The organism is Shinella zoogloeoides, assembly GCF_003574625.1.
Classification (GTDB): domain Bacteria; phylum Pseudomonadota; class Alphaproteobacteria; order Rhizobiales; family Rhizobiaceae; genus Shinella; species Shinella zoogloeoides_A.
The window spans coordinates 110674-166318 of record NZ_QNUJ01000011.1 but is presented as its reverse complement, the minus strand read 5'-3'; the positions used below and the strand labels follow the sequence as shown (position 1 = coordinate 166318).

Annotated in this window: 57 protein-coding genes and 3 tRNA genes (1 of these 60 cut by a window edge); 40 read left to right on the top strand and 20 right to left on the bottom strand. The window is 64.5% G+C overall.

Annotation, left to right across the window (positions count from 1 at the left end):
* Window positions 1-106: 106 nt before the first annotated feature.
* Complete coding sequence (gene ald, locus DSD28_RS21045) at window positions 107-1225, top strand: alanine dehydrogenase (protein WP_119258391.1); 1119 nt, start codon at window positions 107-109, stop codon at window positions 1223-1225.
* A gap of 201 nt (window positions 1226-1426) precedes the next feature.
* Here ald and DSD28_RS21040 read toward each other — a convergent pair whose 3' ends face one another.
* From DSD28_RS21040 to DSD28_RS21015, 6 genes are all read right to left on the bottom strand, one after another.
* Entirely contained in the window at window positions 1427-1894 is a 468-nt protein-coding gene (locus tag DSD28_RS21040) for a DUF1203 domain-containing protein (protein ID WP_119258447.1), read from the bottom strand.
* Between the two features lie 119 nt (window positions 1895-2013).
* Window positions 2014-2574: an OmpA family protein gene (locus DSD28_RS21035; protein WP_119258390.1), complete on the bottom strand. Its 561-nt coding sequence runs from the start codon at window positions 2572-2574 to the stop codon at window positions 2014-2016.
* Between the two features lie 96 nt (window positions 2575-2670).
* Window positions 2671-3261 carry a GNAT family N-acetyltransferase gene (locus DSD28_RS21030; protein ID WP_119258389.1) on the bottom strand — a complete coding sequence of 197 codons (591 nt, stop codon included), beginning with the start codon at window positions 3259-3261 and terminating at the stop codon, window positions 2671-2673.
* Window positions 3262-3263: 2 nt separating this feature from the next.
* Window positions 3264-4133: a 3-mercaptopyruvate sulfurtransferase gene (gene sseA, locus DSD28_RS21025; RefSeq protein ID WP_119258388.1), complete on the bottom strand. Its 870-nt coding sequence runs from the start codon at window positions 4131-4133 to the stop codon at window positions 3264-3266.
* Window positions 4134-4145: 12 nt separating this feature from the next.
* Window positions 4146-4889, bottom strand: a complete 744-nt coding sequence (locus DSD28_RS21020) for an alanyl-tRNA editing protein (protein WP_119258387.1) — start codon at window positions 4887-4889, stop codon at window positions 4146-4148.
* Window positions 4890-4894: 5 nt separating this feature from the next.
* Complete coding sequence (locus DSD28_RS21015) at window positions 4895-5935, bottom strand: cysteine synthase A (RefSeq protein ID WP_119258386.1); 1041 nt, start codon at window positions 5933-5935, stop codon at window positions 4895-4897.
* Between the two features lie 262 nt (window positions 5936-6197).
* Between DSD28_RS21015 and DSD28_RS21010 the strand changes: the two genes are divergently transcribed.
* On the top strand, window positions 6198-6404 hold the full coding sequence (locus DSD28_RS21010; RefSeq protein ID WP_119258385.1) for a hypothetical protein: 207 nt from the start codon (window positions 6198-6200) through the stop codon (window positions 6402-6404).
* Window positions 6405-6473: 69 nt separating this feature from the next.
* Complete coding sequence (locus DSD28_RS21005; RefSeq protein WP_119258384.1) at window positions 6474-6665, top strand: hypothetical protein; 192 nt, start codon at window positions 6474-6476, stop codon at window positions 6663-6665.
* Window positions 6666-6777: 112 nt separating this feature from the next.
* On the opposite strand, the gene DSD28_RS21000 is transcribed toward DSD28_RS21005, so the two are convergent.
* A tRNA-Asn gene (locus DSD28_RS21000) sits at window positions 6778-6852 on the bottom strand.
* Between the two features lie 164 nt (window positions 6853-7016).
* On the opposite strand from DSD28_RS21000, the gene DSD28_RS20995 reads away from it, so the two are divergent.
* Both DSD28_RS20995 and DSD28_RS20990 read left to right on the top strand, forming a co-directional pair.
* Window positions 7017-7301, top strand: coding sequence for a hypothetical protein (locus DSD28_RS20995; RefSeq protein ID WP_119258383.1), 285 nt, complete (start codon window positions 7017-7019; stop codon window positions 7299-7301).
* 66 nt (window positions 7302-7367) lie between these two features.
* A complete protein-coding gene (locus tag DSD28_RS20990) occupies window positions 7368-7844 on the top strand; it encodes a DUF2938 domain-containing protein (protein ID WP_119258382.1) in 477 nt (158 codons plus the stop codon).
* A gap of 55 nt (window positions 7845-7899) precedes the next feature.
* Here the strand turns inward: DSD28_RS20990 and DSD28_RS20985 are convergent, their stop codons facing one another.
* Together DSD28_RS20985 and DSD28_RS20980 are read right to left on the bottom strand one after the other, a co-directional pair.
* On the bottom strand, window positions 7900-8220 hold the full coding sequence (locus DSD28_RS20985) for an RcnB family protein (protein WP_119258446.1): 321 nt from the start codon (window positions 8218-8220) through the stop codon (window positions 7900-7902).
* Between the two features lie 138 nt (window positions 8221-8358).
* Entirely contained in the window at window positions 8359-8796 is a 438-nt protein-coding gene (locus tag DSD28_RS20980) for a PACE efflux transporter (protein ID WP_119258381.1), read from the bottom strand.
* An 83-nt stretch (window positions 8797-8879) separates the two neighbouring features.
* Here DSD28_RS20980 and DSD28_RS20975 point away from each other — a divergent pair, with 83 nt between their 5' ends.
* From DSD28_RS20975 to DSD28_RS20960, 4 genes are all read left to right on the top strand, one after another.
* A complete protein-coding gene (locus DSD28_RS20975) occupies window positions 8880-9812 on the top strand; it encodes a LysR family transcriptional regulator (RefSeq protein ID WP_119258380.1) in 933 nt (310 codons plus the stop codon).
* A gap of 98 nt (window positions 9813-9910) precedes the next feature.
* Window positions 9911-10174 (top strand): hypothetical protein, encoded by a 264-nt coding sequence (locus tag DSD28_RS20970; protein ID WP_162911495.1) that lies wholly within the window; start codon window positions 9911-9913, stop codon window positions 10172-10174.
* 163 nt (window positions 10175-10337) lie between these two features.
* Window positions 10338-10652, top strand: coding sequence for a hypothetical protein (locus tag DSD28_RS20965; RefSeq protein ID WP_119258378.1), 315 nt, complete (start codon window positions 10338-10340; stop codon window positions 10650-10652).
* 276 nt (window positions 10653-10928) lie between these two features.
* A complete protein-coding gene (locus DSD28_RS20960) occupies window positions 10929-11333 on the top strand; it encodes a hypothetical protein (protein WP_119258445.1) in 405 nt (134 codons plus the stop codon).
* Window positions 11334-11420: 87 nt separating this feature from the next.
* On the opposite strand, the gene DSD28_RS20955 is transcribed toward DSD28_RS20960, so the two are convergent.
* The 3 genes from DSD28_RS20955 to exbB all read right to left on the bottom strand — a co-directional run bounded on the left by DSD28_RS20955 (window position 11421) and on the right by exbB (window position 13077).
* Window positions 11421-11494, bottom strand: a tRNA-Cys gene (locus DSD28_RS20955).
* A gap of 133 nt (window positions 11495-11627) precedes the next feature.
* Window positions 11628-12056, bottom strand: coding sequence for a TonB system transport protein ExbD (gene exbD / locus DSD28_RS20950; protein WP_119258377.1), 429 nt, complete (start codon window positions 12054-12056; stop codon window positions 11628-11630).
* Window positions 12057-12060: 4 nt separating this feature from the next.
* The gene (gene exbB, locus DSD28_RS20945; RefSeq protein ID WP_245424894.1) at window positions 12061-13077 is read right to left on the bottom strand and encodes a tonB-system energizer ExbB; all 1017 of its coding nucleotides are present in this window, start codon (window positions 13075-13077) and stop codon (window positions 12061-12063) included.
* Between the two features lie 302 nt (window positions 13078-13379).
* On the opposite strand from exbB, the gene DSD28_RS20940 reads away from it, so the two are divergent.
* The 5 genes from DSD28_RS20940 to exoR all read left to right on the top strand — a co-directional run bounded on the left by DSD28_RS20940 (window position 13380) and on the right by exoR (window position 20745).
* Complete coding sequence (locus DSD28_RS20940) at window positions 13380-14030, top strand: protein-L-isoaspartate O-methyltransferase family protein (protein WP_119258443.1); 651 nt, start codon at window positions 13380-13382, stop codon at window positions 14028-14030.
* Window positions 14031-14255: 225 nt separating this feature from the next.
* The gene (locus DSD28_RS20935) at window positions 14256-15005 is read left to right on the top strand and encodes a PopZ family protein (protein WP_119258376.1); all 750 of its coding nucleotides are present in this window, start codon (window positions 14256-14258) and stop codon (window positions 15003-15005) included.
* A 139-nt stretch (window positions 15006-15144) separates the two neighbouring features.
* Window positions 15145-18072, top strand: a complete 2928-nt coding sequence (locus tag DSD28_RS20930; protein ID WP_119258375.1) for a valine--tRNA ligase — start codon at window positions 15145-15147, stop codon at window positions 18070-18072.
* Between the two features lie 345 nt (window positions 18073-18417).
* On the top strand, window positions 18418-19581 hold the full coding sequence (locus DSD28_RS20925; protein WP_162911493.1) for an OmpP1/FadL family transporter: 1164 nt from the start codon (window positions 18418-18420) through the stop codon (window positions 19579-19581).
* A gap of 360 nt (window positions 19582-19941) precedes the next feature.
* A complete protein-coding gene (gene exoR / locus DSD28_RS20920) occupies window positions 19942-20745 on the top strand; it encodes an exopolysaccharide production regulator ExoR (protein WP_119258373.1) in 804 nt (267 codons plus the stop codon).
* 20 nt (window positions 20746-20765) lie between these two features.
* Here the strand turns inward: exoR and xth are convergent, their stop codons facing one another.
* A complete protein-coding gene (gene xth, locus DSD28_RS20915) occupies window positions 20766-21557 on the bottom strand; it encodes an exodeoxyribonuclease III (protein ID WP_119258442.1) in 792 nt (263 codons plus the stop codon).
* Window positions 21558-21586: 29 nt separating this feature from the next.
* Window positions 21587-21919 carry an iron-sulfur cluster insertion protein ErpA gene (gene erpA, locus DSD28_RS20910; protein ID WP_119258372.1) on the bottom strand — a complete coding sequence of 111 codons (333 nt, stop codon included), beginning with the start codon at window positions 21917-21919 and terminating at the stop codon, window positions 21587-21589.
* A gap of 219 nt (window positions 21920-22138) precedes the next feature.
* On the opposite strand from erpA, the gene DSD28_RS20905 reads away from it, so the two are divergent.
* The 14 genes from DSD28_RS20905 (at window position 22139) to DSD28_RS20840 (ending at window position 38401) form a co-directional block, all read left to right on the top strand.
* Complete coding sequence (locus DSD28_RS20905) at window positions 22139-23359, top strand: deoxyguanosinetriphosphate triphosphohydrolase (RefSeq protein ID WP_119258371.1); 1221 nt, start codon at window positions 22139-22141, stop codon at window positions 23357-23359.
* 69 nt (window positions 23360-23428) lie between these two features.
* Window positions 23429-25189: an arginine--tRNA ligase gene (gene argS, locus DSD28_RS20900; RefSeq protein ID WP_119258441.1), complete on the top strand. Its 1761-nt coding sequence runs from the start codon at window positions 23429-23431 to the stop codon at window positions 25187-25189.
* A 129-nt stretch (window positions 25190-25318) separates the two neighbouring features.
* Window positions 25319-28402, top strand: coding sequence for an SPOR domain-containing protein (locus DSD28_RS20895; RefSeq protein ID WP_162911492.1), 3084 nt, complete (start codon window positions 25319-25321; stop codon window positions 28400-28402).
* Window positions 28403-28505: 103 nt separating this feature from the next.
* Window positions 28506-29525 carry a beta-N-acetylhexosaminidase gene (gene nagZ, locus DSD28_RS20890; RefSeq protein ID WP_119258369.1) on the top strand — a complete coding sequence of 340 codons (1020 nt, stop codon included), beginning with the start codon at window positions 28506-28508 and terminating at the stop codon, window positions 29523-29525.
* A gap of 93 nt (window positions 29526-29618) precedes the next feature.
* On the top strand, window positions 29619-30437 hold the full coding sequence (locus DSD28_RS20885; RefSeq protein WP_119258368.1) for a segregation and condensation protein A: 819 nt from the start codon (window positions 29619-29621) through the stop codon (window positions 30435-30437).
* On the top strand, window positions 30412-31143 hold the full coding sequence (gene scpB, locus DSD28_RS20880) for an SMC-Scp complex subunit ScpB (RefSeq protein ID WP_119258367.1): 732 nt from the start codon (window positions 30412-30414) through the stop codon (window positions 31141-31143). The genes DSD28_RS20885 and scpB overlap by 26 nt, the downstream gene beginning before the upstream one ends.
* 152 nt (window positions 31144-31295) lie before the next feature.
* Window positions 31296-31493: a twin-arginine translocase TatA/TatE family subunit gene (locus tag DSD28_RS20875; RefSeq protein ID WP_119258366.1), complete on the top strand. Its 198-nt coding sequence runs from the start codon at window positions 31296-31298 to the stop codon at window positions 31491-31493.
* A 50-nt stretch (window positions 31494-31543) separates the two neighbouring features.
* Complete coding sequence (tatB, locus tag DSD28_RS20870; protein WP_119258365.1) at window positions 31544-32176, top strand: Sec-independent protein translocase protein TatB; 633 nt, start codon at window positions 31544-31546, stop codon at window positions 32174-32176.
* Window positions 32173-33003 (top strand): twin-arginine translocase subunit TatC, encoded by an 831-nt coding sequence (gene tatC, locus DSD28_RS20865; RefSeq protein ID WP_119258364.1) that lies wholly within the window; start codon window positions 32173-32175, stop codon window positions 33001-33003. Before tatB ends, tatC begins: the two co-directional genes overlap by 4 nt.
* A gap of 78 nt (window positions 33004-33081) precedes the next feature.
* A complete protein-coding gene (serS, locus tag DSD28_RS20860; RefSeq protein WP_119258363.1) occupies window positions 33082-34365 on the top strand; it encodes a serine--tRNA ligase in 1284 nt (427 codons plus the stop codon).
* 13 nt (window positions 34366-34378) lie between these two features.
* Window positions 34379-35149, top strand: a complete 771-nt coding sequence (surE, locus tag DSD28_RS20855; protein ID WP_119258362.1) for a 5'/3'-nucleotidase SurE — start codon at window positions 34379-34381, stop codon at window positions 35147-35149.
* Complete coding sequence (locus DSD28_RS20850) at window positions 35146-35802, top strand: protein-L-isoaspartate(D-aspartate) O-methyltransferase (protein ID WP_119258361.1); 657 nt, start codon at window positions 35146-35148, stop codon at window positions 35800-35802. Before surE ends, DSD28_RS20850 begins: the two co-directional genes overlap by 4 nt.
* 260 nt (window positions 35803-36062) lie before the next feature.
* Window positions 36063-36689, top strand: a complete 627-nt coding sequence (locus tag DSD28_RS20845) for a biotin biosynthesis protein BioC (protein ID WP_119258360.1) — start codon at window positions 36063-36065, stop codon at window positions 36687-36689.
* Between the two features lie 152 nt (window positions 36690-36841).
* Window positions 36842-38401 (top strand): peptidoglycan DD-metalloendopeptidase family protein, encoded by a 1560-nt coding sequence (locus tag DSD28_RS20840; RefSeq protein ID WP_119258359.1) that lies wholly within the window; start codon window positions 36842-36844, stop codon window positions 38399-38401.
* A 63-nt stretch (window positions 38402-38464) separates the two neighbouring features.
* Here the strand turns inward: DSD28_RS20840 and DSD28_RS20835 are convergent, their stop codons facing one another.
* A complete protein-coding gene (locus tag DSD28_RS20835; RefSeq protein ID WP_413251142.1) occupies window positions 38465-39298 on the bottom strand; it encodes an ATP-binding protein in 834 nt (277 codons plus the stop codon).
* Window positions 39299-39517: 219 nt separating this feature from the next.
* Here DSD28_RS20835 and yajC point away from each other — a divergent pair, with 219 nt between their 5' ends.
* The 5 genes from yajC (at window position 39518) to DSD28_RS20810 (ending at window position 44245) form a co-directional block, all read left to right on the top strand.
* On the top strand, window positions 39518-39856 hold the full coding sequence (gene yajC / locus DSD28_RS20830; protein WP_119258357.1) for a preprotein translocase subunit YajC: 339 nt from the start codon (window positions 39518-39520) through the stop codon (window positions 39854-39856).
* Between the two features lie 91 nt (window positions 39857-39947).
* Window positions 39948-42455: a protein translocase subunit SecD gene (secD, locus tag DSD28_RS20825; protein WP_119258356.1), complete on the top strand. Its 2508-nt coding sequence runs from the start codon at window positions 39948-39950 to the stop codon at window positions 42453-42455.
* Window positions 42448-42834: an Mth938-like domain-containing protein gene (locus DSD28_RS20820; RefSeq protein WP_119258355.1), complete on the top strand. Its 387-nt coding sequence runs from the start codon at window positions 42448-42450 to the stop codon at window positions 42832-42834. The genes secD and DSD28_RS20820 overlap by 8 nt, the downstream gene beginning before the upstream one ends.
* Window positions 42835-42854: 20 nt before the next feature.
* Complete coding sequence (locus DSD28_RS20815) at window positions 42855-43709, top strand: phytoene/squalene synthase family protein (protein ID WP_205536225.1); 855 nt, start codon at window positions 42855-42857, stop codon at window positions 43707-43709.
* Between the two features lie 80 nt (window positions 43710-43789).
* Entirely contained in the window at window positions 43790-44245 is a 456-nt protein-coding gene (locus tag DSD28_RS20810; protein ID WP_119258354.1) for a hypothetical protein, read from the top strand.
* A 10-nt stretch (window positions 44246-44255) separates the two neighbouring features.
* Here DSD28_RS20810 and trmFO read toward each other — a convergent pair whose 3' ends face one another.
* The 3 genes from trmFO to DSD28_RS20795 all read right to left on the bottom strand — a co-directional run bounded on the left by trmFO (window position 44256) and on the right by DSD28_RS20795 (window position 46451).
* A complete protein-coding gene (trmFO, locus tag DSD28_RS20805; protein WP_119258353.1) occupies window positions 44256-45665 on the bottom strand; it encodes a methylenetetrahydrofolate--tRNA-(uracil(54)-C(5))-methyltransferase (FADH(2)-oxidizing) TrmFO in 1410 nt (469 codons plus the stop codon).
* 155 nt (window positions 45666-45820) lie between these two features.
* Window positions 45821-45964: a DUF1127 domain-containing protein gene (locus tag DSD28_RS20800; protein ID WP_119258352.1), complete on the bottom strand. Its 144-nt coding sequence runs from the start codon at window positions 45962-45964 to the stop codon at window positions 45821-45823.
* Between the two features lie 343 nt (window positions 45965-46307).
* Complete coding sequence (locus DSD28_RS20795; protein WP_119258351.1) at window positions 46308-46451, bottom strand: DUF1127 domain-containing protein; 144 nt, start codon at window positions 46449-46451, stop codon at window positions 46308-46310.
* A 1058-nt stretch (window positions 46452-47509) separates the two neighbouring features.
* Here DSD28_RS20795 and DSD28_RS20790 point away from each other — a divergent pair.
* The 4 genes from DSD28_RS20790 to tig all read left to right on the top strand — a co-directional run bounded on the left by DSD28_RS20790 (window position 47510) and on the right by tig (window position 51081).
* Window positions 47510-48613 carry a DUF2157 domain-containing protein gene (locus tag DSD28_RS20790; RefSeq protein ID WP_119258350.1) on the top strand — a complete coding sequence of 368 codons (1104 nt, stop codon included), beginning with the start codon at window positions 47510-47512 and terminating at the stop codon, window positions 48611-48613.
* A 2-nt stretch (window positions 48614-48615) separates the two neighbouring features.
* Window positions 48616-49206 (top strand): GDYXXLXY domain-containing protein, encoded by a 591-nt coding sequence (locus tag DSD28_RS20785; protein WP_119258349.1) that lies wholly within the window; start codon window positions 48616-48618, stop codon window positions 49204-49206.
* A gap of 137 nt (window positions 49207-49343) precedes the next feature.
* A tRNA-Leu gene (locus tag DSD28_RS20780) sits at window positions 49344-49428 on the top strand.
* 177 nt (window positions 49429-49605) lie between these two features.
* Complete coding sequence (gene tig, locus DSD28_RS20775) at window positions 49606-51081, top strand: trigger factor (protein ID WP_119258348.1); 1476 nt, start codon at window positions 49606-49608, stop codon at window positions 51079-51081.
* Window positions 51082-51156: 75 nt separating this feature from the next.
* Here tig and DSD28_RS20770 read toward each other — a convergent pair whose 3' ends face one another.
* On the bottom strand, window positions 51157-51792 hold the full coding sequence (locus tag DSD28_RS20770) for a glutathione S-transferase family protein (protein WP_119258347.1): 636 nt from the start codon (window positions 51790-51792) through the stop codon (window positions 51157-51159).
* 112 nt (window positions 51793-51904) lie between these two features.
* Window positions 51905-53119 (bottom strand): NADP-dependent isocitrate dehydrogenase, encoded by a 1215-nt coding sequence (locus DSD28_RS20765; protein WP_119258346.1) that lies wholly within the window; start codon window positions 53117-53119, stop codon window positions 51905-51907.
* A gap of 216 nt (window positions 53120-53335) precedes the next feature.
* Between DSD28_RS20765 and DSD28_RS20760 the strand changes: the two genes are divergently transcribed.
* From DSD28_RS20760 to murI, 3 genes are all read left to right on the top strand, one after another.
* On the top strand, window positions 53336-53911 hold the full coding sequence (locus DSD28_RS20760; protein WP_119258345.1) for a hypothetical protein: 576 nt from the start codon (window positions 53336-53338) through the stop codon (window positions 53909-53911).
* A 172-nt stretch (window positions 53912-54083) separates the two neighbouring features.
* Complete coding sequence (locus tag DSD28_RS20755; RefSeq protein ID WP_119258344.1) at window positions 54084-54914, top strand: RNA methyltransferase; 831 nt, start codon at window positions 54084-54086, stop codon at window positions 54912-54914.
* A 16-nt stretch (window positions 54915-54930) separates the two neighbouring features.
* On the top strand, window positions 54931-55645 hold the 5' portion of the coding sequence (murI, locus tag DSD28_RS20750; protein ID WP_119258343.1) for a glutamate racemase. 47 nt of this gene lie beyond the right edge of the window; 715 of the gene's 762 nt are visible here — the first part of the coding sequence; it begins with the start codon at window positions 54931-54933; its stop codon lies off the right edge, out of view.

The window sequence follows — 55645 nt, the reverse complement described above, 5'->3', positions numbered from 1 at the left end:
TTTCGCCAAGGGGCTTTGCAAGGACATTGCACGCATCCTCTGCTTCCATGATGTCCCCGCCGAACGCGGCGGCAACAACGGGAACATCACTGGGAAAGGAACGCGCATGCGTGTCGGTTGTCCGAAGGAAATCAAGAATCATGAATATCGGGTCGGTCTGACGCCCGGTGCCGTGCGGGAATACGTCGCCCACGGTCACGAGGTGATCGTCGAGACCAGGGCCGGCGCCGGCATCGGCGCAGACGATGACGCCTATCGCGCCGCCGGCGCGAAGATCGTGCCCACCGCCGCGGACATTTTCCAGAAGTCCGACATGGTGGTGAAGGTCAAGGAACCGCAGCCCGCTGAATGGGCGCAGCTCCGCGACGGACAAATTCTCTACACCTACCTCCACCTCGCTCCCGACCCGGAACAGACCAAGGGCCTCCTCGGCTCGGGCGTCACCGCCATCGCCTATGAGACGGTGACGGACGACCGCGGCGGCCTGCCGCTGCTCGCGCCGATGTCGGAGGTCGCCGGGCGTCTCTCCATCCAGGCCGGTGCCACGGCGCTGCAGAAGGCAAACGGCGGGCGCGGCATCCTGCTTGGCGGCGTGCCGGGCGTGTCCCCGGCCAAGGTCGCCATCGTCGGCGGCGGCGTCGTCGGCCTGCATGCGGCGAAGATGGCGGCCGGCCTCGGCGCGGATGTCTCCATCCTCGACCGCTCGATCCCGCGCCTTCGCCAGCTCGATGATCTCTTCGGTGGCCGCGTCCACACGCGCTATTCGACCATCGACGCGCTGGAGGAGGAGGTCTTCTCCGCCGATCTCGTCATCGGCGCCGTGCTCATCCCCGGTGCCGCCGCACCGAAGCTCGTCACCCGCGAAATGCTCTCGGGCATGAAGAAGGGCGCGGTCATCGTCGACGTCGCCATCGACCAGGGCGGCTGCTTCGAGACGTCCCACGCGACGACCCATTCCGACCCGACCTTCGAGGTCGATGGCGTGGTGCACTATTGCGTCGCCAACATGCCGGGTGCCGTTCCGGTCACCTCGGCGCACGCCCTCAACAACGCGACCCTCCACTACGGCCTCCAGCTCGCCGACAAGGGCCTGAAGGCCATTGCCGAGGACCGGCACCTGCGCGCCGGCCTCAATGTGCACAAGGGCCGCGTGACGAACCGCGCTGTCGCGGAAGCGCTCGGCTACGAGTCCTTCGCGCCGGAGGCGGTGTTGAACGTGGCTTGAGGGTATCGGCGGAAGGGCCCGCAAAGGTTTGGGCCCGACCTGCCGGAACACCCGCCCCACACGCCACGTCATCCTCGGGCTTGACCCGAGGATCCACGCCTCACCCGGAGCATGGATGGTCGGGTCGAGCCCGGCCATGACGAAGGAGAGGTGAGAGGCTTTGTCAGTCGCCTGCGAGGCCCGGAGCGATCCGGGCCTTTCTCATGCGCGCTCTACGCGGCACTGGTAGCAATTGTTGCGGGCCGAGCGGATGTGCAGGTAGGCGACATCCTCGCGCGCAAGCAAAGTTTCCGCATAGGCCGGAATATCGGCATTGGGCACCACGGCGCCGGTGCCGTAGAGGATGCGGTTTTCCGCCGAATAGCCCCGCACGATATAGTCGCGGCTCGTCAGCATCGGCGGCATCGCTTCCGATGGCTCATGGGTCTCGCACGGTTCGGCGTGGATGAAGACCGGCCCGGTTTCGGCATAGGGCTGGAGGGCCGGGAAGGGGCGGTGGGCGAGGGTGAGATAGGGCTCTCCGGCGCCGACGAGCCGCAGGCAGTGCCGGCAGGGCACGCCGTCGCCATCGGACACATGGCGCTCGGGCGTCATGCCATAGGCATCAGGGCCGCCGCTCCAGTAGATGTTCGCAGTTTCGGTGGGCATGGGCAGGAAGCGAATGGTCATGGTGGTGCTGCGTTTGATGTGAAGAGCATCCATGCAATCCCGCCGGCCCGACACCCGTTTCCTGCCTGGAATCGAAACCGCCGGCGCGAGGCCGGCGGTGAGAATGGTCGGTCGGGCGATCAGCGCACGAATTCGTCGATGCGGCGGAGCGTGACGCGGCGGTTGCGCCATTCCTCGCGCTCGGTCGGCACCAGCAGGTATTCCTCGCCATAGCCGACGGTTTCCAGCGCGCGGGAGGGCAGGCCGAATTCGCGCACCAGCACCCATTTCAGCGAATCGGCGCGGCGCTCGGAGAGAATCTGGTTGGACGAGGCCGAGCCGACGGCATCCGTATGACCCTCGATGAGGAAGACGGCGCGGCGGCGGCGACGCAGGATCTGCTCCATGGCGCGGGCGATCTGGCGCACCTTGCGGTATTCCGAGCGCGGGATTTCGGCCGAGGCGAACTCGAAATTGATCGACTGAATGTCGATGGACGGCGCGGCGCGGCGCAGGTCCGCGCGGCGCTTGAACTCGCGCACGGTCACGCGTTCGTCCTCGCGCATGCGGCGGGCGGGCGCGGCGTCGAGGCGGCGCAGGATCATGTCCTCGGACGGCGTTTCCTGTGCCAGGGCAAGGCCCGAGAAGGCCGGCGCGGCGAGGGTTGCGGCAAACGCGGTCAGAAAGGCGCGGCGTTGCATGGACGGTGTCTCCTTCGGTTTCGTCTTTCGGGCGGAAAGTGCCACGCATGACCTGAAGGAAAGATGAACCGGCCGGTTAGGCGCCGTTCAGGGTGATTAACGCCGCTCGGCCGGCATCAGACAGTCGCGTTTGGCGAGCGCCAGAAGCTCGGCATCGGAAAGCGGCGTGACCTCCGCCTCCATCGTGCCGACCGGCGAGAAGCCGAACATCTGGTAGAGCTGCAGGGCGCGCGGATGGTCGAGGCTGTTGGTGGTGACGACGACCCGCTTCGGCCCGAGCGCCCAGGCGGCATAGAGCGTCTGGAGCAGGAACCATTTGCCGATGCCGTGCCCCAGCGCCCGCTCGAAGAGGCCGAAATGGGAGAGCTCGACCGTGTCGTCATCGATCCGCAGCAACTCGAAGAAGCCGGCGGGCGCGCCGTCGACGTAAAGCACGCTCACGCTGTTGCGCTTGTCGTGCAGCGTGGCAGTCAGCGTCCCGTCGTCCATGCGCAGCCGGTCGACCCAGTGCCAGCGGCTGCCCACCTGCCGGTAGAGGAAGCGGTAGAAGGCGAGCGGAATGTCCGGCGCGCCGAGGATGGCCGTCTGCACATTGACCGGCACCGGCAGGCTCTGCTTCGGCGGCGCGGTCATTTCGAGCGCGGTGATGGTGACGGATATCGGCGCGGACTGGGCCTTCTTCGCCATGGTCAGTCCTTGCCGGTGACAGCGGGCCCGGTGACGACGGGCGTATCCTCGCGCCCGCCCCATTCCGTCCACGAGCCGTCATAGAGCGTGTTTTCCTCGTGGCCGAGCGAATGAAGCGCCAGCGTGATGATCGCCGCGGTGATGCCGGAGCCGCAGCTCGTGACGACCGGTTTGGAGAGATCGATGCCCGACGCCTCGAAATGCCGGCGGAGGCTGGCGAGATCCTTGAATTTCCCGCCTTCCGAGAAGGTGCCGGAGGGCATGCTCCTTGCGCCCGGCATATGGCCGGAGCGCATGCCGGCGCGGGGCTCCGCTTCCTCGCCGGTGAAGCGGCCGGCGCCGCGCGCATCGGCGACCTGCTTCGAGCCGGTCGAGACGATGCCGCGCATCTCCTCGAAGGAGGTCACGGCATAGGGATTGAAATTGGTGTGGAAGGTGGCGGGCGCGGGCTCCGGCAGGTCGGTCTCCAGCGGCCGTCCTTCCTTCTTCCAGCCGTCGATGCCGCCATCCATGACGAAGACGTTCTTCGCGCCCATCGTGCGGAACAGCCACCAGACGCGCGGCGCGGTGAAGATGCCGGGGCCGTCGTAGACGACGATCGTGTCCGTATCGGAAATGCCGAGCTTGCCGACTTCGGCCGCGAAGACGTCCGGCGCGGGAACCATATGCGGCAGGCTGCTGGAATGATCGGCGATGACGTCCTGGTCGAAGAAGACCGCGCCGGGAATGTGCCCTTCGGCATATTCGGCCGCGCCGTTGCGGTTCTGCGCGGGAAGATACCAGGAGGCGTCGACGATGCGGAATTCCGGCGCGCCGAGCTGCTTTTCCACCCAATCCGCCGAAACGACGAACCTGCTCTTTTCGTTGGACATGTTTCTCTCCCTTCAGGCTTCGGAGGCCGGCGCGCCGAAGCGGATGCGGAACCGGCGGTTCTCCTTGCCCTTCTTTTCGATCTTGGCGATGTGGATCGCGCCCACTTCCTGCGTCTCGGAAACATGGGTGCCGCCGCAGGGCTGGCTGTCGACGGCGGAATTCTCGCCGATGCAGACGAGGCTGACGCGGCCGAGGCCCATGGGCGGACGCACGTTCTTGGATTTGACGATGCCGGGATTGGCCGCCAGCTCCGCGTCGGTGATCCACTGCACGAAGATCGAGTGGTTCTCCTCGACCAGCTTCATCAGCTTCGCCGTCACCTCGTCCTTGTCGATGGTCTCCGTCATGTCGAAGTCGACGCGGCTGTCCTCCTCGCCGACGGCAGCGCCCGTGATGGGGTAGGGGCAGACGACGGAAAGGAGATGGCAGGCGGTGTGCATGCGCATCAGCCGGTAGCGGCGCGCCCAGTCGATATGGGCGACGACCGTCTCGCCGACGATGGGCGGTGCCTCGCCTTCGAGCGGCCGGTGGATGATGATCTCCTTGGTCGCGCCCGTCACCGCCGGGCCGAGCGCGATGCGGCTGCCGTCGGCGCGCTCCAGGAAGCCCGTGTCGCCGGGCTGGCCGCCCGACGTCGCGTAGAAACAGGTCTGGTCCAGCTCGATGCCGCCGTCCTCGTGCACCGCCGTCACCACCGCCTCGTTCGTCGAAAGATAGAAATCGTCGCGGAAGAGGGCAATGGTGGGAAGGGACATGATACCTATTCGACCGGCTGGTAGGGGACCTTGATCCCCGATTTCGCCTTCAGCCAGCCTGGAACCGGCAGGCCCTTCGAATCGAGGAAGTCCGGGTTGAAGAGTTTGGACTGATAGCGGTTAGCATAGTCGCAGAGGATCGTCACGATCGTGTGGCCGGGGCCGAGGTCCTTCGCGAGGCGGATCGCGCCCGCGATGTTGATGCCCGAGGAACCGCCGACGGCGATGCCCTCGTTCTCGATAAGGTCGAAGACCAGCGGAACGGCCTCCGAATCCGGGATGTTGTAGGAATAGTCCGGCGTGAAGCCTTCGAGATTGGCCGTGATGCGGCCCTGGCCGATACCCTCGGTGATCGAGCTGCCGGAGGATTTCAATTCACCGTGCTCATAAAAGTTATGGAGCGCTGCGCCATCCGGATCGGCAAGGGCGATCTTGATGTTGGGATTCTTGGCGCGAAGGCCGGCCGCGACGCCGGCAAGCGTCCCGCCCGAGCCGACGGCGGAGACGAAGCCGTCCACCTTGCCGTTGGTGTCGCGCCAGATTTCCGGCGCGGTCATCTCGATATGGGCGTCGCGGTTGGCGACATTGTCGAACTGGTTTGCCCAGATCGCGCCGTTCGGCTCGGTTTGAGCAAGCTGCTCGGCGAGCCGGCCGGAGAGCTTCACATAATTGTTCGGGTTCTTGTAGGGAACGGCGGGAACCTCGACGAGCTCGGCGCCGAGTAGGCGCAGCGCGTCCTTCTTTTCCTGGCTCTGCGTCTCGGGAATGACGATGACGGTGCGATAGCCGAGCGCCTGTGCCACCAGCGCAAGGCCGATGCCGGTATTGCCCGCCGTGCCCTCGACGATGACGCCGCCGGGTCGCAGCGCGCCCGAGCGCTCCGCCGCGCGGATGATGGAGAGGGCGGCGCGGTCCTTCACCGACTGGCCGGGATTGAGGAATTCCGCCTTGCCGAGGATCTCGCAGCCCGTCGCTTCCGAGGCGCCCTTGAGGCGGATCAGCGGCGTGTTGCCGATTGCATCAAGAACGGACGGAAGAATGGACATGGGAAATCGAGCCTCGCGCGTTGCAAATCCGGATTGGTGTCGTCTTTTCGGCCGCTGCGGCCGGCTTTGCAAGGAATGGTGTTCCTGTCAGGCGGAGATTGCTAGGGATTTTTTCTTCCCGTAGGGGCTTCCTGCCGCAGGCCGGCCGAAAGCGCGCGGGCTTTAACGTCCTGTTAGCAAACATGGTTAATTTTGCGTCTATCGGCGAGCGGCGGAACGGAAAGGCCTGCCGCCCGTTTGAGACGACACTGGAGGTACCACGATGCTTTTCGGACTTTTTCAGGCCACCCCTACCGACGACGATGACATCGCCACCGGCACCTATGCGGACGGGGTGATGGGAACGCCGCTGAGCGATCCCTCCGCCCGCCCGCGCGAGCGCAGCCAGGCCTTCCGCCGCACGGCCCACGAGCGCGACTACGGCGCCGCGCGCACCGCCGGCCAGACCGGCGCCGGCCTCGTGCCCTGACCGCATCGCACGCCGGGAACAAAGCGCGGCCCGGCGTGTTTCTCTTCCGCTTGCACGGAGGAGCCCGCCATGACCCATCACATCGACAATCGTCAGTTCAGCCCGCGCCAGGCTCGCCATGTTCTCGACGTGCTCGAGCATTGCCGCAAGAACGGGCTCGACAAGGCAGAAGAACGCAAACTCCTCCTCCTCTTCGGCCGCTTCGCCACCCGTCACGAATTGCAGATGAACACGAAGCGCCCGCCGGCAAGCCGGCATTAGCGATTTCCAGATCGATAAAGATCGAAGAGGGGTTGCCGAGCGGCGGCCCTTTTGCGTGTGTGGCGCTGAAAAGCAGAAGGGCCGCGCTATTCAGCGCAGCCCTCCTAGAAACTGGCTCCCCGGGCCGGATTCGAACCGGCGACCTGTCGATTAACAGTCGAATGCTCTACCGCTGAGCTACCAGGGATCATCCGCTCGCTGCGGAGTGAGCGCGTAATACAAATGCCTGATCGATTTGCCAAGCGCTTTTTGACAAAAAAATGCATCGGGCTTGATTGATTGTGGAGAAGTCTCCAACTGGGAAGAGGAAGAGCCTTGGAAAACCGGGCTTTGCAGCGAAACGGGCAGGGAATGGCGGCAAAGAAAACCAAGACGCATTTCGGGGTAGACCCGCGCACCCGGGAGATCGTGGTCGGCGCCTTCCGCATGAAACTGCCGGAATCGCGCTGGCTGCGCACCACGATCGGCGTCCTTCTCGTCTGTGGCGGCCTGCTCGGCTTCCTGCCGGTGCTCGGTTTCTGGATGGTTCCGCTCGGCCTGCTGGTGCTTTCGCACGATTCCCACTTCGTGCGCCGCCAGCGCCGCCGCCTTGCCGTGTGGTGGGCAAGCCGCAAGGCCCGGCGCAATACGCGCTGAACGCCGTTGCCTCCGGCCGGCGGACCTGCTCTAACCCGTTGAATAACTGCGGGTGAGGGGAATTGCATGGAATTGCTTTTGAAGGGTGTCGCGATCGGGGTCGGCGCGACGGTGCTGATGGACGCCTGGGCTGTCGTCCTGTGGAAGGTTTTCCGCCAGGGGCGGCCGAACTGGGCGCCGGTCGGCCGCTGGTTCTGGCATTTGAAGAACGGAACCGTCTTTCATGACGATATCGGCAAGGCCGAGCCCTATGCCGGCGAACTGGCGCTCGGCTGGATCGGCCACTATGCCGTCGGCATTCTCTATGGGGTGATTTTGGCCCTGGTCATGGGCGCGGGCTGGTTCGCGGCGCCCACCTTCCTGCCGGCGTGGATTCTCGGCATCGTGACCGTCGGTGCCGGCTGGTTCCTGCTGCAGCCTGGCCTCGGCATTGGCGTCGCCGCCTCGAAACTGCCGAATGCCAATACGGTGCGGGCGCTCAATCTCGTCGCGCACACGATCTTCGCCCTCGGGCTTTACGGCACGGCGCTGCTTCTTCGCTGATCGCTGGGTAAGGAAAAACGCCACCGCGGCGAAGGCTGCGGTGGCGTTTTGTTTCTTAACGGGCGGCTGCGACGCCGAGGATGAGGCCGGTGGCGACGCTCATCAGGAGGTAGCTGTTGTCCACCTTCACCCACTGCTGGCCGCGGGCGGGCTTGCGCAGGCCGTAGCGGTGGTAGTCACGAACCGGCGGACGGCGCTTCCAGTCGGAATAACGTTCGCCCTTACGCCAGTTGTGGCGCTTCTTGTACTGCTGCTTCTTGTCCCAGGAGGAGGAGTAGCCGGGCTTGCGGTCGTGCCCGCCATACTGCTGGGCCTGCGCCATCGGCGCGGCGGCAAAGGAAAGGGCGACGGCGGCGAGAAGGGTGCGGGTGAAGATTTTCATCGTTGGGCTCCTTGTTGTCGGTGAGAGGACCCTATGGCCGGACCGATGAACGAAAACTGAATGAAAGATTACAATGCTGTAATGAAAACAGCCCCTTAACGCCTGTGGCAATTTGAAGGCAGGCCCGCTGCCTCACGCGGATGCGCGCGGCAGCGGAGCGGTTTCGATGGGGAAGGTCCGGTCGTAGGCGATGTTGAAGACGAAGGCATAGACCAGGTAGAAGGCAACGACCGATATATCGAGCAGCAGCGCCGTGAGGAGGCTGATGCCGAGATACCACGCGATGAACGGGATGAGGATGACGATCAGCCCCGCCTCGAAGAGCCCCGTGTGAAGCACGCGGATCGCCATCGTCTTCTGCACGCTGCCGCGAAGGCGCAGCATGGTCCTGTCGAAGGCCAGGTTGAAGACGAAGTTCCAGATGGTCGCCGCCGTGGCGGAGACGATCCCGATCACGCCCATATGGCTCATCGGCTGGTCGAACAGCAGAGCCGCGCCCGGCGTGAAGATCGCAAGGCCGATGAGTTCGAACAAGACCGCGTGACGGACCCGGTCGCTGAAGCTGCGCATTTCATGTCCTCGTTTGTTGTTGCGCTTACTTCTATCTGATATTCATGGATGGAAAAGTTAGATACCATCTGGAATACGGATAGGTGACCGTCTCACTCGACCAGCTCGACGCCTTCGTCGCCGCCGCCGAACAGGGTTCGTTCTCTGCTGCCGCCCGGCATTTGCGCAAGGCGCAGTCGGCGGTGAGCTTGCTGGTCTCCTCGCTGGAGGACGATATCGGCGTAAAACTCTTCAGCCGCGCCACGCGCAATCCGACGCTCACGGAGGCGGGCAGGCGCCTGCTCCCCGAGGCAAGGCTCATCCTCGACCGCCGCGAGCACCTGATCGGCGTGGCGCGCAGCTTCGAGGAGCATGTCGAAACGCGCCTGGCCGTGGCGGTCGACGAATTCTATCCCGAGCCGGCCATCGGCGCGCTTTTTGCCGCCTTCGCGCGGCGCTTTCCCCATGTCGAGCTCGAATTGCTCTTTCCCTCCACCCGCGATGTCGCCGGGCTCGTTCTGGAGGGCAAGGTCGATCTCGGCGTGATGTGGCGGGAAGACGACCTGCCGCCGACGCTCGGCTTCCACACCATAGGCTGGGTGCCGTTGCTTCTGGTCTGCGGCCGGAACCACCCGCTGGCGGATGGCGCCGTGACCTGGGAGGAGCTTCGCCGCCACCGCCAGATCATGGTGGCCAAGCGCAGCGACGGCGCGGAAACCCATCGGCTGCGCGTTGCCGCGGAAGTCTGGTGGGTCGAGAGCCATTGGGTGATCCTGCAGATCCTGCACAGGGGGATCGGCTGGGCGCTGATCCCCGCGCATATTCTCGGTAATTCGCCGCTCGCCACGGAACTCGCGACGCCGCCGCTCCAGTTCGACGAAGGGGCGCATCCGGTTGCGCTCGAACTCATCTGGAACAAGCAGCGCCCCGCGGGGCCCGCGGCCAAATGGCTGCGCGAGCAGTTCGCGGCGCTCGAAATCCGGAACGACGATGGAGAAGAAATTCCGAAGGGCCCCGACATCTTCACCGTCCTGTGACCGATCTGGCGCGGCCGGTCACGAATCGTTAGCCATAAGGTCAGCGTTTTAGGAACCGTTGAAATTCTCGCGAATTCCATCCCTGCAAGAGCGGAGGCGTGAGGAAGATGAGTCAGCGGTTCGACGAACTCTATATCCGGCGATGCGAGCACCAGCAGATCATCGCCTTCTACAAGAAGCTTGTCGTGCAGATGTACCGCAAGCTGAAGGAGATGCAGGCGGGAAACGAAGCCGCGAGCGGGGTCGACATCCCGGCCGTCGGTTCGGCGCCGCCGAGTGCTTTTGCCGCCGGGCAGGCGCCCAATGTGGTCCGCGTGGATTTTCACCGGCGCGCAAAGGCGGCGCCGGGCCTGAAGGGCTGAACGGCAGGACATGAGGAGGAGGGCGGGCGTATCCCCGGTCGCCGCAGGAAGCCGGCTTGCGTCCTGCCTGACCGACCGGATACTCTGAAGCTGCGCCGCGGCCGCCCTTCAGTGGGCAGGGCCAGCGAGCTTGAATGAACTGTCGAAAGGGCATCGAATATCCATGAATACCAGCGAACCCGACACGTTGAGCGGAACGTATTTCACCGCTGACAATCCGGATGGCAGTTATGGCAGCGGTCAGGTGGTTCGGCTGGCCGCACCGGGCGTCTATCTCGTCCGCTACGAGGGTACGGAAGTGACGCTGCCCCTCGAACTCGTTTCCCTCGACGAGATGCTGGAAGCCACGAGCGAGGGCTTCAAGGTGTGGCGCTTCTTCGACACGATCGAGGACAGGGAAAAATGGATGGAATGGCTCGACGCCCCCTCCAAGCCGCGCGTCATTTCTCTCGTCCGGCCGACGAACGAGCCGGAATAGGCGGTCGAAGCCGCGCCGGCATTCTGCCGCCAGCCTTCCCGGACTGTCTTCCGCCGCAAGCCTGCCGAATATGAACGAAACCATTCCCCATTTCCCTTCTCCCCGGCGGGGAGAAGGGAAGGGTGGTCACGTCGAACTGCGTATCCGCAAGCCCTGTCGAGACATGGGCCCTCGACACAACGCACGGTTCGAATATTAGTAATCTATCAAATGATAAGGATTCGGTGTAATATCCTGCGCACGCCGATGGGGCGCTGTTCGAGCCGGGGGATCGTCATGCCGCAGCTTTCTCGCTTATTCTTCAAGACAGCCATCGTCTTTCTGATCGTGGGCATCGCCATGGGCCTGCAGATGGCGATCTCCGGCAATCACAATGTCATTGCCGCCCACACCCACGCAAACCTTCTCGGCTGGGTGACGATGGCGTTGTTCGGCACCTATTATGCCTTCAATCCGGCCAAGGCCGAGACGCGTTTCGCGCATCTGCAATATCTGATCTACACGGCCGGCATAGCCGTGCTCGCGCCCTCGCTCTACGTCCTCTATCTCGGCTACGACGCGGCCGAGCCGGTGGCGGCGGTCAGTTCGCTGGTTGTCTTCGTCGGCGTGCTGATGTTCGCGGCGGTGGTCTATGGCAAGGAGCCGAAGTCGACCGTTCTCCCGAAGCGGACGCTTGCCTGATTTTTTGAAGGCCCGCCGGGCGTGAATTGTCCACTCCCGAAAATCGAAAGTCGATTCAATCGCTTGAGCATCGATTTGAAGAGAGAGTGGAGGCCTCGCCCGGAATCGAACCGGGGTGCAAGGATTTGCAGTCCTCTGCGTAACCACTCCGCCACGAGGCCGTCCGTTTGCTATAAAGCGAGTGGTGCCGGGCGTTTAGAACGAATTTAGACAGGGTGCAAGAGGCATTCATGCCGAATGCCAAGCTTTTTTTGGAAGCGGCGGAAGGCGCGCCGGAAAGCGCGCCGTTCGGGGTCATTGCGCCGGTGCGCCTTCGAGGCCGACAAGGGCGATCTTGGCATAGCCGGCGCCGCGCAAGAGGTTCATCACGTCCATGACGCTGCCGTAGTCGACGGCCTTGTCGGCGCGCAGCAGGATGCGCGCATCCTTGTTGCCTTCCGTCACGGCGTCGATCTCGGGGCCGAAATTGTCGCGCGCGATCTCGCCGTTGCCGATGGAGACCGTGAGGTCCTTCTTCAGCGTCATGAAGACCGGCTTGTCCTCGCGCGGCGTCGGCTGGGCGACGGAGGAGGGCAGGTCGACATTGATGTCGACGGTGGCGAGCGGGGCGGCCACCATGAAGATGATGAGCAGCACCAGCATGACGTCGATGAACGGCGTCACGTTGATTTCGCTGTTCTCCTCGAGGTCGTCGCCGCCGCCTTCCCTGATCTTGCTGGCCATGGCGTTACCCGACCTTCACGAAGGAAGCGGCGCTGCGCTGCGCGGGCTGGCGCTGGGCGCGGCGCATGTCGAGATCGCGGCTCGCAAGGCGCTCGATGGCCGCCGAGGCGTCGGCGAGCTGCTGGCGGTAGCCGGTGATGGCGCGGGCGAGGAAGTTGTAGATCACGACGGCCGGGATGGCGGCGACGAGGCCGATGGCGGTCGCCAGCAGCGCTTCGGCGATGCCGGGCGCGACGATGGCGAGGTTCGTGGTCTGCGCCTTCGAGATGCCGATGAACGAGTTCATGATGCCCCAGACCGTGCCGAAGAGGCCGACGAAGGGCGCCGTGGAGCCGATGGTGGCGAGAAGCCCGGTACCCTTGGCGATGCGGCGACCGGCATGCACTTCCATGCGGGCGAGGCGGGAGGCGATGCGCTCCTTCACGCCGCCGTCGGAGACGTGATCGAGCACGGGCTCGGAAGCGTCCATTTCCTCGCGGGCGGCGCGGGTCATGCGCGCGGCGACGCCGCGGTTGCGGCCGAGCGCCTGCTCGCCGTCCTCCAGCCCGCGGGCGGCAATGAGCTGGCGCACGGCGCTGCGGGCCGAGCGCTGGGCGGCGCCGAGCTCGGCGAGCTTGACGAGCAGCACGGTCCAGGTGACGACCGAGGCGAAGGCAAGGCCGGTCATCACGCCCTTGACGACGATATCGGCCGCCATGAACATGCCCCAGGGCGAAAGGTCGTGCGGCAGGCCGGCCTGACGGGCGCCTTCCGCGTCGTCGACGACGTCGAGCTCGGTCGCGTCCTCGTCGTCCTGCACGGCGTCGGCCCCGGTTCCGGCCGCCTGGTTCGGCGTGGTGTTCTCCACCGCTGCCGGCCGGGACGTCGTGTCCGTCGTGGCGGTCGTCGTCGTCGTGGTGCCGGTGGATTGTCCGGCATCCGTCTGGGCCGACGGCGTCTCCTGGCTCTGTGCCGAAACGGCGTGCGGCATGGCGAGTGCCATCAGGATGATCGCGAAGTGCAGTCGAGACCGTTTGAGCACGGCGTATTCCTCTTGCATGTCTCAATTCAAGCGAAGCCCACTCCGGGAATCGGGCGGGCGCGGCCGGTGAAGGCCGCTAAAACCTGAGTGCTCAATACGACATTATGCGTATCACAGGCAATAATATGTTGAGTAATTTATTCATGATAAGGTCAGGTTGGCGAAGGGTGCTGTTTTTGCGCCGAGCGGCCCGCTGCCTATGGACACCCGCCCCGAAACCGCACTATGAGAATTGCAACGCATCCGGCGCGGGCCGGGCCTTTGCGCCGGTCTTCGCCGTTCATTCTTAAGGGCCAGAGATGATTGACTACAATGCAGCGCGCACGAAGATGGTGGACAACCAGATCCGTACGACGGATGTGACGTCGCACGAGGTGCTCGACGCCTTCCTCACCGTGCCGCGGGAAGAGTTCGTGCCGGCGGCGGCAAGGCCGCTCGCCTATATCGACAACGACATCCAGCTTGCCCCCGGCCGTTATCTCATGGAGCCGTCGCCGCTTGCAAAGCTGATCCAGCTTGCCGATATCGCGGCGGCCGACGTCGTGCTGGAAGTCGGCTGCGGCACCGGCTACGCCTCGGCCGTCCTCTCCAGGCTCGGCAGCTCCGTCGTCGCGCTGGAAAGCGATACGGACCTTGCCGCGACGGCAACCGAAACGCTCGCCCGCCTCGGCTTCGACAATGTCGCGGTGGTGACCGGCGACCTGGAAGCCGGCTATGCGCCGGAAGCGCCCTATGACGTGATCTTCGTGCATGGCGCCGTCGAATATGTCACCGAGCCGCTTTTCGCGCAGTTGCGTGATGGCGGACGCCTCGTCGTCGTCGAGGGTTACGGCAACGCCTCGCAGGCACGCCTCTATATCAAGGAAAGCGGCCGGGTTGCCGAGCGCAACGTCTTCAACACCGCCGTCAAGCCGCTTCCCGGCTTCCGCAAGGCGAAGGAATTCGTCTTCTGAGCTTTCCCGAAAGGGACGGACATCGAAAGGCCCGCCGCTCGTCCGGCGGGCCTTTGTTTTTTCGCGGGGCCGGCCCGGGCCTTGGCAGGCCAAACAAATCTGTGCATCACTTATAACACTTGATTCGCAGCGATTTAGTTCGCCGCCGAACTCGCCTAGGGTCTTCGGCATGTCCGGCACGCCTCCTGCGGCAGGTCGCGGACGCCGCAGAGAACGGGGATAGAAATGGCTCAGCCGAATGTAGCGCGTGAACCGTCCATGGATGAAATCCTGGCGTCCATCCGCAAGATCATCGAGAACAACGAAGCGCAGCCGGACCTGGCCCACGATGCCGGCGAGGACGACGGCTTCGACATCACCACCGAGAGCCATTCGAGCCTGCTGGACAGCCCCGTCGTGGTCGACCGCTTCCATGCCGAGGAGCAGCATTCCGCCATCGTCCAGCCGATCCATCGGCCGGAGCAGGGCGCGCAGCCGGCCATGTCGCTGGCCGATGTCGCCGCGCGCGTGCGCGCCGCCTCCGAGCGCCATGTCGCCGCTAACCGCGAGACGGCCGAAACCCTGCCGATCGAGCCGGCCCCGGCCATCGCCCGCGAGCAGAATCCGCTGATGACCGCGCGCATGGCCGCGACGGCAAGCCACGATGCGCCTGCGCCGCAGCCTGCCGAGAAGATCGAGCCGGTCGAGGAACGCATCGAGGCCTTCGCCCCGGCGGTGGAGATTCACACCGAGGACGCAGCACCCGGCCGGGATATCGCCGCGCTCGTCTCGCCGGCCGTCGGCGAGCGGGTCGCCCAGTCCTTCGGCGCGCTGGCGGAAGCCCTCGACGCCGGCCCGCGCCGCTCCTTCGACGAGATCGCCGAGGACATGCTGCGCCCGATGCTGCAGGAATGGCTCGACGACAACCTGCCGACCCTCGTGGAGCGGCTGGTGCGCGAGGAGATCGAGCGGGTAGCGCGCGGCCCCCGCCGCTGATCGCCGCCGCTTTTCTTCACCGAAAAGACAATTTAAGCCGCGCCGAACCCCCGGCGCGGCTTTTCTTCTGATATTGTTGACTTCATGCCGGCCATCCGGTTTACAAAACCCACCGACAAACAGCAGGCCACGCACGAAAATGCTTGAAAAGAACTATGATTCCGCAGCGGTCGAGCCGCGAATTGCCAAGATGTGGGAAGATGCGGATGCTTTCCGCGCCGGCGAGGGGGCAAAGCCCGGCGCCGAGACCTTCACCATCGTGATTCCGCCGCCGAACGTGACGGGCTCGCTGCATATGGGCCATGCCCTCAACAACACGCTGCAGGACATCATGGTCCGCTTTGAGCGCATGCGCGGCAAGGACGTGTTGTGGCAGCCGGGCATGGACCATGCCGGCATCGCGACGCAGATGGTCGTCGAGCGCAAGCTCGCCGCCGAGAAGCTTCCGGGCCGCCGCGAGATGGGCCGCGAGGCCTTCGTCGAGAAGGTCTGGGAGTGGAAGGCAGAATCGGGCGGCCTGATCTTCAATCAGCTGAAGCGCCTCGGCGCCTCCTGCGACTGGTCGCGCGAGCGCTTCACCATGGACGAGGGGCTTTCCGCTGCCGTCCTGGAGGTCTTCGTCTCGCTCTACAAGGAAGGCCTGATCTATCGCGGCAAGCGGCTGGTCAACTGGGATCCGAAATTCGAGACGGCGATTTCCGACCTCGAGGTCGAGAACCGGGAAGTCGACGGCCATATGTGGCACTTCAAGTATCCGCTGGCCGGCGGTGCCACCTATACCTATGTCGAGAAGGACGCCGACGGCAACATCGTCTTCGAGGAGGAGCGCGACTACATCTCCATCGCCACCACCCGTCCCGAGACGATGCTGGGCGACGGTGCGGTCGCCGTCCATCCGTCCGACGAGCGCTATGCGCCCATCGTCGGCAAGCTCTGCGAGATTCCGGTCGGCCCCAAGGAGCATCGCCGTCTCATCCCGATCATCACCGACGAATATCCGGAGAAGGATTTCGGCTCCGGCGCGGTGAAGATCACCGGCGCGCACGACTTCAACGACTACCAGGTCGCCCGCCGCAACAATATCCCGCTCTACCGGCTGATGGACACGCAGGCTTCCATGCGTGCCGACGGCGAGCCTTACGCCGTCTATGCGGCGCAGGCGCTGGAGATCGCCAAGTCCGGCAACGTGCCGAGCGAGGCGGAAGTCGACGACATCAATCTCGTACCGGACGAATATCGCGGCCTCGACCGCTACGAGGCGCGCAAGCGCATCGTCGAGGCGATCAATGCCGAAGGCCTTGCCGTCACCGTCAAGGACGCCGAGGGCAACGACGTTCCCTATGTCGAGAACAAGAAGGTCATGCAGCCCTTCGGCGACCGTTCCGGCGTCGTCATCGAGCCGATGCTGACCGACCAGTGGTTCGCCGATGCCGCGACGCTGGCCAAGCCCGCCATCGCCTCCGTCCGCGAGGGCCGCACCAACTTCGTTCCGAAGAACTGGGAAAAGACCTATTTCGAGTGGATGGAGAACATCGAGCCCTGGTGCATCTCCCGCCAGCTCTGGTGGGGTCACCAGATTCCGGCCTGGTACGGCCCGGACGGCCAGGTCTTCGTCGAGAAGACCGAGGAAGAGGCGCTTCACGCCGCCATCCAGCACTACATCGCCCATGAAGGCCCATGGAAGGCCTGGGTCGAGGAGAAGCTGGAGAATTTTGCGCCGGGCGAGATCCTGACGCGTGACGAGGACGTGCTCGACACCTGGTTCTCCTCCGCACTCTGGCCGTTCTCGACGCTCGGCTGGCCGGAACAGACGAAAGAACTGGAGAAGTATTACCAGACCGACGTTCTCGTAACCGGTTTCGACATCATCTTCTTCTGGGTCGCCCGCATGATGATGATGGGCCTGCACTTCATGAAGGACGAGTTCGGCAACCCGGTCGAACCGTTCCACACCGTCTATGTCCACGCGCTGGTGCGCGACAAGAACGGGCAGAAGATGTCGAAGTCCAAGGGCAACGTCATCGACCCGCTCGAGCTGATCGACGAATACGGTGCGGACGCGCTGCGCTTCACGCTGGCGATCATGGCTGCACAGGGCCGCGACGTGAAGCTCGACCCGGCCCGCATCGCCGGCTACCGCAACTTCGGCACCAAGCTGTGGAACGCCACGCGCTTTGCCGAGATGAACGGCGTGAAGACCGATCCGCATTTCGTGCCGGAAACGGCCTCGCTGACGATCAACCGCTGGATCCTGACGGAACTCGCCCGCACGGCGCGCGACGTTACCGAGGCAATCGAGACCTACCGCTTCAACGATGCGGCCGGCACGCTCTACCGCTTCATCTGGAACCAGTTCTGCGATTGGTATCTGGAACTGCTGAAGCCCGTCTTCAGTGGCGAGGACGAAGCGGCCAAGGCGGAATCGCAGGCTTGCGCGGCCTATGTGCTGGAGGAGACCTACAAGCTCCTGCACCCGTTCATGCCCTTCATGACGGAAGAGCTCTGGGCGCACACGGCGGGCGAGGGCGTAACGCGCGAAAGCATGATCTGCCATGCCGAATGGCCGGCGCCCGCCTATGCGGACGAGGCTGCGGCCGACGAGATCAACTGGCTGGTCGATCTCGTCTCCGGCATCCGCTCGGTCCGCGCCGAGATGAACGTGCCGCCGAGCGCGACGGCGCCGCTGGTCGTCGTCGGCGCAGGCGCGCTGACCAGGGCGCGGCTCGCCACGCATGACTCGGCCATCCGCCGTCTCGCCCGCGTGGAGGACATCCGCCTCGAGGACGCAGCGCCCAAGGGTGCGGCACAGATCGTCGTCGGCGAGGCGACCGTCTGCCTGCCGCTCGGCAAACTGATCGACCTGGCCGCCGAAAAGGCCCGCCTGGAAAAGGCGATCGACAAGGCGAAGGCCGAAGCCGGCCGCATTCAGGGCAAGCTCTCGAACGAGAAGTTCGTCGCCAATGCCAAGCCCGAAGTGGTCGAGGCCGAGCGCGAGCGTTTCACCGAGCTGGAGCAGCAGCTTGCCAGCCTTTCCGTGGCTTTGACGCGCGTCAGCGAAGCAGGCTGATTCTACAGCCCGTCGTTGCAAAAGCCTGAAAAACCGCGCCGTTCACACGGTGCGGTTTTTTCGTTCAGAGGCCCCGGATGCAAAATCCCCGATGTGTCCGAAAAGTGACATGCTGAAGTGGCGTTGAAACGTTCATCTATATTTTAGCGATTTTTAAATGATTCTTGGAACATTATTTCGAGGCCTCGAATTGCTGAGGGGCTTCAAAAAAATCTTACGTAATTTTGCGAGCGGCATATGAGAATCACAGACAAAAACTGGGATTTGCCAAGCCCGCACTCCTCTTCGATAGTCAGCTGCGAAATGGCGGTGGAGAGGCCGTCAGGGACATTTGGGGGAGCATGGATGATCGGTAAGATCTTCAAGAATGGAATTCTCGCCGCCGTGGCGCTGGCCGCGCTGGCAAGCACGGCCGAAGCCGGCGGCTATAGCCGCGGCGAGGCCGACACCGACATCCTGTTCGAAAGCGGCGACTTCATCTTCCGCGCCGGCGCGACCTACGTTTCCCCGCGCCGGACGTTCAAGACGACGGGCGGGACAGCGAACCATGACGGGGTTTATTCGAACGATTACTGGATTCCGAGCGTTGCCGCAAAAATTGGAATTTCAGAGAATTTCGCGTGTGCACTGACTTATACTCAGCCGTTTGGCGCGGATGCGACTTATGGGCCTGACGCGCGGTCAAAAATTGCGGACCCAAGTAAACGGTACAGCGACAAAGGCTTTGAAACGAACGAGTTTGGTACGACTTGCGATGTGAAGCTCGATGTCGGTGCCGGAAAGTTGCATCTTCTTGGTGGCGTATTCATTCAAGATTTTACATATGATGCGACTGCTGAAAGTCCTGCGCCGGCCCTACTGAATGCCAAGCTACATATAGAAGATAACGCCGCGTACGGATACAGAATTGGCGCCGCATATGAGATCACGGAATACGCTCTGCGCGTATCGCTGATGTATCGCTCGCAGGTCAAGCACCAATCGGATGAGGGATATCTAGATGTTTCAGACTCTGTCTTGCCGCCGCTGCCTGTTGGCTCTTATTCAGCATCCGGCTACGGAACGATGCCTCAGTCTTTGAAGCTTTCGGCTCAGACCGGCGTCGCTCCTGGTTGGCTCGTCTATGGTTCGGCTAAGTGGACCGACTGGAGCGTTCTGGATGCACTCAACTACAGAATTGGTGGAAGCGATAAGAAAGACGTTTACAATTGGAAAGACGGTTGGACCGTTCAAGCTGGTGTTGCCCATGTGTTCAATGAAAAGCTGACCGGTACGATCAATTTGACGTGGGACAGTGGCGTCAGCACGGGCGCTGATATCCACGAAGATTCAGTCACGCTCGGCGCCGGCGTTCTGGCTAAAGTTGGCCCTGGCGATTTGCGCTTTGGGGCGGGCGTTACCCACATGTCGACTGGAAGTCAGTCGACAACCCAAGGCGCTGCGTTCAATGCCACCGGCGGCGGCGGCTGGGCCTATGGCGTGACGGGGTCTTACAAGATCTCGTTCTGAACCGGCGGTTTTCGATCCGGAATCGGGCTCGGCGTCATAGCCGGGCCCTTTTCTTGGTTAATGTTCCGTTGCTGCCGGTCACCTCTCATGGGGAAACCGTAGCGACCTCTGAAAATATGTGACGGAATCGCAACACATTTTTTTCCAGAGTTTGCTACACCCATGGGCAAGCGACGAAATGTCCATTTCCCGCCACAAACGGGGCGCAGCGATAGGGGCATGTAGACGCGTGGAACCGCGCCAAGGGAAACCATGAGCCAGCCGATGTCATTGTCGCCGAAACTGCCGGAAAGCCGCACGAGACCCGTGCATTTCCGGTTCGGCACAGACAGGAAGGCGAGGCGCGGAATTGTTGAAGTGATGCCCAAGTCCGAGTTGTTGCCGATGAAAGTACTGGTAATGGGCCTTTGCCTCTCGCTGTCCTCCTGGATGGCGCCCCAGGCCCTCGCATTCGACCCCCAGGCCGGCGTCAGCAAGGAAAGCGGCCCCTTCGACCTCTTCAAATTCGGTTTCTTCTCCTACAAGGAAGGTCGCAAGGGCGACGCTGTCGAGGCCTACCGCTACGCGGCGGAAAAGGGTCATACCGGTTCGCGCTGGGCGCTCGCCAACATGTATGCCGACGGCGACGGCGTGCCGGAGAATGACCTCGAAGCCTTCAAGATCTACAGCGAGATTGCCCAGGCCGGCGTCGAGCCGGGCTCGGAAGACACCGGCTACTTCGCCAATGCGCTGATCGCGCTCGCCAGCTACTACCGCCGCGGCATTCCCGACAGCCCGGTCAAGATCGACCTCTCGCAGGCGCGCCAGCTCTATTTCCAGGCGGCTTCCGCCTTCGGCATTCCGGAAGCGCAGTTCCAGCTCGGCCGCATGATGCTGACGGGCGAGGGCGGTTCGGTCAGCGTCCATCAGGCCAAGAAATGGCTGAACCGCGCCCGCAACAACGGCCATGCCGGCGCCATGGGCCTCTTCGGCAACATCATCTTCCAGGAAGGCGATACCGCCCGCGGCCTTGCCATGATGACCGCGGCCCTCGACCATTGTCTGCCCAAGGACTGTGCCTGGCTGCAGGCCAATCAGGAAGAGGCCTTCTCCGTCGCAAGCGAGGAGGATCGCCGCAAGGGCGTCGCGCTCGCGCAGAGCATCCGCTTCAATCCCAACGAATAAGCGCGCCTCGCCGCGAAAAGCTAGGCGGCAAAATCCAGCAGCGCCACGACCGGCACGTGGTCTGACGGCTTTTCCCAGTTGCGCACATGCTTTTCGACAGCCGTCGAGATGAGGCGGTCCGAGGCTTCCGCCGACAGCATGAGATGATCGATGCGGATGCCGAAATTCTTCGGCCAGCATCCGCCCTGGTAATCCCAGAACGTATAGAGCGGCACGCCGTCGGATGTGGCGCGCACCGCATCGGTGAGACCGAGGTTTTCGAGGCGCCGGAAGGCCTGCCGGGTCGGGGGCAGGTAGAGGGCGTCCCGCTCCCACACCTTGACGTCCCAACAATCGTGCGGCTCGGGAATGACATTGTAGTCGCCGGCAAGCACCAGCGGCTCCTCCAGCGCCAGCCGGTTCTCGGCAAAGGCGACGAGCCGGTCCATCCAGGCGAGCTTGTAGGGATATTTCACCGGATCGTCCGCCGGATTGCCGTTCGGCAGGTAGATCGAGCAGACGCGGACCGCGCCGCCTTCGACGGAGAACACGCCCTCGATGAAACGCGCCTGTTCGTCGCCGTCGCCGCCGGGAAGGCCGCGGTTCACCTCGTCGGGGCGGATTTTCGAGAGGAGAGCGACGCCGTTGAAACCCTTCTGGCCATGCGTCTCGACGTGATAGCCGAGCGCTTCGATCTCGCTACGCGGAAAGCTCTCGTCGACGGTCTTGATTTCCTGCAGCGCGACGATGTCCGGGGCCGATTCCCTGAGCCAGGCAAGGAGGTTGTCGATGCGTGCCCGCACGCCGTTGATATTCCAGGTGGCAATCTTGATCGGCATGCGGGTTCCTGTCGGGTTTCTGTTTAGATCGAGAAGCTGGTGCCGCAGCCGCAGCTTGCGACGGCGTTCGGGTTCTTGATCTGGAAGGACTGGCCGAGCAGGTTGTCGACGAAGTCGATCTCGGATCCGTCCATGTAGACGAGGGAGAGCTGGTCGATCAGCACTTTCGCATCGTCCTTTTCGAGCACCAGGTCGTCATCCTGCTGGTCCTCGACAAGGTCGAACTTGTAGGAAAAGCCAGAGCAGCCGCCGCCTTCGACGGAAACGCGCAGCGCCTGCTTTTCCGGCGACGAGCCGAGGATCGAGGCGATGCGCCGTGCCGCGGCGTCGGATAGGGTTACGAGCTTGTCGGTCATGTCTGCCTCCTGCCGGGGTCAAGATCCGGAGAGAATCGCTTGTCTCACACGGCCGGCAAATGGGATGCCGAACGGTCCTGCTGTCACACGATGCCTGAAGCAAATCCCTGAAAAGACTTGTCTTTCAAGCACGGCTTGCAGCCGGACTTGCCGCTATGCACACTATAGGTATGAAGGCATTGAGGCCGCGTCAATGGGCGGCGTGAATGCAGGTGACGAATGACGTTTGACAGATATGCGCTCGGTTTCGGCGCGGGACAGCGCGCCATCTACGCTTCCGACCCCTGGGCGACCCGCGGGCGGCTCTTTCCCGAGCCGGAAAGTCCGACGCGCTCGGATTTCCAGCGCGACCGCGACCGCATCGTCCACACCACCGCCTTCCGCCGCCTCAAGCACAAGACGCAGGTCTTCATCGCCGCCGACGGCGATCACTATCGCACCCGGCTGACCCACACGATCGAGGTCGCGCAGATCGCCCGCGCGCTGGCCCGCGCCCTCAAGCTCGACGAGGACCTCGCCGAAGGCGTCGCGCTGGTGCACGATTTCGGCCACACGCCCTTCGGCCATACCGGCGAGGATGCGCTGCACGAGGTGCTGGAGCCCTTCGGCGGTTTCGACCACAATGCCCAGTCGCTGCGCATCGTCACCAAGCTGGAGCGCCGCTATGCCGATTTCGACGGCCTCAACCTCACCTGGGAAAGCCTCGAGGGCCTCGTCAAGCACAATGGCCCGCTGATCGGGCCGACGGGGGAGTGCACGCACGGCGACGACGTGCCGCGCCCGATCCTCGAATATTGTGCCGTGCACGATCTGGAGCTTTCGAGCTTCGCGAGCCTGGAGGCGCAGGTGGCGGCGATTGCCGACGACATCGCCTACAACACCCATGATATCGACGACGGCCTGCGCTCCGGCTATCTCGAATTCGAGATGCTGGAGGAGGTGCCGTTCCTCGCGCGGCTGATGAAGGAAGTGCACGACCGTTATCCGGGGCTGGAAGAGCCGCGCTTCACCCACGAGATCATGCGCCGCCAGATCACCGCCATGGTGGAGGACGTCATCGGCTACGCCCAGCAGGCGATCCACGACGAGCGCCCGGAAAGCGCCGACGACGTGCGCAAGGCCCATCGCTGCCTCGCGACCTTCTCCGAGGAGATGGCGGTGACGGACCGGCAGATCAAGAAACTGCTGTTCTCCCGCATCTACCGCCACCCGGAAGTGATGCGCGTGCGCGCCAACGCCGCCTCGATCCTGACGGACCTCTACCACGCCTATATGGACGACCCGCAGCTCATGCAGGGGCATTATTGGGTGGACCGTATCGCGACCATGCCGGAATCGGCCCGGGCCCGCCATGTCGGCGATTATCTCGCCGGAATGACCGACAATTACGCGATAGACACGCACCGGCGGCTGTTTGACCACACCCCGGAATTGCGATAGTCACCCGCCCACCTGAACTTCTTCGCAGGCCTGGCCCCTGCAGGGCGCCGCTGCGCGTGGATGGACGAGATGAACCTTTTTACTGATTTCGACAGCAGAATCAAAACCGTGCTCGAAGGTCTCGAGATCGTGCGCGAAAAGCGATCCGAGCTCGATTTCGGTCGAATCAGCGTCGAACCGCCGCGCGACCAGAGCCATGGCGATGTCGCGACCAATGCGGCGATGGTTCTTGCCAAGCCGCTGGGCCTCAATCCGCGGGCGCTTGCCGACCTCATCGTCGCCGAGCTGAAGAACGATCCCGAGGTCGCCGATGTCAGCGTGGCGGGCCCGGGCTTCATCAACGTCCGCCTTTCCGTTCCCTACTGGCAGAAGCTGCTTGCCGCTGTGATCGCGGCCGGCACGGATTACGGCCGCGGTTCGCTCGGCGCCGGCCGCAAGGTCAATGTCGAATATGTCTCGGCCAATCCGACGGGGCCGATGCATGTCGGCCATTGCCGTGGCGCGGTGGTGGGCGATGCGCTCGCCAACCTGCTCGGCTTTGCCGGCTATGACGTCACCAAGGAATATTACATCAACGACGCCGGTTCGCAGATCGACGTGCTGGCGCGCTCGGCCTTCCTGCGGTACCGCGAGGCGCTGGGCGAGGCGATCGGCGAAATTCCGTCGGGCCTCTATCCGGGCGACTATCTGGTTCCCGTCGGTGAGGCGCTGGCTGCCGAGCACGGTACGTCGCTTCGCGCCATGCCCGAGCATCAGTGGATGCCGATCGTCAAGGAAAAGACCATCGCGATGATGATGGCGATGATCCGCGAGGACCTCGCAGCCCTCAACGTGCATCACGATGTCTTCTTCTCGGAGCGCTCGCTGCATGCCGGAAACGGCGCACCGATCCGCACCGCCATCAACGACCTGACCTTCAAGGGCCATGTCTACAAGGGCGTGCTGCCGCCGCCGAAGGGACAGCTTCCGGAAGACTGGGAAGACCGCGAGCAGACGCTCTTCCGCTCGACGGAAGTGGGCGACGATATCGACCGCCCGCTGATCAAGTCGGATGGTTCCTATACTTACTTCGCCGCCGACGTTGCCTACTTCAAGGACAAGTTCGATCGCGGCTTCGAAGAGATGATCTATGTGCTCGGCGCCGACCATGGCGGTTACGTCAAGCGTCTGGAGGCCGTCGCTCGTGCCGTTTCAGAAGGTAAGGCCAAGCTGACCGTGCTGCTGTGCCAGCTCGTCAAGCTCTACCGTAACGGCGAGCCGGTGAAGATGTCGAAGCGTTCGGGCGATTTCGTCACGCTGCGTGACGTGGTCGAGGAAGTCGGCCGCGATTCGGTGCGCTTCATGATGCTTTACCGCAAGAACAGCGAGCCGCTCGACTTCGACTTCGCCAAGGTGACGGAGCAGTCCAAGGACAATCCGGTCTTCTATGTGCAATATGCCCATGCTCGTTGCATGTCGGTGTTCCGGCAGGCCGCCGAAGCCTTCCCGGGCCTCGATATAGCCTCGCTCGATCTGGCCGGCGCGATCGCCGGAAACATCTCGGATTCCAGTGAGTTGCAGCTTCTCGCCAAGCTGGCGGAATATCCCCGCGTGGTCGAAGGCGCGGCACTCGCGCAGGAGCCTCATCGCATCGCGTTTTATCTCTATGATCTTGCCAGCGCGTTCCATGCGCACTGGAACAAAGGTAAGGAACAGCCGGAATTACGGTTTGTTAACGATAAAAATAGAGAATTGAGTATCGCCAGACTTGGGCTGGTGCACGCTGTCGCGTCTGTTCTTAAGTCGGGCCTGTCCATTACAGGCACCGCAGCACCGGATGAAATGCGATAACGTCACCATTTGCCCACAATAAGCTGGCAAACGCGTCTTTGTAGCTTGTGAGTGGGAAGCAGTATGGCAGACAAGAACTTCGCGCGAAGCGGAACCGCTGACACGGATCTCTTGGCAGAAGATGATCCGTTGAGCGAGCTTGCCCGCCTCGTCAACTTCGAGCCGCATCCTGTGCAGGGTGTCAGCAAAACCTTCCCCGACGCCGCCCAGGCGGCGCCGCGGCATGAAAATCCCGTCCTCGCCCTTGAGGACGAGCTTCTGCGCGCCTTCGAGCAATATGACGCGCCGACGCCCGTCGCCGATCCGGTCCCCGCCGCCCAGCCGGTGGCGCGCCATGTCGAGCCCGTGTTCGAAGAGCCGGCCCCCGCCATGGAAGATCGCGCCTCGTTCATCGATGAGGTGCCGAGCCGGGACTTTGCCGCCAGCGAGCCCTATCATCGCGAACCGGCCTTCGACAGACCCGTCGAACCGTCCTTCGCGGAAGAGCCCCTTGCCGTCGAGCAGCCCGTCGAGCCGGAACCGCAGTTCGCCGAAGATCCGGCACTGTCTCTCGCCGACGAGCTGGAGGCCTATGTCCACGAGGTTCCGACCGTCGAGGCCGAGGCGACCGCCCATGCCTTCGCCGACCGCTTCGAGCCGCGCTTCGAAGAGCCGATCCGCCAGGAGCCTGCCTATCACGAGCCGGCCGCAGAACCGCAATTGTCCGAATTCTCTCCTGTCGAGGATCGCCAGCCGGAATTCCTCGGCCTGCAGCCGCTGACGGCGGACGAGGGCTCTGTCGGGCTCGATCTGGAGCGTGAGCTGGAACTGTCGATCGGCGACGGCTTTGCCGATGATCTCCCGAACGAGCCGGAGACCGCTTTCGTCGAGCCCCTGCCGGTCGCCGCGGAGGCGGTCGCCACCCATGTCGAGCCCGTCTTCGACAGCCGGATGCCGGTCGATCCCGTGGTCGAGCAGGCCGAGCCGTTCCATGCCGAGCCGGCGGCCTATGCCGGCGAGGAGCCGCATTTCGTCGCCGAAATGCCGTTCGAGACGCGTGAGGACCGCGCCCGCGCGGCGGCTGCGGCCGAGGCGCAATGGCAGGTCGATGACGTCGAGCCGGTTTTCCAGGCGCCCGCCTATCAGGTGGAATCCGTGGCGACGTCCGGCAATTACGATGGTGACGCGCTGCTCGCCGAAATCGAGCGTTTCCCCATGCCGGAAGCCCGCTCGCCGCTGTCCGCGGAAACGGCCGCGGCCGGCGCCGCCGTTATCGCCGCTGCTGCCGCGCGCAGCAACACGCCGGCGAATATTTCGGCCATTTTCGGCCGTGCCACGCCGACCGTGCATCGCGATCCCGTCGCCGAGACGGTGGCGACACCCTTCGTCGAGCCTGTGAAGGCCCCGATGCAGGCCGTCGAGACGCCTGTCTTCGAGGCACGCCGTGAGCCGGCCGCCGTCCCGACGCCGGTGGCCTCCGAGCCCGAACTCGATTTCGAGAACATGGAATTCGACCTCTCGGATATCGATCTCGATATCTCCGATTTCTCGCTGGACGAGGAGCCGGTGAAGCCGGTGGCCAAGCCCGCCGAAGTGAAGGTAGAGGTCGCACGGCCGGCACCGGTCGAGACGCCCGTCCGGCGCGAGCCCGTCGTCGCGGTGCCCGTCTCCACCTTCACCAAGCCGCAGCCGGTGACCGCCGAGCTGAGCGACGGCACGCTGCCCTTCGATCCGTCGATGATCGCCGAGACCGACGAGGGCGTTTCCCCCGTCACCGAGCTCGACGTGCCGCAGCTTCCCGTCGTGGAGAAGGAAAAGCCGCCGGTCTTCCAGCCGGACTACGATTTCGACATCGACGCGGAAATGGCGCAGCTCTTCAACGAGCCGGCCAAGACCCATGCTGAAGAGAACAAGGCGAGCGTCGCCGCCGCGACGGCTCAGCCGGCGACGCAGATCAACGACGTCGATGATTTCGAGCGCGCGCTGGAGGAAGACTTCCGCCGCTCGCTCAACCAGCCGGAGCGCATGGCGATCCCGGTCGATCCCGGCCAGGCGACGGCGCTCTATTCCGGCGACGGCTATGACGAGGAGACCGCCCGTCCGCGCCGCGGCATGCTGATCGCCGCCTCCATCGCCGGCCTTCTTCTGGTCGGCGGCGGCGCCGTCTACGCCTGGTCGGCCCTCACGGGCGGATCGGTCGGCGGCTCGGGCGAGCCTCGCGTCATCCTCGCCGACAAGGATCCGATCAAGGTCGTGCCCGAGGAAAGGGGCGGCAAGACCGTTCCCAACCAGGACAAGGCCGTCTACGACCGCGTTGCCGGCGATACGACGAGCCGGCCGCAGCAGGAACAGCTCGTCACCTCGACGGAAGAGCCGGTCGACGTCGTCCAGCGCACGCTGACGCCGGAAGCCCTGCCGATGGACGGCCCGGAGGACGGCACCGACACGGCGGCGGCCGATGATGAGAACCGCCTGCTGCCGGGCGTCGACGAGCCGGAAACGGCAAGCGCCGAGACCGGCAACAAGCCGCTCGTCTCGCCGCGCAAGGTCAAGACCATGATCGTCAAGCCGGACGGCACGCTCGTCGCCCGCGAGGATACGGTCGCCGACACGGACCTCGACGCCAAGGCGACGGCCACCACCGGCAGCGCCTCGGGCGAGGCCGCCGCATCGGCCAACGCGACGCTCGACGGAGACGCCTCGCTGCGCGCCGAGCAGGCCGCATCCGGCGCCAAGCCGCGCTCGGCGCTTGCCGAAGTCGCCAATGCACAGGTCGACGACACGGCGCCGGTGCGCACGGTCAAGACGACCACGGTCGGCGCGACGGACACGAACGCGACGGCCGGCAACACGCCGCTCCCCGAAACGCGCCCGGTCGACCAGCCGGTCAATGTCGTCGGCACCGTCACCGAGAACGGCAACGTCTCCGGTACGCAGACCGCTTCGGCGACGCAGACCCAGCAGGCCGTCGAACAGACCCAGGTCTCACCCGGCAGCTACGTCATCCAGATCGCTTCGCTTCCCTCCGAGGCCGAGGCACAGAAGACCTACAAGTCGCTGTCCTCGAAATTCGGTAGCGTCATCGGCGGTCGCGGCATGGATATCAAGAAGGCGGAGATCCCCAACAAGGGTACCTTCTACCGCCTCCGCATTCCGGCCGGCTCGCGCGAAGACGCGAACGCCCTCTGCAGCCGCTACAAGAGCGCGGGCGGCAGCTGCCTCGTCACCCGCTGAGGCGGGCTGATATCCTGAAGGGGCGCGGACATGGTTCGCGCCCCTTCGATTCCCGCGGGCGGCCGACGCCTGTCTCCTCCTCGAAAATTCCAAGATTGCGGACATGAGCGAATCGAAATCCTTCATTTCGGGCTGCAAGGGCCTGAGCCTCACCGCCGACGAAAAGGCCTTCTTCCGCAACGAGCGCCCTTGGGGTTTCATCCTCTTCGGCCGCAATATCGGCGAGCCGGCGCAGGTGGCGGACCTGACGGCCGAGATGCGCGAGAGCATCGGCGGCGGAGCCGACATCCCGGTGCTCATCGACCAGGAGGGCGGGCGCGTCCAGCGCATCAAGCCGCCGCATGTCCAGCAATATCCGAATGCCGCCGCACTCGGCGCCATCTACCGGGCCGACGAGCCGCGGGGCCTGCGCGCCGCCTGGCTGATGTCGCGTCTGCATGCCTTCGATCTTCTGCGCCTTGGCATCAATGTCGATTGCCTGCCGGTGCTCGACGTCGCCGTGCCGGGCGTGCACGACGTCATCGGCAACCGCGCCTACGGGCAGGAGCCGGAGATCGTCTCGGCGATGGGCAAGGCGGCGGCGGAAGGCCTCAAGGCCGGCGGCCTGCTGCCGATCATGAAGCATATGCCGGGCCACGGCCGCACCATGGTCGATTCGCACCACGACCTGCCGGTCGTCCATGCGGGCCGCAAGGAGCTGGAGGCCTGTGACTTCGTGCCCTTCCAGCGCATGAAGGACGAGCTGATGGCGATGTCGGCCCATATCGTCTTCACCGCCATCGATGGCGACAATCCGGCGACCACTTCGGCAAAGGTGGTGGAGGAGATCATCCGTGGCCATATCGGCTTCGACGGCCTCCTGATGTCCGATGACGTCTCGATGAACGCCCTTCGCGGCGATATTGCCGAAAGAAGCAGGGGAATCATCGCCGCCGGCCTCGACATGGTGTTGCATTGCCATGGCATCATGGACGAAATGGTTGCGGTGACCGAAAACGTTCCCGCCCTTGCCGGTGACAGCCTGCGGCGGGCGAATGCGGTACGCGCAGGCTTCCCGATGCCCGACGGGGCGGACGAACAGGCGCTGCGCGAGGAATTCAACGCCATGATCGCGGTCGCCTGACGGCCGCGGCGGGCCCACGGGAGGCCCACGGGAGGCAGCGTGCAGGCAACGGGGTCGAAGCCGCCGAGGAAAGGTCGCGGCGCGGATGCGCCGATGGACGACCTTTGGCAGGACGACGCCGGGGGGCGGGGGCTTTCGGAGGAAAGCCTCGTCGTCGATCTCGCCGGCTTCGAAGGCCCGCTCGATCTCCTGCTCCATCTCGCCCGCACGCAGAAGGTGGACCTCACCCGCATTTCCGTGCTGGCGCTGGCCGAGCAATATCTCGTCTTCATCGACAAGGCGCGCAGGATCCGCATCGAGCTTGCCGCCGACTATCTCGTCATGGCTGCATGGCTGGCCTATCTGAAGTCTCGCTTGCTCATTCCCAGGCAGGCGAAGGACGAGGGGCCCTCGGGCGAGGAGATGGCGGCAAGCCTTGCCTTCCGCCTCAAGCGCCTCGAAGCCATGCGCGATGCCGCGACCCGGCTCATCAACCGCAATCGCCTCGGCCGCGACGTCTTCGCCCGCGGCATGCCGGAGCATATCCCGACCGGCCGGCGCTCGGCCTATGAGGCGACGCTCTACGATCTGCTCAATGCCTACGCGTCGCTGCGCCAGCGCCACGCCATCACACAGGTCACCATCGAAAAGCGCGCCGTCTGGTCGCTCTCCGATGCGCGCGAGATCCTGTCGGTGCTGATCGGCGGTTTCGATGACGACTGGACGGCGCTCGATCATTTCATGCTGCGCTACCTGACTGATCCGGCCGAGCGCACCACGGCCATTGCCAGCGCCTTCGCCGCGACGCTGGAACTGGTGAGGGAAGGGCGCCTGGAGCTTCGCCAGGACGGCGTGTTCCAGCCGATCTATCTTCGCCGCGGCCCGAAAGCCGGCGAAGCCGAGGACGATGAAGGAGGCCCCGGGCGTGAGTGAAGAGGAGAACGGCGCATCGCCGGAGGCCGAGGGCGGCACGATCGTCGATCCGCGCCGGCTGCACGAGGCGGCGAGGATCGCCGAGGCGCTGGTCTTTGCGTCCTCGAGCCCCGTGCCGGAGGCCTATATCGCCGACCGGCTGCCGGGCGGCGTGGACGTGCTGCATGTCATGCGCGAACTGAAGGCGCTCTATGCCGGGCGCGGCGTCAATCTCGTGGCAGTGGACGATGCCTGGGCCTTCCGCACCGCGCCGGATTTGTCTTTCGTCATCCGCACCGACGAGACGGAGGTGCGCAAATTGTCGCGTGCTGCGCTCGAAGTGCTGTCGATCATCGCCTATCACCAGCCGGTGACGCGCGCCGAGATCGAGGATATTCGCGGCGTGCAGACCTCCAAGGGCACGCTCGACGTTCTGATGGAAGCCGGCTGGGTGCGTTTTCGCGGCCGCCGCCGCTCTCCGGGCCGCCCGGTGACCTTCGGCACGACGCGGGATTTTCTCGATCATTTCGGCCTGGAAGAGCTGCGTGACCTGCCGGGATTGGAGGAATTGAAGGGCGCGGGCCTGCTTTCCGGCCGTATCCCGTCGAATTTCCAGGTGCCGCTGCCACTTGGCGAGGACGAGTTGGCGGAGGACGAGGACCCGATCACCCAGCTCGACCTCGAGGAGCTCGGTCTCCTCGCGCCGGGCGGGAAGGAAGAGGAATAGGCGGGGCGAAGGCGAGGACCCGCGTGCAGGAAAGAAATGCCGCCGGATTGCGCCACGTCACGGTTTCGGCTAACCAGCGCGACATACTGGTATTTGAAAAAGACGGCTGAACGTCTTAAATCGGGGTTCAGGTTTCTAAGGGAGTTACGGGAATGGGTTCTTTCAGCATCTGGCATTGGCTGATCGTTCTGGTGGTTGTGCTGCTGCTGTTCGGCCGCGGCAAGATTCCGGAACTCATGGGCGACGTCGCCAAGGGTATCAAGAATTTCAAGCAGGGCATGTCCGACGACGAAAAGGACAGCGCCGACCAGTCGAAGACGGTCGAGCACAAGGCTGACGAAGCCAAGTGACCGCTATTCGGCTGCGGATGACGGTCTGCGGCTTCTAAGGACAATATCCTATGCTTGATGTCGGCTGGACCGAGATACTCGTCATCGCCATCGTTCTGATCATCGTGGTGGGTCCGAAGGACCTGCCGCAGATGCTGCGGACGTTTGGCCGCATGGTGTCCAAGATGCGCGGCATGGCGAGCGATTTCCGCCAGCAGTTCGACGAGGCCTTGCGCGAGGCCGATCTCGACGACGTCAGGAAGACGATCGGCGAGGCGCAGAAGCTGAACCCGCTGAACTCCATCCGCGACGCGGTCAACCCGCTGCGGCAGATGGGCAACGAGATCAAGTCCGATCTCCAGAAGACGGTGAGCTCCTCCTCGACGTCGACACCGGCGTCCAGCCCGGCCGAAAGCATCTCCGATACGCCGGCCGCCGTGCCGTCAGAGGCGGGCAAGCCCGCCTCCGCCGAGCCGGTCGCGGCAGCCCCGCTGAAGACCGGCCCGACCGCCAGGACGGCGAAGAAGAAGCCCGCCGAGGCGGCCGTTAAGACGGCTAGGCCGCGCAAGGCGCCGGCCAAGGCCGAAGGCGAGGTGAAGCCCGCCGCCAAGGCTGCCAGCAAGGCCGAGACCGCCAAGGCTCCGGCCACGCGGAAAGCTGCTGCCAAGCCGAAGACGACGAAGACCAAGAAGGGCGACGCATGAGCGGCGACATCGACGACAAGCCCCAGCCGCTCATCGAGCATCTGATCGAGCTTCGCCGCCGCCTGCTCTGGGCGGTCGGCGCGTTCTTCATCGCCTTCCTCGTCTGCTTCTATTTCGCCAAGCAGCTCTTCAACCTGCTCGTCCTGCCCTTCAAATGGGCGGTGGAATGGGCGGGGCTGACCCATCGCAATGTCGAGCTGATCTACACGGCGCCGCAGGAATTCTTCTTCACGCAGATCAAGGTCGCCATGTTCGGCGCGCTGGTCATCGCCTTTCCGGTGATCGCCCAGCAGATCTACAAGTTCGTCGCGCCCGGCCTCTACAAGAACGAGCGGGCGGCCTTCCTGCCGTTCCTGATCGCTTCGCCCATCCTCTTCCTCATCGGCGCGGCGCTCGTCTATTTCTTCTTCACGCCCATGGTCATGTGGTTCTTCCTCGCCATGGAGCAGGGCGGCGGCGAGGGGCAGGTCTCGATCCAGCTCCTTCCGAAGGTTTCCGAATATCTCGGCCTGATCATGTCGCTGATCTTCGCCTTCGGCCTCGTCTTCCAGCTGCCGGTCATCTCGTCGCTTCTGGTGCGCGCGGGCTTCATCGATACGCAGGCGCTGGTCAGCAAGCGCAAATACGCGATCGTCATCGCCTTCATCGTGGCCGCGGTGCTGACGCCGCCCGATCCGGTTTCCCAGATCGGTCTTGCGCTGCCGGCCATCCTTCTCTACGAGATTTCCATCTACACGGCCCGACTCATCGAACGGCAGCGGGCGCGCGCCTCGGAAGCGCAGAATGCGGAAAACGAGGTCGCTGCAACACCGGGCGAGGCCGACTGAGGTCTCGCCTGCGGCGTTGCCGCAGGGTCGCTGCCGGGCGCCGTCGGGTTTCATCCACGGAAAAAGCCTGGAACGACGATGCTTGATATCAAATGGATCCGCGACAATGCCGACGCTCTCGATGCCGCCCTGGCGAAGCGCGGCGCGAGCCCCCTTGCCAGAACGCTGATCGACCTTGACGAGAAGCGCCGCAGCGTCATCCAGACGGCGCAGGACATGCAGTCGCGCCGCAACGCCGCCTCCAAGGAGATCGGCGCTGCGATGGCGAGCAAGAACGCCGAGCTTGCCGAAAAGCTGAAGGCGGAAGTCTCGGCCATCAAGGACCAGCTTCCCGCCGCCGAGGAGGAAGAGCGCCAGGTCACCGCCGAGCTCAACGATGCGCTCGCGCGCATTCCCAACATCCCGCTCGACGACGTGCCGGTCGGCAGCGACGAGAAGGACAATGCCGAGACGCGCCGCTGGGGCGACAAGCCCGGCTGGAGCCACAAGCCCCTCGAACATTACGAGATCGGCGAAGCGCTCGGCTGGATGGATTTCGAGGCGGCCGCCCGCATCGCCGGCTCGCGCTTCACCGTGCTCAAGGGCCAGCTCGCGCGCCTCGAGCGCGCGCTCGGCCAGTTCATGATCGACATGCACACGCAGGAGCACGGCTATACGGAAGTCCACGCGCCGCTCCTCGTGCGCGACGACGCCATGTTCGGCACCGGCCAGCTTCCGAAATTCTCCGAAGATCTCTTCCGCACCACGGACGGCCGCTGGCTGATCCCGACCGCGGAAGTCTCGCTCACCAATCTCGTGCGCGAGGAAATCCTCGACCAGGAAAAGCTGCCGCTGCGCTTCACCGCGCTGACGCCGTGCTTCCGCTCGGAAGCGGGCTCGGCCGGCCGCGACACGCGCGGCATGCTGCGCCAGCACCAGTTCATGAAGTGCGAGATGGTCTCGATCACCGATGCGGACAGCTCGATCGACGAGCTGGAGCGCATGACGGCCTGCGCCGAAGAGGTACTGAAGCGCCTCGGCCTGCATTACCGCGTCATGACGCTGTGCACCGGCGACATGGGCTTCGGCGCCCGCAAGACCTACGACCTCGAAGTCTGGCTGCCGGGACAGGACACGTTCCGCGAAATCTCGTCCTGCTCGGTCTGCGGCGATTTCCAGGCGCGCCGCATGAATGCCCGCTACCGCGGCAAGGACGAGAAGGCGACGCGCTTCGTCCATACGCTGAACGGCTCGGGCACGGCGGTCGGCCGGGCGCTGATCGCGGTGGTGGAGAATTACCTCAACGCCGACGGCTCGGTGACTGTGCCCGAGGCCCTGCTGCCCTATATGGGCGGCCTCAGGAAGATCGAGAAGGCCGCCTGAGGCGGGAGATGGAATGCGCATCCTTCTGACCAATGACGACGGTATACATGCCGAGGGCCTTGCGGTCCTCGAGCGCATCGCACGCGAGCTGACGGACGATGTCTGGGTCGTCGCGCCCGAGACCGACCAGAGCGGCCTTGCCCATTCGCTGACGCTCTCCGAGCCGCTGCGCCTGCGCAAGATCGACGACAAGCGCTACGCGCTGCGCGGCACGCCGACGGACTGCGTCATCATGGGCGTGCGCGAAGTGCTCGACGAGAAGCCCGACCTCGTGCTGTCCGGCGTCAATGCCGGCGCCAACATGGCCGACGACGTCACCTATTCCGGCACCATCGCCGGCGCCATCGAGGGCACGTTGCAGGGCATCAAGTCCATGGCACTGAGCCAGGCCTACAACCATGCCGGCGGCCGCGTCGTGCCGTGGGAGGTGGCGGAAAGCTTCGCGCCCAACCTCATCCGCCAGCTGTTGGATGTGGAGCTGCCGGACTGGACCTTCTTCAACCTCAACTTCCCGAACTGCGCCCCCAAGGAGCTGCAGGGCGTCGAGGTGACCAGCCAGGGCAAGCTCGATTTCGGCCTGACGATCGACGAGCGCGCCGACGGCCGGGGCTTTCCCTATTACTGGCTGCGCTTCGGCGAGCGGAAGGGCGATTTCCGCGCCGGAACGGACATTCATGCGCTGAAGAACCACAAGATCTCGGTGACGCCGCTGAAACTCGACCTCACGGACTATACCGTGCTGGATCGCGTGAAGCGCGCGCTCGGCGGAAAGGGCGACGATTGAACACGGGGCGGGTGATCGAGAAGGAGGGTTTTGCCGCGCTGGCCCTGCGTCTGCGCGGTGAGGGCATCAATAATCTCGACCTCCTGACGGCCGTCGAACAGACGCCGCGCACGCTTTTCGTGCCGCCGCAATTCGCGGGCGAGGCCTATTCGAGCCGCCTCCTGCCGCTCGATTGCGGCTCCTTCATCGAAGGCATCGACCTTGCGGTCCGCCTGCTCCATCTCCTGAACCTCAAGGCCGGCCAGCGCGTGCTGGAACTCGGCACCGGCAGCGGCTTCACCGCCGCCGTGATGGGGCGCCTGACGGAACGCGTGCTGACCATCGACCGTTACCGCACGCTCGTCACCAATGCGCAGCAGTCCATCGAAAAGGCCGGCGTGCGCAATGTCATCGTGCGTCAGGCCGACGGCAGCAACGGCATGCCGGGCGAGGGGACCTTCGACCGCATCCTCGTCACCGCCGCCTTTCCCGCCCTGCCGCGCTTCTTCGCCGAACAGCTCGTTTCCGGCGGCATGCTGATCGCGCCCGTCATGGTCAGCGACACCGAGTGCCGCATGCTCAAGCTGGTCAAGACCGGCAGCCGCTTCGACCGTGAGGACCTCTTCGCGGTGCCCTATCTGCCCATCGTCCCGCAGATGGCGCAGGCGCTCTAGACCCCATTTTCCAGCCCATTATCCGAGCCCGGCAGGCCTTTGCCCGCTGAGTCCCGCGCCGTTTTTGCCGAAATTCCGGCGGGAGAGGGCCATGGCGCGTCTGCGCTGCCGGGAATCCCGCCGAAAATTCAGTGCGTTAACCTTTTGTTAAGAAGCGCAAGCTTCGCGCAAGCTTCGGGGCGTAGCCCGGAAACGAAGCAGAAGGTTCCACGCAGAACGCCGGTTTCCCAGTTGGTTCGGCCGTTCCAATGGAGAGGGAAATGTACGTCTCGAACAGGATCGCCAGCGGCTCGACCGGCGACAGCCTCGCATATCTTGCGACGAAGGCTGCCGGGAATGTCGTCGAGGAGAATGCCGAGGCCGCCTCCACCGCGCAGCTTGCGGGCGGCAGCTACGACCCGTCCGCCCATGTCGGCCTGTCCGTCGATGCGCTGCTGGTGCTGAGCGTCGCCAAGGAAGAGGCGACTTACAGTCAGCCCGCCCTTACCGAGGCCGAGCGCGACAATCTCGACACGACGGACCTCGAAAAGCGCGAATACGCCGCTTACGGCCATTTCCTCGACGAGGGCGACCGCAAGGCCTATTATCGCGCCTATATCGAATATTTCGACAGCATGCTGCCGCAGGACCAGCGCAGCCCCCGCTATGCCGGCACCCGCGAGCCCGCGGTCTCGGCCCTGCGCGCCATCGCCTATAACGAGAGCGCGCTCGACATGACCGCGCCGGACGCCGCGCTGAAGAATGTCGGGGAGGGTGCGGAGCCCGATATTCGCCGGGCGACGCCCATCGCGTCGATCTTCCATCCGAGCCAGGGCGACTTCGAGAATGCCGCGCGCATCGTCGGCCGCATCTCGCGTGCCGACAGCATGTACGCGACCGGTTTCTGAACGGAACGACCGCGCTTTTGCCATGGTGCGCTGGCACCATGGTTATCAATTCACCAAAAACCCGTTGCGACTGCTCCGGCTTTAACCGGGCAGTAACTCTAACGCGCTTTAATCGGTCTACATCAAAGTAGCGTACCGATTGGGTTAGTCTCATGCGTAAGAGTGTATCGCCGAGTTTTGGTAGGACCGCGACCCGCCTGATGGCGGCGGCCCTGCTGGCAAGCGTCGCGACCGGGTGCAGCTCGGACGCAAGCCGCTTCGGCGGCCTCTTCTCCAGCTCCGGTCAGGATAACATGACCACGAGTTCGGTTCCGCGCCGCACGCTGTTCGGCGGCGGTGGCGATAATCCCGTTCCGCGCGGCGATATCGGCAACGGCGGCCAGCAATATGCCTCCGGCGGCCAGATGGGCTCGCGGGGCGAGGCGCTGAACCAGCCGTTCCCCGACCAGGGCAACATCTCCTACGATCCGATCAATACGGCCACCACCAGCGGCTCCGGCACGCGTTACGCCACGACGCCGATGAGCGTGCAGCGCGGCGAGCTGTCCGATCCGACCGCCGGCCGTTCGGCCGAACGTCAGGCCTCGCTCGGTCAGGAGCTGCCGCGCGCCAAGGCAAAGCCCGTCGATACACTCACCACGGCGACGACGAAGGGCAAGAGCAACTGGTCGACGAACAACGCGCCGGTCGTCATGCTGCGCCAGGGCGAGAGCGTGAAGACGCTCGCCAACCGCTACGGCGTGCCGGAAAAGGAAATCCTCGCCGCCAACGGCCTGAAGCGCGCCTCCGACGCCGAGCCCGGTCAGCGGATCGTCATCCCGACCTTCAACACGACGGCAAGCGTTGCCAAGGCTTCGACCGACAGCACGCTCAAGGTCGACAACAGGCTGCCGTCGCCCGAGCGCAAGAACGGCGAGAATGTCGCGATCCTGCCGGGCACCACCACCCGCGACAAGGTGAAGTCGGAAAGCGGCCAGACCAATTCCAACCGCGCCGATGCCACTGAGGGCAACGGCAAGGGCGGCTACGAGGTCCAGCCGGGCGATTCGCTCGCCAAGATCGCGCGCAGCAACGGCGTCTCCGTCGAGGCGCTGAAGAAGGCGAACGGCATGCAGACGGCCTCCATCCGCATCGGCCAGAAGCTGGTCATTCCGGCCGGCGGCGCTGCCGCGGAAACCGTGACGGACAAGACCGTGACCGCATCGGTTCCGGTCGCCAAGAAGATCGAGGCGGCCGAGAAGAAGCCGGAAGCCTACAAGGCGCCGGTGAAGACGGTTTCGGTCACCGAGGCGACGGAGAAGTCCGACGTGACGGATGCCGCGCCCGAATCGACCGGCATCGGCAAGTATCGCTGGCCGGTGCGCGGCGCGGTCATCGCCGGCTACGGCGCCAATGTCGACGGCAACCGCAATGACGGCATCGACATCTCCGTTCCGGAAGGCACGCCCATCAAGGCCGCCGAAAACGGTGTGGTCATCTATGCCGGCAGCAGCCTGAAGGAACTTGGCAACGCGGTCCTCGTGCGCCACGATGACGGTACGGTCACGGTCTACGGCCATGCCGGCGACCTGAACGTTCAGCGCGGCCAGAAGATCCAGCGCGGCCAGACGGTCGCCACCTCCGGCATGAGCGGCAACGCCACCCGCCCGAAGGTTCATTTCGAGGTGCGCAAGAACGCCACCCCGGTCAACCCGATGACCTTCCTGGAATAGTTCGTTCCGGATCACAAAAAAGGATTCAAAGGCCCGGCTTGCCGGGCCTTTCCTGTTTCCGGCCTACTTGGTGAGCGACTTGCCGAGGCGGCCGGCGACGTCCTGGACATATTGCCAGGCGACACGGCCGGAGCGCGAGCCGCGCGTGGTCGCCCATTCGAGCGCCTCGGCGTGGAGCTGCTCCTTCGGCAGGTCGAGCTCGAAATGGCCGGCATAGCCGTCGATCATCTCGATATATTCGGCCTGGCTGCACTTGTAGAAGCCGAGCCACAGGCCGAATCGGTCGGAGAGCGAGACTTTCTCCTCCACGGCCTCGGAGGGATTGATCGCGGTCGACTGCTCGTTCTCGATCATGTTGCGGGGCAGGAGGTGCCGCCGGTTCGAGGTCGCATAGAGCAGCACGTTGTCCGGCCGGCCTTCCACGCCGCCGTCGAGCGCCGCCTTCAGCGACTTGTAGGACGTGTCGTCATGGTCGAACGACAGGTCGTCGCAGAAGATGATGACGGGGAAGGGCGTTTCCTTCAGCACCTCGAGCAGCGTCGGCAGCGTGGCGATGTCCTCGCGGTGTACCTCGATCAGCTTCAGGCCGCTGCCCGTTTCCTGCGCGGCGAGCGCATGCACGGATTTCACCAGCGACGACTTGCCCATGCCGCGCGCGCCCCAGAGCAGCACGTTGTTCGCCGGCAGGCCGCGCGCGAAGCGCACCGTGTTGTCCACCAGGATGTCGCGCACATGGTCGACGCCGCGGATGAGATCGATGTCGATGCGGTTCGGCCGCTTGACCGGCTGCGCGTGAAGGCGGGCGGGCGCCCAGACGAAGACGTCGGCGGCATTCCAGTCGTTGACGACCGGGGCGGGGCCGGCGAGGCGTTCCAGTGCGGCGTTGATGCGGCCCATTTCGGCCAGCAGCAGCTTGACGTGATCTTCCTGCAATGTCTCTCTCCTGATGGTTCATTGCCGGGTAGCATGCGCCGGCGGGGCGCGAAAAGGGGGAAAGTGCTTGAAAACCGAGAGCTTCCCGGTCTCGTGTGTTGCATTCAATGCCCGCTTGCCTATATTCCGGCAACCGAAATGGCCCCTCCGGCCGCGCAAAATCAAGATTTCAAGGAGTAGCTGATGTTCATTACCGAGGCCTTCGCCCAGACGGCGGCACCCGGCGCGGCAGGGGGCGGTGCAGACATCCTCATGTCGATCCTGCCGTTCCTGCTGATCTTCGTGGTGATGTATTTCCTCATCATCCGTCCGCAGCGCGCATCCATGAAGCGTCGCGAAGAGCTCCTGAAGAACATCCGCCGCGGCGACCAGGTCGTCACCGGCGGCGGCATCGTCGGCAAGGTCACCAAGGTCGTCGACGACAGCGAGCTTGAAGTGGAAGTCGCCGAAGGCGTGCGCCTGCGTGTCGTGCGCAGCGGCATCAGCGAAGTTCGCGTCAAGGGCGAACCCGTCAAGGAATGACTTGGCCTGCCGCGCGGCCGGGGATAACCTCGGCCTTGCGGCCCGACTGGTTTTCAGCCGGCACTGCCGCCGGACCTTAGTCGAGATCGCGATGCAGCAATCCGCCCGCTGGAAGACCTTACTGCTCTGGCTCGTCCTCGTGGCGAGCCTTCTTGTCATCCTGCCGAGCGTGTTGCCGGCACGCATGGCGGCCGGGCTTCCTGGCTGGCTCACGGCCCATCGCCTGACGCCGGGCCTCGATCTCACCGGCGGCTCTCGCCTCGTGCTCGACGTTTCCCGCGACGACATCGCCGCCGAGCGCCTGCGCAACGCCATCGAGACGGTGGGTAACGGGCTTCGTGCCGCCGGCATCCCCTATGGCGATCTCAACGGCGCGGACGACGCGGTCGACGTGACCGTGACGGCGCCGGACCGCGTGGATGCGGCGCGCCAGACCCTGACGGGCCTCGATCTCGGTACGCTTAGCGAGCCGGAGGCCGGCCATTTCCGCATCACGCAGTCCGTCTCCGTCATCGACGACGCGGTCGCCGCTGCCTCGCTCGGCGCGGTCGATGCCGTGCGCCGGCGGGTCGAAAGCCTTCACATTCCGTCGCTTCTCGTCACGCGCGGCGAGCGCGGTCGCATTGTCGTGTCGATGCCGGGCTTGACCGATCCGCAGCGCGTGAAGGACATGCTGGCGACGGTTGGCCGGCTTTCCGCCCGCATCGTTGACGACAGCATGCCGGTCAACGACGCCATCGAGAACGGCCCGCCGGCCGGTTCCGAAGTGCTGTATTCCACCGGCGAGCCGCCGGTCGGCTATCTTCTGAAGCGGGATGATCTCTTCACGGCGGTAGACGTCGCATCCGCGCAGCCCGCCGCCAATGGCGAGCCCTTCGTGGAATTCGTCCTGAAGGCCGATGCGGCGGATCGCCTTGCCGCCTTCACGCGCGACAACAGCGGCCGCACCATCGCCATCCTGCTCGACGGCCAGGTGATCTCCACCTCACAGATTCAAGGCGCCATCAACGATGGCGTCGGGCGGCTTTCCGGCGATTTCGATGCCGAAGGAGCGGCCAATATCGCGCGCATCGTGGCGAGCGGCCCGCTGCCCGCCCAGTTGACCATCCTGGAGGAACGCTCGATCGAGCCCGCGCTCGGTACGACGTCCCTTGGCACCGTGGCGCTCGCGCTTGCCGTCGCCGTCGCCGCCGTCGTCGCCTTCATGACGTTCTTCTACGGCGTGCTTGGTGTCATCGCCTCGCTGTCGCTGTTCTTCAACGTCCTCGTGACCTTCGCGGTCCTCGCGCTGATCGGGGCTCCCGTCTCGCTCTCCATGATCGCCGGCATCGTGCTGACCGTCGGCCTCGCGGTCGATGCGAGCGTGCTGATCTTCGAGCGTATCCGCGAGGAGAGCACGCGCGGCCGCTCGCTGCGCGATGCAGTCACCGTCGGCTTCGGCCGCGCCCGCACGACGGTCCTCGACGCGTCTGCGACCATGCTGATCGCCGTTGCGGTGCTCTTCGTGCTGTCGGCGGCTCCCGTCCGGGCCTTCGCGCTCGCCGTCGGCGTCGGGCTGCTGGCGACGCTCTTCACGACCTTCACGCTGACCTATGGGCTGGTGCGAGCCTGGCTCGGCCGCAGCCATCCGACGCATCTGCCCAAGGGCGTGCGCAGCGGTCTCTTCGACCGGCTCAACCTGCGCTTCATGGCCGTGCGCAACGTGATCTTCCTGGGAACGGGAGCGGTCTCGCTGATCATTGCCGGCCTGCTGATCATGGACGAACTGCGCCTCGGCATCGATTTCACCGGCGGTGCGGCCGTCGAAATCCAGGCGAAGTCCGGCCCGGTCGATACGTTCGACATCTCCGCCCGGCTCACCGACGCGGGCGTCGCGGTGCAGAGCGTCGACACGCCCCTCGATCCCCGCCGCGCGCTCGTGCGCCTGACGTCGCAGGGCGAGGGCGAGAATGCCGAGCAGACCTCGGTCCTGGTCGCCCGCGGCGAGCTTGAGGACGACTACGACTTCCGCCGTGTCGAGGTGGTGGGGCCGGCGATTTCCGGCGAGCTGATCGATACCGCGACGCTCGGCTTCGTGGCGGGGCTCGTGGCGCTCGTCGCCTATATCTGGATCCGCTTCGAGTGGCACTTCGCCATCGGCGCGGTGATCGCGCTGGCGCATGACGTGTTCTTCACGCTCGGCTTCCTGGCGGTCGCCGATATCGAGTTCAACATCAGCGCCGTCGCCGCGCTCCTGACGGTCGCCGGCTATTCGCTGAACGACACGATGGTCGTCTACGACCGGATTCGCGAGAACCTCCGGCACTTCAAGCGCATGCCGCTGCCGCTCATCATCGACGATGCGATCAACCGCACGCTGTCGCGGACGGTGCTGACCTCCGCGACGACGCTGATCGCGCTTGCCGCACTCGCCTTCTTCGGCGGCGAGGCGATACGTACTTTCGCGCTGACGCTGCTCTTCGGGGTGGCAATCGGTACCATTTCCTCTATCTACATTGCCGGACCGATCCTCATTCTGTTCCGCCTTCGGCCGGAGCGCTATCGCCCCGGCAAGGGGGGCACCGGACCGGTCACGGAAGCGACGGGAGCCAATGGCTAAGGGCATCGAAATCCGGGAGGCGCATTTCCCCGGACGTGCGCCGATCGACGCATATGGCAATGGCGGCTTCCGCTTTGCCGACATGTCGCATCGCGGCTCCATCCTCTGCCTGCCCTCGGGCATCCACGGTTGGGACAAGACCGAAGAGACGCCGCTGACGCTGGCCGATCTCGAGCGCGTGCTGGACGAGGCGGGCGAGATCGAGGTGCTGCTCGTCGGCACCGGCAAGGAAATCCGCCCGCTTTCGCCGGAAATCAAGGCGGCTTTGCGCGAGCGCCGGATCAGCTCCGATCCGATGAGCACCGGCGCTGCCGTGCGCACGTTCAACGTCATGCTGGCCGAGAGCCGGGCGGTCGCCGCCGCGCTCATCGCCGTGTGAACCGAGGGCGGTTTGCGGACGTGACCGACAAGAGACAAGACGATTATGCCCATTGCCTGGCGGCGCTTCGCGACACCGATCGCGACCGCTACCTCGCCTGCCTGCTGGCTCCGCCGGAAAAGCGCGGAAGCCTTGCCGCGCTCTATGCCTTCAATGCCGAGATCGCGCGCGTGCGCGACGTGGTGCGCGAGGCATTGCCCGGCGAAATCCGCCTGCAATGGTGGCGCGATCTCCTGGAGGGCGGCGCCGAGGGCGACGCCATGGCCAATCCGCTCGCCGCGGCGCTGGTGGCCTGCGTCAAGGAACACAGCCTGCCGGTCGCCGTGCTGACGGACATGATCGAGGCGCGCATCTTCGATCTCTACAACGACCCGATGGAAAGCCGCGCCTCGCTGGAAGGCTATGCCGGCGAGACCGCGTCGGCGCTGATACAGCTCGCAAGCCTCATCCTCGATCCGCAGAACGCGCCGAAATCGGCGGAAGCGGCCGGCCATGCCGGCGTGGCGCAGACGATCGCCGGTACCCTGCTCATGCTGCCGATCCATCGCAGGCGCGGGCAGGTCTATCTGCCGGCCGATCTCCTGGCCGCGACCGGCCTGAAGTCGGAGGCCCTTCTGGCCGGCAGCGACAAGGCCGCCGCCGCCCGCGCGGTGGAAGCCTTCGTCGGCCTTGGCCGCGACCACCTCGCCAAGGCGCGGGCGGCAAACGGCGTGTCGCCCGCCAATCGGCCGGCCTTTTTGCCGGTCGCGCTCGTTTCGCCTATACTGGCGGCGGCGGAAAAGGCAGGCGCCGCTACGCTCGACCGCTCCCTCCAGCCGCCCCAGTGGCGCCGGCAATGGTGGATGTGGCGGGCCCTGCGCCGCGGGCCGTTCTGAACGGCGCCTGACGGACGCAAAACTGGCGCAAGCCTTGTAGGCTACAGCGGCGAAACGTTTTCCGTGGAGGAGTGGAGTCGATGCTCTGGACCGTCACCATCGTCTGCCTGCTGCTGGCGGGCCTGATCTTCCGTCAGCGTTTCCGCAAGCGCAACGAAGAGCCGGAAATGGCAGGGGAGAATGCAGGGCTTGCGATCCTGGAATTCGGCCGCGCCTTTCCGGGCGAGGCGATCCGCGAGGTGATCACCACCGCCAACGGCCGCACGGTCTTCCTGAGGCTGCATGACGGCAAGGCGGGCTGCATGCACGCGCATGGCCACCACTATTCCTGCCACCTCATCGAGCCGGGCACCGTGCGCGTTGCCAGCGCCGGGCCGAAGCGCCTGACGATCGAATTCGCCAACGCCGCCTTCGAGGGCGGCCTGTTCGAATTCCGCGACGAGAAGCAGGCCGCCGAGGTCTCGCTCTGGATGCTCGGCAGCTTCATGCCGGGCATCGCGGCGCAGGACAACCGGACGGCCGGACAGCCGACCTAGTCTCGGCCGGTCAGCGCCCGAGCCAGCGGGCGCAATCTTCCAGCGCCCGGGCCGCCGTCGCCTGCTTCTTGGCGAGCGCCTTGTCCTTGCCGCGGAAACGCTTCACGCCTTCCGGTCTCGTCACCGCTCCCGGCTCCAGCGGCGGGAACAGGCCGAAATTGACGTTCATCGGCTGGAAGGAGCGCTTGCCTGGCTCGTCGTCGGAGACGATGTGGCCGCCGGTGATATGGTTCAGCAGCGCGCCGAAGGCCGTCGTTTCCGGCGGCAGCGACGGCGTTTCGCCGCGGCGCTCGGCGGAGGCGAAGCGGCCGGCCAGAAGACCGATGCTGGCGCTCTCCACATAGCCCTCGCAGCCGGTGATCTGGCCGGCAAAGCGCAGGCCCGGCCGGCCCTTCAGCGCCAGCGAAGGATCGAGCAGCGTCGGCGAGTTGATGTAGGTGTTGCGGTGCAGGCCGCCGAGGCGGGCGAATTCCGCGTTTTCCAGGCCCGGAATGAGGCGGAAGATCTCGGCCTGCGCGCCGTATTTCAGCTTCGTCTGGAAGCCGACCATGTTGTAGAGCGTGCCGAGCGCATTGTCCTGTCGAAGCTGCACGACGGCATAGGGCTTGACCGTCGGATTATGCGCATTGGTGAGGCCCATCGGCTTCATCGGACCGTGGCGCAGCGTCTCGCGGCCGCGCTCGGCCATTACCTCGATCGGCAGGCAGCCGTCGAAATAGGGCGTGCCTTCCCATTCCTTGAAGCCGGTCGTATCGCCGGCGATCAGCGCGTCGATGAAGGCATTGTACTGCGCCTCGTCCATCGGGCAGTTGATATAATCCTTGCCCGTGCCGCCGGGGCCGACCTTGTCGTAGCGCGACTGGTACCAGCAGATATCCATGTCGATGCTGTGCGTATGGATGATCGGCGCGATGGCGTCGAAGAAGGCGAGCGAATCGGCGCCGGTGCGCGCCTGGATGGCCTCGGCGAGCGAGGGCGCGGTGAGGGGGCCTGTGGCGATGATCGCCTGGTCCCACTCCTCCGGCGGCAGGCCCGTCACTTCCTCGCGCGTGATGGTGATCAGCGGGTGGCTTTCGAGCGCGGCCGTCACGGCGGCGGAAAAGCCCTCGCGGTCGACGGCGAGCGCCCCACCGGCCGGCACCTGGTTGGCATCGGCCGAGCGCATGATCAGCGAGCCGGCAAGCCGCATCTCCGCATGCAGAACGCCGACGGCATTGCTGGTCGCATCGTCCGAGCGGAAGGAATTGGAGCAGACGAGCTCGGCAAGGCCGTCCGTCTTGTGGGCGTCCGTGCCGCGCACGCCGCGCATTTCATGCAGGATGACGGGAACGCCGCTCTCGGCGATCTGCCAGGCGGCTTCGGAGCCGGCAAGGCCGCCGCCGATGACATGGATGGGGCTGAAGGAAGAGGTCTTTGTCATGGGCGGTTCGTTACCATGGCGGCCGGTGCATTCCAAGGAAAAGCGCCAGCCGCCTTTGGCATGAGCCCGGAATCAAAAACGGCACCATGCGGTGCCGTTTGAAGTGTTCCTCGCGCGTCGCCGTTTCCGGCCGCAGCGGCGGAAACCAGCGATGCTTAGCGGAACGAACGCGAAGCGATGTCGCGGATGTCGTAGCGGGTCAGGCCGATGTCCGAGAGCGTGTGGTTCGACAGGTTGCCGAGTTCGTTCAGGGTGCGGCGGTAGGAAATCCAGTTCTTTGCAATGCGGATCGGGTTCATGGTCTCTTCCTCGAAGTGTGGCCCGGGAGGTCTGTCTCACCGGTTCGTGACGCCTATATAGGCGACATCCCTGTCAATGTGCAGTGCAAAGAAAATGCAGCTGCTATGCATTTGTGCAATAAGACGGCCACGGAAGAGGCATTTGCCGGACTTGCATGCGGAAGAGGCGAAAAGCGCGCCATTTCAGACAAATAGCAATTTCTGCGGCCGCGAGGCCGGGTCGCTTCTCTTGTCGCGAATGAGAAAAAGCGACATTGTGCGGCGCAAAAAGACGTGCAAAGCAAAACGCCCTCCGGCGGGAGCCGAAGGGCGTTCGAAATGGGATCCGGATGGATCGGCCGGCTTAGTTGGCGGCCTTGCGTGCGATATACGGGATATCGCTGCGGCCGATGCCGAGGTCGCGGAGTTCACGGTCCGTCATGCGGCCGAGTTCGTTGACGGTCTGACGGTACTTGCGCCAGTTGTTGAAAGAGCGTGCCAGGTTCATGTCTTTACCCCTTTCTGGGCTTCCTGCTGGGCGGCCGCTCGTCCTTGGCGCCGCCCCGATCTGATGAAATGGAATATACGCTGCATTGCCGAAATGAACAGCGCTGGAATAGCACGGCACCTATGCGCTTCATGCATGTCAAGCGGAAATTTCGGCAAAATTCTGGCTAAATTCCGGGCTCGCGCCACAAAGGTAAACAAAGCTATGCGCTGAGCTGTGAGTGCAGTGCAAAAAGCAACGCCCGCCGGGGGAGGAGGTCCGGCGGGCGTTGCTGGTCTCGATTGGCAGCTTGGGAGGAGAGGCCGCCAATCCTGTCGGGGACGTCGGGAGGAGGAGATCGTCGCCCGACCGATGAGGACCATATAGATTCGGCCATCGCGGCGCGGTAGGGCCCGGTTGGAATGGCACCCATGCGCGCGACGCATGTATTGCGCAAGGATTGGGCAGATGCCTCGAACGTGCGGGCTGGCCCCAGCGATTTTTCTGGAAAATGCCACGGCTCCGGCCGCTCGCCATGCGCAGGGCGCAAAAATAACGCCCGCTGGGGGAGGAGATCCAGCGGGCGTCATAATAATGATTGGCAACTGGGAGGAGGAGTGTTGCCAATCGTATCGGAGGGACGCTGGGAGGAGGAGTGCGTCGCTCCGAATTCCTGTCGAACTCCGTTTCCGGAGTATCGGGTCCGAGGCATCATGCCGGGCGTTCGACCAGTTCGCCCCCGTCCATCCGTCGCCTCGAAGGCGCCTGACTTTCGGTCTGGATCATCTCTGATCCGATGTCTGCACTATAGCTGCGATTCCCGATTTTGTGCAGTGCAATATGGGCATGGATGATATGCGCCAGCTGCATGTCGTCGGTCGCAAGCCGAAGGGCTTTCTGTTGCTAAATCTGCCATGGATTTCTTTATGTCCGGTTAACCGTGAAGGTCGGACTGCGCGTTTCAGGTGAAAGATCGCCGGTCTTTCGGATTTTCACTGCGATTGCGAATTCCTGCCGGCCCTATATCGTTTCTCAGGCACAGGAATGGAAATACGAAGAGCGAAGGGAACGGTGAGCGGATGTACAGGGGCAGGCTCGAGCGCGATCTCAAACACTGGACGGCGCAGGGCCTGATCGACGCCGCGACCGCCGGCAGCCTGCTTCGCGAATACGATTCCCGCGAAAGCGCCTTCAGTCTCGGCCGCGTGCTGATGATCATCGCGGCCCTTCTCGTTTCCGCCGCCGTGCTTCTGCTCGTCGCCGCCAACTGGGAGGCGATTCCCCGCCTTGTCCGCCTCGTCGGCATCGTGGCGGTGATCTGGGGGGCCTATCTTGCCGGCGGCCTCCTGATCCTTCGCGGGGCGGAGCGGTTCGCCGGGGCCTTCCTGATCCTTAGCACGCTCGCCTTCGGCGGCGCGATTGCGCTGGTCGGGCAGATGTATCATCTGTCCGGCGATGCGTTCCAGGCGGCGCTCGTCTGGTTCGCCGGCGCGGTGGTTACCGCCGTGCTTTTCCGCTCCGGCGCCGTCGCGGCCGTCGCCGGCTTCCTCGCCTTCGTGGTGGCGGGGGCCGACTGGACGCAATCCTATAGTGTCGACGATACCGTGCTGCTCTGGCTGATGCCGCTGATGGCCGTGATCGTCATCCTGCTCGTGCGCTATACGGGCGCCGACCGCGTCCGCCATCTTGCCTATCTGCTGCTCCTCGTCTGGCTCGCCTATCTCTATGGAGAGAACGAGACGCCGGCGGCCGCCATCGCGATTGCCGCTTTCGGCGCGGTCGCCTATCTCGCCGCCGCCCTGCCGCAGTCGCCGCTTCACGCGCTTGCCCGCAGCGCCGGGGCAGCGCCCGCCTTTTATGCCTATCTCGTGCTGCTGCTCGGCCTTCTCGCGCTGCATTCCGAATTCGACAGCGTGGAGCAGCGGCTTTTCGTCGGCATCGTCACGCTCGGCGCTGCCATTCTCGGTATCGCGCTCTCCGGCAAGGAGAACGGCGCGGTGCGCTATCTCGGCTATGTCGTCTTCGCCGCCGAGACACTGTATCTTGCATCCGAGACGATCGGCTCGATCATCGGCACGTCCGGATTCTTCCTTGTCGCGGGGTTCGTCGTCGCCCTCATCGCCTGGGCGGTGATCGCGCTGGAACGTCGCCTTTCCCATGCCGGCACGAAGGCGGAGGCCTGACCATGACCGAATCCCGCTTCTTCCGCCTCCCGCCGCTCGTTGCCGCCATCGTCGCCGCCGCACTGCAGACGGCCGTCATCGGCTATGTGGTCGAGAGCCGCGCCTCCATCCTGCGCAACGGCGCGGATATCCGCCTGAAGACCATGCCGGTCGATCCGCGCGATCTCCTGCGCGGCGACTATGTGACGCTTTCCTATCCCATCTCGACCATCCCGAAATCGATCGTCACCGGCGCCGTTCCGCAAAGCGGCGCGCGCGTGCGTCTCGACGTCCGCGTCAGGCCCGGCGCCGACGGGCTCTGGACGGCGACGGAGGCGAGCTTCGCCGGCCTCGCTCCGCAGGAAGGCAGCGTCGTGCTGCGCACGCAGCCCTTCGAGATCTACTCGTCCGTCGATGGCGAGCTTCCCGATACGCTCTTCGTCCAGTACGGCATCGAGCGTTATTATGTCCCGGAGGGCGAGGGCAGGGCGCTGGAGAGCGCCCGCAACGCGGAGGAGCTCGAGATCGAGGCGCGCGTCGCCAGGGACGGAACGCCGCAGATCGCCCGGCTGATCCTGAAGGGCGAGCCGGTCTACGAGGAGCCGCTCTATTGAGGCGAGAAGGGCCGGGACAGCGGCTTTTCGGCCACATTTTTCCTTTGATCCGCGGAAAACGGGTGATATAGAGACGCCGCGCTCGGAAGGCGCCACGGGAGCGGCCTTGCCCCCTGTGGCAAGACGGTTTCTGAGACGCGGGTATGGTGAAATTGGTAGACACGCCAGATTTAGGTTCTGGTGCCGCAAGGCGTGGGAGTTCAAGTCTCTCTACCCGCACCAGAGCCACCAGACGTGGAAATGGAGGTTTCCGCGTCCTGTGGAGCATTAGAGCGCCATTTTGCTTGCCAAAAGGCCACCGAATTCAGTAAAGCCACTGCCGGCAAATGGACCGGCGGGGTGCTCGCCATAACCGGAAGGCCGGTTTGAGCACCGCCAACTCGAAATGAAGGTTTGAACATGCAGGTTATCGAAACGCTCGCTGAAGGGCTGAAGCGCGAAATCAAGGTCGTCATCCCGGCCAAGGACATGGAAGCTCAGATGAACGAGCGTCTTGAAGACGTGAAGGGCCGTGTCCGCATCAACGGCTTCCGTCCGGGCAAGGTACCGTTCGCACATCTCAAGAAGATGTACGGCAAGTCCGTCATGGCCGAGCTGGTCAACGAGATCGTTCGCGACCGTCCGTCCGCGATTCTCTCCGAGCGCGGCGAAAAGTCCGCCACGCAGCCGGAAGTCGCGATGACCGAGGACCAGGCCGAAGCGGAAAAGATCCTGAACGGCGAAGCCGATTTCGAGTTCACGCTGTCCTACGAAGTCATCCCGGCCATCGCGCTGAAGGATAATTCCGGTATCGCCGTCACGCGCGAAGTCGTCGACATCGACGCCAAGGAAGTCGACGAGCAGATCCTCAAGATCGCCGAAAGCGCCCGTTCCTACGAGACGAAGAAGGGCAAGGCCGCCGACGGCGACCGCGTCACCATCGATTATCTCGGCAAGGTCGACGGCGTTGCCTTCGACGGCGGCAAGGACGAAGACGCAGAACTCGTCCTCGGCTCCAACCGCTTCATCCCGGGCTTCGAAGAGCAGCTCGTCGGCCTGAAGGCTGGCGACGAGAAGGTCATCACCGTCACCTTCCCGGCTGACTACCCGGCCGCTAACCTTGCCGGCAAGGAAGCCACCTTCGACATCAACGTCAAGGAAGTCGCTGCCGCCGCCGCCATCGAGATCAACGACGAACTCGCTTCCAAGCTCGGCCTCGAATCGGCCGACAAGCTGCGCGAGATCGTCCGCGGCCAGATCGAAAGCCAGTACGGCTCGGTCACCCGCCAGAAGGTCAAGCGTCAGATCCTCGACCAGCTCGACGAGATGTACAAGTTCGACACGCCGGAACGCCTGGTCGACGCCGAGTTCGAGAACATCTGGCGCCAGATCAACACGGACCTCGCCCAGTCCGGCAAGACCTTCGCTGACGAAGACACGACGGAAGAAGCCGCTCGCGAGGAATATCGCAAGCTCGCCGAACGCCGCGTCCGCCTCGGCCTCGTCCTCTCGGAAATCGGCGAGAAGGCCGGCGTCCAGGTTTCGGACGAAGAGATGCAGCAGTCGCTCTTCCAGCAGCTTCGCCAGTTCCCGGGCCAGGAAAAGCAGATCCTCGAATACTTCCAGAAGACCCCCGGCGCCGCCGCTTCGCTGCGCGCCCCGATCTTCGAAGAGAAGGTCGTCGATCACCTGCTCGGCGAAATCAAGGTAACGGACAAGACCGTTTCCAAGGACGAGCTGATGGCTGACGACGAAGAGGGCTCCGAGAAGGAAGCCAAGAAGGCCGCGCCGAAGAAGAAGGCTGCCGCCAAGGCTGAAGCTGCGGAAGGCGAGGAAGCCGCTCCGAAGAAGAAGGCCCCGGCCAAGAAGAAGGCCGCCGAAGGCGACGCCGAGTAATCGGTTCCATCCCATCGCATACGGAAAGGCCGCCCATCGGGCGGCCTTTTTGCTTCGGGCAACATAAAATCCCGGTCAGCCCTTCGCCGCCTGGAGCTGGCGATGCATCTCCTCGTCGTCGAGGGCGGTTGCCTTGATATGGGCGGGGCGGTCCTTCAGGCGGTCCCAATAGGACCTGAATTCCGGGCGGTCTTCCAGTGAGCCGAATTGCAGGCCCCAGCTGATATGCGAGCCGACATAGACGTCGGCAGCCGTGAACGTGTCGCCGGCAATGTAGGGATGGCGTGTGACGGCGAAGGAGAGGGTATCCAGCGCCGTCCCGTAGCTGCCGCAGCCGAGGGCGCGCTGGCGCTCCTGTGGCACCTCCATGCCGAAGGCCTTGAGCGAGACGGCCGTTTCGAGTGGCCCGGCCGCGAAGAACAGCCAGCGGTAATAATCGCCGCGCCGGTCCGTCGGCGGGGCGAGCCCGGCTTCCGGGAAAGCATCCGCCATATAGGCGCAGATCGCGGCGGCTTCCGTGACGATCGTCTCGCCATGTCGGATGGCGGGCACCTTGCCCATCGGATTGACCGCAAGATAGTCCGGCGCCTTGATCGAACCCTCGAAGGTCAGCCACTCGACGCGGTAGGGCGCGCCGGCCTCCTCCAGCATCCAGCGGGCGATGCGCCCGCGCGACATGGGGTTGCTGTAGAGTACCAGTTCCTCGGCCATGATAGTCTCCTCTGCATGCGGTGTGCGGGAGAATAGGGCCGGAGGAGAGGCGTGCAAGTCTGGGCAAAGAAAAAGCCTGGCGCTGGGGCCGGGCTTTTCTCTATCGGTTGGCTCAGGCGGCCATGGCCTTGCGGAGGTTCTCGTCGATCTTGTCGAGGAAGCCGGTGGTGGAGAGCCACGGCTGGTCGGGACCGATGAGGAGGGCGAGGTCCTTGGTCATGAAGCCGGCTTCGACCGTGTCGACGCAGACGCGTTCCAGCGTCTCGGAGAACCTGGCGAGCTCCGCATTGCCGTCGAGCTTGGCGCGGTGGGCGAGGCCACGGGTCCAGGCGAAGATCGAGGCGATGGAGTTGGTCGAGGTTTCCTCGCCCTTCTGGTGCTGGCGGTAGTGGCGCGTAACCGTGCCGTGCGCAGCTTCCGCTTCGACCGTCTTGCCGTCCGGCGTCATCAGGACCGAGGTCATCAGGCCGAGCGAGCCGAAGCCCTGGGCCACGATGTCGGACTGCACGTCGCCGTCGTAGTTCTTGCAGGCCCAGACATAGCCGCCGGACCACTTGAGCGCCGAGGCGACCATGTCGTCGATCAGGCGATGCTCGTACCAGAGCTTGGCTTCCTTGAACTTGTCGGCGAATTCGGCGTCGAAGACCTGCTGGAAAATATCCTTGAAGCGGCCGTCATAGACCTTAAGGATGGTGTTCTTGGTGGAGAGATACACCGGCACCTTGCGCTGCAGGCCGTAGTTGAACGACGCGCGGGCGAATTCGGTGATCGAATCGTCGAGGTTGTACATGCCCATGGCGACGCCGGCGGACGGCGCGTCGTAGACCTCGTATTCGATCTCCTTGCCGTCCTCGCCGATGAACTTCATCATCAGCTTGCCCTTGCCGGGGAACTTGAAGTCGGTGGCGCGGTACTGGTCGCCGAAGGCGTGGCGGCCGACGATGATCGGCTTGGTCCAGCCCGGCACGAGGCGCGGCACGTTCTTGCAGATGATCGGCTCGCGGAAGATGACGCCGCCGAGGATGTTGCGGATCGTGCCGTTCGGCGACTTCCACATCTTCTTCAGCTTGAATTCCTCGACGCGGGCTTCGTCCGGCGTGATGGTGGCGCACTTGACGCCGACGCCGTGCTTCTTGATGGCGTTGGCCGCGTCGATCGTCACCTGGTCGTCGGTGGCGTCGCGGTTTTCCATGCCGAGGTCGTAATATTCGAGGTCGATATCAAGGTAGGGGTGGATCAGCTTGTCCTTGATGAACTGCCAGATGATGCGCGTCATCTCGTCGCCGTCGAGCTCGACGACGGGATTGGCGACCTTGATCTTTGCCATGGGAACCTCGTGTTTTCTGAGGGGCTGGGCGCCCCGGATCGTGGACTTGAAAGAACCGCTTGGCCCTATAGCACTCGCGGCCGGGAAGGCAAAGCCGACCAATGGATGAGGCGGTTTATTTTCGCGGGCGGGCGGAATAAGTTTTGCCACGATTCCGTCTCAGGAAGGTCTGCCCGCGGTGGGCGCCCGGGCCTTCCGCCACCAATGGAGAATGCGATGTCGCGTTTCGGTCTGGCTGCGCTTGCCCTTCTGCTTCCCCTGTCCGCCGAGGCGGCCGATTTCAAGGCGCCGGTCGCCGAAATCATGTCCGCGGCGACCAGCAACTGGCAGGATACGGGAACGGACAACGACAATCCGCCGCCCTATACGGACTATTTCAGCGAGGATTTCCTGACGCGCCTCTACAGCAAGGACTTCGTCGCGAAATACCGGGAAGCCGCGAAATACCCCGCCTACGAGGACGGCGGCTCGCCCTTCGACTACGATCCGATCATCGGCGGGCAGGACGGCTGCGCTCTCAAGGATGTCGTGACGACCGAAGGCCAGCCGGCGAACGGCGCGGAGGACGTCACCGTCACCTTCGACAACAGCCATTGCTTCGGCGAGCGTGCCTCGGACTGGCAGCCGGAGAAGCTGGTCTTCAAGGTGGTCGAGGAGGACGGCCGGGCCGTCATCGACGATATCGAGCGCACCAGCTTCGAGGAGGGCGCTTCGCTCAAGAAGGAACTTGAGCAGATCGCCGAGGAGGGACCGAACGGCGGAGCCGGCAGCGCTGCCGAAAATCCGGACTGAGTGCCGCGCGCACTTTTCATTTCGGGCCGCTTGTGTCAGTGAGCCCCCGAATTTCTAGAGCATTTCCAGAAAAAGTGCGCAGCGGTTTTGCGTTCGGAAATGCGGCAAAACAAAAAGGTAGAGCGTTTTCGCAATTCGGAGAAAAGCGAAAATGCTCTGGGGATATTTGGGTATGGCAGGCACGAACAGCGAACGCACGCTGATCGCCGAAGGACCGGCGATCATCCTCGTTCATCCGCAACTGGGCGAAAACATCGGCATGGTGGCGCGTGCCATGGCGAATTTCGGGCTGGCGGAACTGCGCCTGGTCAACCCGCGCGACGGCTGGCCGAGCGAGAAGGCGATCTCCGCCGCCAGCAAGGCAGATCACGTCATCGAGGCCGCCAAGGTCTATCCCTCGCTGGAGGAGGCCGTCTCCGACCTCGAATTCGTCTATGCCACCACGGCGCGCGACCGCTACGGCTACAAGGAAGTCCGCTCCCCGGTTGTCGCCGCCGACGACCTGCGCACGCGCTTCCGGGCCGGGCAGAAGACCGGCATTCTCTTCGGCCGCGAGCGCACGGGCCTCACCAACGAGGAGATCGCGCTCGCCGACGAGCTGGTGACCTTCCCGGTCAATCCCGCCTTCGCTTCGCTCAACCTCGCCCAGGCCGTGCTCCTCATGAGCTACGAGTGGATGAAGAGCGGCCTTGCCTCCGTCGAGGACACGCCCTTCGACGCGCTGCCGCAGCGCCCCGCCAAGAAGGAAGAACTCCAGGGCCTCTTCGACCATGTGGAAGAGACGCTCGATGCGCGCGGCTACTTCCGCCCCGCCGAAAAAAAGCCCAAACTGGTGGAGAACCTGCGCGCCATCCTGACGCGTCCTTCCTTCACCGGCACGGAGATCCAGGTCTTGCGCGGCATCGTCTCCTGCCTCGATCGCTTCACGCGGGAATCGCCGCGCGGTGCGACCAATCCCAACCGCACCCGCAACCGCCGGCCCAAGGTGCCCCGTGACGAATAGCGCCAAGCCAGTTCTCATGTTCGACAGCGGTATCGGAGGCCTCACCGTGCTGCGCGAGGCTCGCGTGCTGATGCCGGAGCGGCATTTCACCTATGTCGCCGACGATGCGGGCTTTCCCTATGGCGGCTGGGAAGAGCCGGCGCTGAAGGCGCATATCGTCGAGCTCTTCGGCAAGCTCCTGAACGAGCACGACCCGGAAGTCTGCGTCATCGCCTGCAACACCGCCTTCACGCTCGTCGGCGCGGACCTGCGCGCCGCCTTTCCGCACATGCCCTTCGTCGGCACCGTTCCGGCCATCAAGCCCGCCGCCGAGCGCACGCGCTCCGGCCTCGTCTCGGTGCTGGCGACACCCGGCACGGTCAAGCGCGCCTATACGCGCGACCTCATCCAGTCCTTTGCCAGCCAGTGCGACGTCCGCCTCGTCGGCTCGGAAAATCTCGCCCGCATGGCCGAGGCCTATATCCGCGGCGAAAGCCTTTCCGACCAGGCGGTGCGCAGCGAGATCATTCCCTGCTTCGTCGACGAGATGGGCCGCAAGACCGATATCGTCGTGCTTGCCTGCACACATTATCCCTTCATGGCGAACCTCTTCCGCAAGCTCGCCCCCTGGCCGGTCGACTGGCTCGACCCCGCCGAGGCGATCGCCCGCCAGACCCGCCGCCTCGTCCCGCCGCTGGAAACCATCGCGCCCGGCGAGGACATCGCCGTCTTCACCTCCGGCAGGCCGGATT

Bases quoted from the DNA above. Each gene is read 5' to 3' on its own strand.
- DSD28_RS20835 (WP_413251142.1), bottom strand. From the start codon at position 39,298: ATGGGCCGCATCAACGCCGCACTGGAACGCCTCGCCGGCCCCGCCCCG.
- yajC (WP_119258357.1), top strand. From the start codon at position 39,518: ATGTTCATTACCGAGGCCTTCGCCCAGACGGCGGCACCCGGCGCGGCA.
- DSD28_RS20885 (WP_119258368.1), top strand. From the start codon at position 29,619: ATGGACGACCTTTGGCAGGACGACGCCGGGGGGCGGGGGCTTTCGGAG.
- tatC (WP_119258364.1), top strand. From the start codon at position 32,173: ATGAGCGGCGACATCGACGACAAGCCCCAGCCGCTCATCGAGCATCTG.
- DSD28_RS20875 (WP_119258366.1), top strand. From the start codon at position 31,296: ATGGGTTCTTTCAGCATCTGGCATTGGCTGATCGTTCTGGTGGTTGTG.
- DSD28_RS21040 (WP_119258447.1), bottom strand. From the start codon at position 1,894: ATGACCATTCGCTTCCTGCCCATGCCCACCGAAACTGCGAACATCTAC.
- surE (WP_119258362.1), top strand. From the start codon at position 34,379: ATGCGCATCCTTCTGACCAATGACGACGGTATACATGCCGAGGGCCTT.
- exbD (WP_119258377.1), bottom strand. From the start codon at position 12,056: ATGGCCAGCAAGATCAGGGAAGGCGGCGGCGACGACCTCGAGGAGAAC.
- DSD28_RS20960 (WP_119258445.1), top strand. From the start codon at position 10,929: ATGCCGCAGCTTTCTCGCTTATTCTTCAAGACAGCCATCGTCTTTCTG.
- DSD28_RS21035 (WP_119258390.1), bottom strand. From the start codon at position 2,574: ATGCAACGCCGCGCCTTTCTGACCGCGTTTGCCGCAACCCTCGCCGCG.
- DSD28_RS20755 (WP_119258344.1), top strand. From the start codon at position 54,084: ATGGCAGGCACGAACAGCGAACGCACGCTGATCGCCGAAGGACCGGCG.
- DSD28_RS20935 (WP_119258376.1), top strand. From the start codon at position 14,256: ATGGCTCAGCCGAATGTAGCGCGTGAACCGTCCATGGATGAAATCCTG.
- nagZ (WP_119258369.1), top strand. From the start codon at position 28,506: ATGAGCGAATCGAAATCCTTCATTTCGGGCTGCAAGGGCCTGAGCCTC.
- DSD28_RS20840 (WP_119258359.1), top strand. From the start codon at position 36,842: ATGCGTAAGAGTGTATCGCCGAGTTTTGGTAGGACCGCGACCCGCCTG.
- DSD28_RS20995 (WP_119258383.1), top strand. From the start codon at position 7,017: ATGGCGGCAAAGAAAACCAAGACGCATTTCGGGGTAGACCCGCGCACC.
- DSD28_RS20795 (WP_119258351.1), bottom strand. From the start codon at position 46,451: ATGAACCTGGCACGCTCTTTCAACAACTGGCGCAAGTACCGTCAGACC.
- DSD28_RS20930 (WP_119258375.1), top strand. From the start codon at position 15,145: ATGCTTGAAAAGAACTATGATTCCGCAGCGGTCGAGCCGCGAATTGCC.
- DSD28_RS20810 (WP_119258354.1), top strand. From the start codon at position 43,790: ATGCTCTGGACCGTCACCATCGTCTGCCTGCTGCTGGCGGGCCTGATC.
- DSD28_RS21020 (WP_119258387.1), bottom strand. From the start codon at position 4,889: ATGTCCCTTCCCACCATTGCCCTCTTCCGCGACGATTTCTATCTTTCG.
- erpA (WP_119258372.1), bottom strand. From the start codon at position 21,919: ATGACCGACAAGCTCGTAACCCTATCCGACGCCGCGGCACGGCGCATC.
- DSD28_RS21030 (WP_119258389.1), bottom strand. From the start codon at position 3,261: ATGGCGAAGAAGGCCCAGTCCGCGCCGATATCCGTCACCATCACCGCG.
- DSD28_RS20965 (WP_119258378.1), top strand. From the start codon at position 10,338: ATGAATACCAGCGAACCCGACACGTTGAGCGGAACGTATTTCACCGCT.
- secD (WP_119258356.1), top strand. From the start codon at position 39,948: ATGCAGCAATCCGCCCGCTGGAAGACCTTACTGCTCTGGCTCGTCCTC.
- tatB (WP_119258365.1), top strand. From the start codon at position 31,544: ATGCTTGATGTCGGCTGGACCGAGATACTCGTCATCGCCATCGTTCTG.
- DSD28_RS21010 (WP_119258385.1), top strand. From the start codon at position 6,198: ATGCTTTTCGGACTTTTTCAGGCCACCCCTACCGACGACGATGACATC.
- DSD28_RS20760 (WP_119258345.1), top strand. From the start codon at position 53,336: ATGTCGCGTTTCGGTCTGGCTGCGCTTGCCCTTCTGCTTCCCCTGTCC.
- DSD28_RS20785 (WP_119258349.1), top strand. From the start codon at position 48,616: ATGACCGAATCCCGCTTCTTCCGCCTCCCGCCGCTCGTTGCCGCCATC.
- scpB (WP_119258367.1), top strand. From the start codon at position 30,412: ATGAAGGAGGCCCCGGGCGTGAGTGAAGAGGAGAACGGCGCATCGCCG.
- tig (WP_119258348.1), top strand. From the start codon at position 49,606: ATGCAGGTTATCGAAACGCTCGCTGAAGGGCTGAAGCGCGAAATCAAG.
- DSD28_RS21005 (WP_119258384.1), top strand. From the start codon at position 6,474: ATGACCCATCACATCGACAATCGTCAGTTCAGCCCGCGCCAGGCTCGC.
- DSD28_RS20790 (WP_119258350.1), top strand. From the start codon at position 47,510: ATGTACAGGGGCAGGCTCGAGCGCGATCTCAAACACTGGACGGCGCAG.
- DSD28_RS20990 (WP_119258382.1), top strand. From the start codon at position 7,368: ATGGAATTGCTTTTGAAGGGTGTCGCGATCGGGGTCGGCGCGACGGTG.
- argS (WP_119258441.1), top strand. From the start codon at position 23,429: ATGAACCTTTTTACTGATTTCGACAGCAGAATCAAAACCGTGCTCGAA.
- sseA (WP_119258388.1), bottom strand. From the start codon at position 4,133: ATGTCCAACGAAAAGAGCAGGTTCGTCGTTTCGGCGGATTGGGTGGAA.
- DSD28_RS20765 (WP_119258346.1), bottom strand. From the start codon at position 53,119: ATGGCAAAGATCAAGGTCGCCAATCCCGTCGTCGAGCTCGACGGCGAC.
- DSD28_RS20845 (WP_119258360.1), top strand. From the start codon at position 36,063: ATGTACGTCTCGAACAGGATCGCCAGCGGCTCGACCGGCGACAGCCTC.
- serS (WP_119258363.1), top strand. From the start codon at position 33,082: ATGCTTGATATCAAATGGATCCGCGACAATGCCGACGCTCTCGATGCC.
- trmFO (WP_119258353.1), bottom strand. From the start codon at position 45,665: ATGACAAAGACCTCTTCCTTCAGCCCCATCCATGTCATCGGCGGCGGC.
- DSD28_RS20820 (WP_119258355.1), top strand. From the start codon at position 42,448: ATGGCTAAGGGCATCGAAATCCGGGAGGCGCATTTCCCCGGACGTGCG.
- DSD28_RS20800 (WP_119258352.1), bottom strand. From the start codon at position 45,964: ATGAACCCGATCCGCATTGCAAAGAACTGGATTTCCTACCGCCGCACC.
- DSD28_RS20905 (WP_119258371.1), top strand. From the start codon at position 22,139: ATGACGTTTGACAGATATGCGCTCGGTTTCGGCGCGGGACAGCGCGCC.
- DSD28_RS20770 (WP_119258347.1), bottom strand. From the start codon at position 51,792: ATGGCCGAGGAACTGGTACTCTACAGCAACCCCATGTCGCGCGGGCGC.
- ald (WP_119258391.1), top strand. From the start codon at position 107: ATGCGTGTCGGTTGTCCGAAGGAAATCAAGAATCATGAATATCGGGTC.
- DSD28_RS20980 (WP_119258381.1), bottom strand. From the start codon at position 8,796: ATGCGCAGCTTCAGCGACCGGGTCCGTCACGCGGTCTTGTTCGAACTC.
- exoR (WP_119258373.1), top strand. From the start codon at position 19,942: ATGCCCAAGTCCGAGTTGTTGCCGATGAAAGTACTGGTAATGGGCCTT.
- DSD28_RS20925 (WP_162911493.1), top strand. From the start codon at position 18,418: ATGATCGGTAAGATCTTCAAGAATGGAATTCTCGCCGCCGTGGCGCTG.
- DSD28_RS21015 (WP_119258386.1), bottom strand. From the start codon at position 5,935: ATGTCCATTCTTCCGTCCGTTCTTGATGCAATCGGCAACACGCCGCTG.